Raw genomic sequence first — 56,614 nt, forward strand, 5'->3', positions numbered from 1 at the left:
GGCGTTGCCGGCATGCTGCAGGAAGCGAGCCTTCAGCCATTCCTCAAACCCTTCAAGCGACTTGCTGCGCTTCGGGCTCGCGTAGGGCGCCCAGCCGCCCTGGCGCAGATAACGTTTGACGGTGTTCCTGCTGACACCGAGTTCATCGGCGATGCGCTGAGTGCCCCAGCCACAGGCCTTCAGGCGGAGCATGGCGGCGACATCCTCTGGGCTCTGCATCGGTTCCCCTCGTACCTGAGTGTGGGGAACGTTATATCCGGGTTGCTGCATCAATGGACCCTCCAGGTGAGCTCACGGAGGGGTCAGTTTTCCGTGTCGCCTGGGGGTCAGTTTTACGTGTCGCCTGACACGGCTTCTGCAGGCGCAGTGGCTGGCTTGCCCATGGCCGTCTTCGCGGCGGCTGGGAATGGCGAGCTGCCACTATCTCCCGGGTGGGGCGGGCTCGCGCTGACGGTGGTGCTGGTACCTGTCCTGGTCGTCGCCGGGCTGGCCTATCGCCGCAGGTTGACGAAAGAGGCCGAGCGGCTGCGGGCCGGGCGGGAAGAACTGGCGACCATCCTCGACAGCGTCGATGCCTGCATCTACGTCAAGTCGGCCGACCTGCGCTATCAATACGTCAACCACAAGACCGCCCAGAGCATCGGCTTGCCGGTCGACTCGATCCTTGGCAAGACCGACTTCGACCTCTTCGATATGAACATGGCCGCGGATCTGCGCTTCAACGATCAGCGGGTGTTGCAGCAGGGGGAGAAGGTAGTGGCCGAAGAGGGCCACGTGATGGCCACGGGCGACACCATCCGTACCTATCTGTCGATCAAGCTACCGCTGCATGCCGCCGACGGCTCGATCCGAGCGCTCTGCGGTATCTCCACCGACGTCACCGAGTATCGTGACATCCAGGAGAGCAAGTACCGCCTGACCTATTACGATCCCCTGACCGGCCTCCCCAACCGCCGCCTGTTGCTGGATCGCCTCGGCATGGTCGTCAAGGGCACGCGTCGCAGCGAGCGTTATGCGGCATTGCTGTTCATCGACCTGGACGATTTCAAGGTCGTCAACGAGACCCAGGGACTTTACAGTGGCGACCGGCTGCTGAGCCGGGTGGCTCGTTGCCTGGAGGAGGTGGTGCGGGAAAGCGATACCCTGGCGCGCTTGGGGGCGGATGAGTTCGTCCTGCTCATTCACGACCTGGGGCTCGACGTGGAGCAGGCCGCTCATGCCGCCGAGCGTGTGGCCGAGAAGCTGCTGAGCCAGATCGTCAATGCCCGCGCCGAGGAAGACCGGCTGCCGACGCTGCCCATCACCGCCAGTATCGGCATCACGCTGTTCGCCGACGGTGACGCCAACGTCGAGACGGCCATGCGACAGGCAGACATCGCCCTGCAGCAGGCCAAGGCGGCAGGTGGGAATACGCTGCGCTTCTTCAATGCCGAGATGCAGGCCGACGTGATGGAGCGGGTGTCGCTCGAGGCCGACCTGCATCAGGCGCTGGCACGCGACGAGCTGTGCCTGCACTATCAGGTTCAGGTCGACAGCCGCGCCAGCGTGATCGGTGTCGAGGCCCTGATTCGCTGGAACCATCCCAAGCGCGGCCTGGTCCCGCCGATGCTGTTCATTCCCCTGGCGGAAAAGAACCGGCTGATCCTGCCGATCGGCTACTGGGTGCTCGAAACGGCTTGCCGGCAGCTGGCCGAATGGGCCAAGGAGCGCGACACGGAGAGCCTCTACATTGCGGTCAACGTCAGCTCGGTTCAGTTTCACCAGACCGACTTCGTGGCTCGCGTGCAGCACGCACTGGAGGTGACCGGTGCCGATCCGGCCCGGCTGGTGCTGGAGGTGACCGAAAGTCTGCTGATGGAGGATCCACAGTGGGTGCGCGAGATCATGCTGCGTCTCAGCAAGCTCGGCATTCGTTTCGCCCTGGACGACTTCGGCACGGGGTTCTCTTCGCTCAACTATTTGAAGCGACTGCCACTGCATGGCCTGAAGATCGACAAGTCGTTCGTCAACGGCGTGCTCGAAGACCCGGTGGACGCCGCCATCGTCAATACCACCATCACGCTGGCGGAGAGCCTCGGCCTGGAAGTCACCGCGGAGGGGGTCGAAAGCGAAGCCCAGCATCGCTGGTTGCTCGAACATGGCTGCCAGGTGTTTCAGGGCTACTATTTCGGCCGGCCGCAGGCGCGGGACAACCTGAAGCTGATGTTGGCCGAGAGCTTCATCCCCACCTGAGGGAAAGTGTCACGTTGTGTTTCCTCCTTTTCCTGTTGTTGCTGGGTTAAGCTGGTGCTTACGTGTTGCCGGAGGAATCGCTTCCTCTGCCATGCCTACCACCACAACGGAGAGTTTCATGTCCTTACGACCCTGGGTTGCCGCTGCCGTGTTGATGTTCCCGCTGACGGCACTGTCCGATACGCCCAACATCGTGCCGGGCCAGTGGCAGTTCACCAGCACCACTTCCGTCAAGGGCGACGTGCCGATTCCCGATCAGACGGAGAGCCATCAGGAGTGCATCGTGCAGGGCGACCTCGACGATGCCGACTTCCAGTTCCTCGAAGTCGAAGAGGGCTGCGAGCTGCTCGAGCACAACGTCTCCGCCGATGGCGTCGATTACCGCATGATCTGTCGTGCCGAGGGTGGCGAGGCCAACATCGACGGTCGCATGGACTTCTTGGGAGAGCGGGTCGAAGGCAGCGTCAACATCGACACCGAATCGCCCATGGGGCAGATGCGTCTCGAAACCGCCATCGAGGGCGAACGCCTCGGCGAATGCTGAGCGCACGTCTCGCTGACGTCGCAGGAGGGCCACCCAGGGTGGCCCTCATCGCTTTCAGGTTCTGGCTTGGGTGAGGCGTGTCAGCGCGGGTTGGTCGGAACCTCTCCCATCTCGGTTTCCAGCCGTCGCTTCACGTCTCCGGGAGAGCCGGTATGGCGTGCCAGCAGGTCGTAGGCCACCGGTACCACGAACAACGTGAAGAAGGTGGCGGCGGCCACGCCGGCCATGATCACCGTACCGATCACCATGCGCGATTCGGAACCGGCGCCGGTGGAGAGAATCAGCGGAATGGCGCCGGCCATGGTGGTCACCGCCGTCATCAGGATCGGGCGCAGGCGCGTCACGGCAGCATCGAGCAGGGCATCGCGGAAGGCCAGACCCTGATCGCGCAGCTGATTGGCGAACTCGACGATGAGAATGCCGTTCTTGGCCGCCAGGCCGATCAGCATGACCAGCCCCACCTGACTGTAGATGTTGAGCGATTGTCCGGTCAGCAACAGGCCGAGCAGGGCGCCGCTCATGGCCAGGGGCACGGTGAGCATGATCACGAAGGGGTGCACGAAACTCTCGAACTGGGCCGCCAGCACCAGGAACACCACCAGCGCACCCAGCACCAGCAGGAAGGTGGTGGCGCCGCTGGCCTCGCGATAGTCGCGCGAGGGGCCGGCCACGTTGGTCTGGGCCTCGGGCGGGAGAATCTCGTTGGCCGTCTGCTCCAGATACTCCAGCGCTTCGCCCAACGGGTAGCCATCCACCAGGTTGGCTTCGATGGTGATGGAGCGTATGCGGTTGAAGCGGTTGAGAGTACTGGCACCCGCGTAGTCGGTCAGGGTCACCAGGCTGGCCAGGGGGATCAGCTCGCCCGAGCGTGCCGAGCGCACCTGGATGTTGTCCAGCGCGCGGGGGCTGTTCTGCCGGGCCCGGTCGCCCTCGAGGATGACGTCGTACTCCTCGCCGTCATCCACGTAGCGCGTCACGTTGCGTCCGCCCAGCAGCACCTCCAGGGTGCGGCCGATCTCGGTCACCGTGACCCCGAGCGAAGCCGCCCGTTCGTAGTCGATGTCCACGCGCAGCTGTGGCTGGGTTTCGCGATAGTCGCTCTCCAGGCCCGCCAGGCGCGGGTTGTGCTCGCGAATGTGCTCGAACATCAGATCGCGCCACTCGGCGAGCTGCTCGTAGGTGCCGCCACCCAGCACGAACTGCACCGGCTTCTGCACGCGCTGGCCGAAACCCTGCCGCATCACCGGGCTGGCCTGTATGCCGGGAAGATCGGCCAGCAGCCCGCGCACCTCGTCCATGATCTCCCAGGCGCTGCGGCGCTGCCCCCAGTCGGCCATGTTGATGATGGCGAAGCCGCCGTTGTAGTTCTCGATGTTGCCGAAGCCCCGCGGCGCACGGATCACCACGCGTTCGAGTTCGCCCGAGTCCAGCAGCGGCTGCAGGCGCAGCTCGATCTCGTCCATGTAGTCCATCATGTAATCGAAGGTGGCGCCTTCGGGACCGTTGACCAGGATGATGAAGTTGCCACGATCTTCGCGTGGGGTGTACTCGTTGGGCAGCTGTTCGGCCATCCACACGGTGGCCGCGATCAGCGCGACGAACACGGCCAGCACCGCCAGGCGCGCCTTGAGCACGATTTCGAGCAGCGCACGGTAGATGCGCTGCGACAGTTCCAGCAGCCACTGCACGCCGCGGGCCGCCAGGCTGTCGCCCATGTTGGGCTTGAGGATCTTCGAGGCCATCATCGGCGTGAGCGTCAGCGCCAGCAGGCTGGATATTGCCACCGCCGCGGCCATGGTCAGGGCGAACTCGGAGAACAGCCGGCCCACGTTGCCCTGCAGAAAACTCAGCGGCACGAACACCGCGATCAGCACCAGGGTGGTGGCGATGACGGCGAAGGCGATCTGCCGGGTGCCGCGGAAGGCCGCCACCAGCGGCGTTTCGCCATAGTCGTGCATGCGCCGGTTGATGTTCTCGAGTACCACGATGGCATCGTCGACGATCAGGCCGATGGCCAGCACCAGGGCCAGCAGGGTGAGCAGGTTGATCGAGAACCCCATGGCGGCCAGCGCGATGAACGAGCCGATGATGGCGATGGGCACCGTCACCGCCGGCACCAGAGTGGTACGCACGTTGCCGAGGAACATGAAGATGACCACCACCACCAGCCCCATGGCGATGAACAGCGTGATCACCACCTGCTCGATGGCCCCGGCGACGAACACCGAGGCATCGAAGTTGAGGCTCATCTGCATGCCCTCGGGCAGGGTGGTCTGCAACCGCTCCATCTCCGCCTGGACCCCCTGGGAGAGCTCCAGCACGTTGGCGGTGGACTGCATCATGATGCCGAGCCCCACCATCGGCACGCCGTTGGCGCGGAACACCGAGCGGTCGTCCACCGAGCCCACCTCGACCCGGGCCACGTCGCCCAGGCGTATCAGGTAGCCGTCGCTGCCCTGGCCGATGGCCAGGCGGCGGAAATCCTCCGCCTCGGCGAAGCTGCGCGGCAGGCGCACGATGAACTGGCGCTCGCGGGACTCGATGGAGCCGGCGGGTAGCTCGACGTTCTCGGCGCGCAGGGCGTTTTCCACGTCGCTCACCGTCAGGTTGCGCGCCGCCAGGGCATTACGATCGAGCCACACGCGCATGGCGTAGTCGCGCCCGCCGCCCAGCCGTACCCGGGCCACGCCGGGCTGCACCGAGAGGCGGTCGACCAGGTAGCGGTTGGCGTAGTCGGTCAGCTCCGGCATGGAGTAGCCCTCGCCGGAGAGGCTGAGCCACACCACGATCTCTTCGCTGGAGTCGGCCTTCTGCACCTCGGGAGGATCGGCATCGTCGGGCAGATTGCGCTGGGCGCCGGCAATGCGGTCACGCACGTCGTTGGCGGCGGCGTCGATATCCATGCCCAGATTGAATTCGATGTTGATGCGCGAGCGGCCGTCCTCGCTGGAAGAGGTGACCACCTCGATGCCTTCGATCCCGGCAATCCGATCCTCCAGCACCTGGGTGATGCGCGACTCGACCACGTTGGCCGCCGCCCCGGGATAGCGGGTGTCGATGCTCACCACCGGCGGGTCGATGGCCGGGTACTCCTGCAGCGACAGCCGCTCCAGCGAGAGCAGGCCGAAGGCGACGATCAGCAGGGCCAGTACCGTGGCCAGGACCGGCCGCTGTACGGAGATGTCGGAGAGGCGCATCAGGCGTCTCCCTCGTCGCGATGCGCCTCGAGAATCTCGCGAATGGACGTCTCCTCGTCGGCAATGCCGAGCAGTTGCACACGATCGCCCTCCCGGGCGCGCTGCACGCCATGAGAGACGATCAGCTCATCAGGCTCCAGCCCCTCGAGAATCTCGGCCTGGCCGATACGGCGCTCGCCGACACGCACCTCGCGCCGCTCCACGCGGTTCTCGTCGCTCTCGTCGATCACCAGCACGTACTGCCGGTCGCCGCTGGGAATCAGCGCCGCTTCGGGCACCACCACGGCCTGGCGCGGGCTGCGCTGCAGGATCACTTCCATCAGCATGCCCGGACGCAGGCGCAGCTCGGGGTTGTCGATCTCGGCGCGTATCGTCACGCTGCGGCTCACGGGGTCGATCCGTGAGCCGATGCTGCTCACCTCGCCCTCGAACAGCTCGTCGGGGAAGGCCACGCTGCGGGCGGAGAGCGGCAGGCCGGGTTCGAGGATCGCCAGATAGAGCTCCGGCACGCTGAAGTCGAGCTTCATCACGTCGAGCTTGTCCAGGGTCACCAGCTCGGTGCCGGGGGTGACCAGGCTGCCGACGCTGATGTTGCGAAAGCCGACCACGCCGTCGAAGGGGGCGCGCAGGCGATAGTTGGTCAGCCGCGCTTCCAGCCCCTGGATCTCGGCCTCTACCTGGCGCAGCCGCGCCTGGCTGTCTTCCACGTCGGCCCGCGGCGCCATGTTGCGGCTCTGCAGCTGGGTCAGGCGCTCCACCGCGCTGCGGCGTTCGTCGCGCAGGGCCTGGGCGGCGCGCAGCTGAGCCTGCTCCTCACCATCCTCCAGACGGATCAGCATCCGGCCGGCCTCCACCGCTTCTCCATCGCGGAAGTTCAGCTCGGCGACGAGCTCGGTCACCGTGGCGGAAAGGGTCACGCTCTCGTCAGCGCGCAGCGTACCCAGCGCCTCCAGCGGGTCGGACCAAGGCTGCAGCGCAGCGCGGGCGCCGATCACGGCGGTGCGGTCCTGAGCCGCCAGCGGCAGCGAGACGGCCAGCAGCAGGCAGAGCGGTGCCAGCCAGCGCCAGGCTCCGGAAAAAGAAGTGCGCGATGTGGTCATGGGTGGCTCTTGTCGTGGTTTTCGGGTCGCGACGGAAGCCAACTCCTTTGGCTTCAGAAAGCACTGAACGAATTGGCGAGCTAGACGAAGCGCAACGCAGCGATTCGTTCGCGTAGCCAATGAGTGCAGAGCTTCCTTAACAGGCTACTCATATTGGCCCGTACCAATATGACAACAAATTCGCAATATCCTATCTACTTCCAGGCTTTGATTGTACAGGTTTTGCACAGCTTTTTCCTGCTGTGCCGATTCGTGCAAGTTCGCCACCTCTGCAAGATCCTCCTAGCGCTCTGCAAGATTCTCCAAGCGTAACCGATTTGTAACGACGATGCTGAGTCTCGTGAGCCGGGGCAAAGGCGCCGGACTCCGACAACAGCAAGCTTGGATAAAAACCTGAAATGGGGAGAAAGACCATGAGCAAGCTGATGCAGGGTGTCGTGCGCTTCTGGCGCGAAGAAGAGGGTACCGAGGTGGTGGAATGGGCCTTGGTTGGTGGGCTGATTGTGGCGGTTGGAGCAGCCGTTTTTGCAGCTATTGGTACAGAAGTAAAAACGCAACTCGACAAGGTTCTAACTCTGCTTGGTGGAACGCCTTCTTGAAATGAAAAGAGTATGGGCGCCTTTTTGGCGCCCATATCTATAACTTTTGATTACAAGGATTACTATGCCTTACATCTTACAAGGGCTTTGCGTGCTTGTGGTTTTAAGCGCAGCGATATGGGACCTAGCTGCTCGCCGCATCCCCAACCCCCTTATTCTGGCCGGGGCCGCCGTGGGATTTCTGCTGCACGGGTGGGCAGCGGGAGCCGGCGGTGTCCTGGCCGCCATCTACGGCCTTGTGGTCGGCTTGGCCATTCTATTGCCGGGTTACCTGATGGGATTTACCGGCGCCGGAGATGCCAAGCTGATGGCGGCGATAGGCACCTTTCTCGGTCCTCTTGGTGTGCTTCAAGCAGCGCTCATCAGTATTGTCGTCGGCGGGCTTATCGCCATGGGCTTTGCTTTAAGTGCACTGATTGACCGCCAGTCGCTTTCCCCCTGGGGGCGATATTCTCTCATGATGCGCACCCTGGTAGTGACCGGAAGACCGCTCTATATTCCGCCCGCCGAGGGTGAGGTGATGGGCAAGAAATTCCCCTTTGCCGTTTCCATTGCCCTGGGTACCACTGCCTGGATCGTCTGGCAGTGGCCGCTGGTCTGAACGCTAATCGAAGCGAGGTACATCGGCATGAATACGAAACTTGACATTACAGGCAGCGAAGATACCGCGCCGCTTGGCTCGTCCATGGCCGCTGCCGCCGATGCCTTGCCGCCGCGTCCTGCCAGCATCGAGGAGACCGGGCTCTCGCCGCTCTACCTGATGGACCTGCTCTCCAAGCAGCTGCTCGAACAGGGCGTGCTCGACCTGCACCAGCTCAGCCGCGGCGCGGCCCTGGCCGGCAGCGTGGTGGAAACGCTGTGCCACCTGCTGCGCCGGGAGGGGCGCGCCGAGGTGCGCGGCCAGGGTGAGAGCGGCGCGCTGCGCTTCGGCCTCACCGAACTGGGCCGCGCCGCCGCCATGGAGGCCCTGGCCCGCGACGGCTATGCCGGGCCGGCGCCGGTACCGCTGGAGGTCTACACCGCCCGGGTGCGGGCTCAGGCTCTGAGCGACGTGGGCATCTCCCGCAGCGCAGTGATGGCGGCCTTCGCCGATACCGTGGTCGAGCCGGCGCTGCTCGACCAGCTCGGGCCCGGGCTGCACTCGGGCAGGGCGATGTTCATCCACGGCGAGCCTGGCACTGGCAAGAGCTACATGGCACGCCGCCTGGTGCGCCTGCTGCCCGGTGAGGTGCTGGTGCCCCACGCCATTCTGGCGGGAGGCAAGGCGGTACGCTGCTTCGATCCCTCGGTGCACAGCCAACTGGCGCCGCCCGGAACCGATCCTGCCGCTGCGGCGCTGCTGCTGGCGGAGGGGCACGACCCGCGCTTCGTGCGCTGCCGGCGACCCTGTGTGGTTACCGGGGGTGAGCTGACCATGGAGCGGCTGGAGGTCCAGTACGACCACGCGACCCATATTCATCAGGCGCCGATTCAGCTGCTGGCCAACAACGGGATGCTGGTGATCGACGACCTGGGCCGCCAGCGCATGACGCCCATGGAGCTGTTCAACCGCTGGATCGTGCCGCTGGAGGAGCGCCGCGACTTCCTGGCGCTGGCCAACGGCTACCACTTCAGCGTGCCCTTCGACGTGGCGCTGGTGTTCTCCACCAACCTGGACCCGCTCACGCTGGCCGATGCCGCCTTCCTGCGCCGCATCGGCTACAAGATCCGCTTCGCTCCGCTGAGCCGCGAGGCCTACCGGGAGATCTGGGCCCTCCAGTGCCGGGAAAGCGGCATCGGCTTCGACCCGGCCCTGGTCGATTTCGTCATCTACGAGCTGCATGCCCGCCTCGGCGTACCGCTGCTGGCCTGCCACCCCCGCGACCTGCTGGGGCTGGCGGGTGATCACCTGCGCTACTGGGGCGGCGAAACCCTCGACCGCGAGATGCTCGCCTGGGCTTGGCAGACCTACTTCGGAGACTTCACGAGCGATGACCGCACAGGCGGTGACGCCCACACGAGCGGGAGGACCGCGTCATGAAGAAGAAAGGCATTGTCACGATGTTCTGCGTCTCGCTGCTGATGGCCGGCGGTGCGGCGCTGATCGCCATGAGCTGGATGCAGGAGCAGCACCAGGAACGCGACGCCCTGACCGAGGCCGGTCAAGTGGTGGTGGCGGCGCTGCAGATTCCCTTCGGCACCACGGTGCAGGCCAGCGACCTGCGGGTCATGCGGCTGCCGCCGGAGTCGGTGCCGCCGGGCAGCTTCGACGACATCGAGCGCGTGGTGGGGCGGGTCAGCAACCAGGTGATCTACGCCGGCGAGATTTTGCATGAAGGGCGCGTGGCCGAGCACTTAGGCGGAAGCGCCCTGGCGGCGCTGCTCGACCCCGGCAAGCGGGCCATGAGCGTGCGGGTCGACGACGTGGTCGGCGTGGCCGGTTTCCTGCTGCCGGGCAACCGGGTCGACGTGGTCTCCACCCGCAGCAACGGTAACCGCAACAGCGTGGAGTCGAGGACCGTGCTGCAGAACCTCAAGGTGCTGGCGGTGGATCAGATCGCCTCCCAGGAGCGCGACGGCCCGGTGATCGTACGGGCGGTGACCCTCGAGGTGGACCCCACCCAGGCGGAGACACTGGTCAAGGCCACCCAGGAGGGCAAGGTGCAGCTGACTCTGCGCAATCCGCTGGACCACGAGGAGAAGCCCGACCTGCTGGCGGCCCAGCGCGAACTGCTCAACGTCGAGCCGCCGCGGGAAAGCTATTCGCCGCCGCCACCGCGTGCGGCCCCTGCGGTTCAGCCGCCGCGCCAGGTGATGGTGATACGCGGCACCGAGGCCAGCACCGTGAACGTGCGCAACTGAACCGTCGGCAGCGCAGCAATCCGGGCTGGCGCCGAGGCGGCCGAAGCCTATCAGAACAGGCAGGGGGGAAGCGTCATGAGCATGCAAGGCGAGGGGTGGGGAACGGCGGTGCGGCAGGGAGCGGCGCACACGAGAGCGGCATGGAGGAAAACGGCATGGAAGGGGTGGGCGCTGGCAGTGTGTGCCGCCCTGGCGCTGAGCTGGGCGACGACGCTGCAGGCCCAGGAGAGCACGCGCAGCGTCGCCATGCCGGTGGAGGGGCGCACGGTCTCGGTGGCGGTGGAGCTGAACAAGGCCCAGGTGCTGCAGTTCCCCCGCGCGGTGCGGGTGGTGTCGGTGGGTAACCCCGAGATTGCCGACCTGGTGGTGATGGGCTCGCGCCAGCTCTACGTGCTGGGCAAGTCCACCGGCACCACCAACGTGGTGCTGTGGGATCAGTCGGAGAACATCCAGGGCACTCTCAACGTTACCGTGACCCACGATCTCGAAGCGCTGAAGAGCCACCTGCATGCACTGCTGCCGGACGAGAACATCCAGGTGCGCTCGGCCCAGGACAGCATCGTGCTCAGCGGCGAGGTATCCAGTGCCGAGCGGCTGGATACCGCGCTGCGGCTGGCCACGCGCTTCGCCGGCGGCGGCGAGGACGCGGTGCTCAACCTGATGCAGGTGGGCGGGGCCAACCAGGTGATGCTGGACGTCAAGGTGGCGGAGGTCTCCCGTTCGCTGATCAAGCGACTGGAGGCCAACTTCAACGTCTTCAACGTCGGTTCCTCGGCGTTCAGCGTGGGGGCGGTGAGCGGCGGGGCCACTTTCCCCGATGCCGTCTTCCAGGGGCCGGACGGGGATTTCCGCCTGCCGGTGTTCGAGAGCGGCACGCGCACTCCGCTGGGGCCGATGGTGCGTGAGTTCGCCCCTGCGGTTCCCAGCATCGAGGATACCGGCATCTTCGCCAGCTATCAGCGTAGCGACTACCTGCTCAACCTGGTGCTGGACGCAGCCAGCCGTGAGGGCGTGGCCAAGATCCTCGCCGAGCCCAACCTCACCACCCTGACCGGGCAGCAGGCCCAGTTCCTGGCCGGTGGCGAATTCCCCATTCCGGTGCCCCAGGGCAACGGCCAGGTGGCCATCGAGCACAAGGAGTTCGGCGTCGGTCTGAGCTTCCTGCCGGTGGTGCTGGATTCCGGCTCGATCAACCTGCAGGTCAACGTTTCCGTCTCCGATCTGGTGCCCGCCAACAGCCTGCGGGTCGGGGTGGGCGATCAGGTGTCGGCGCAGTTCTTCGTGCCGGCGCTGGTCAAGCGCAGCGCCAGCTCCAGCCTGGAACTGGCCTCGGGGCAGACCATCGCCATTGCCGGCATGCTCAACGAGAGCCTGCGCGAGAACGTCTCCAAGTTCCCCGGCCTCGGCGACCTGCCGGTACTTGGTGCACTGTTCCGCAGCCAGGAGTTCATCAAGGAGCAGACCGAGCTGGTGATCTTCGTCACGCCGCGGCTGGCGCGCTCCTTCGCACCGGAGCAGGTGCGGCTGCCCACCGGTTCGTTCGTGGCGCCCAGCGACCTGGAGTTCTATCTGCTCGGTCGCTTCCAGGCCCGTGACGACGACGGCGGCACGCGGCCCCGCCCCAGCAGCCTGGATCTGGAACTGATGTCGAGCCGCCGTGCGGGCGGCACCGAGGGCCGCTTCGGCCATGACCTGTGAACCGAACGCCACGACGGAGGTGTCCGCCATGTTCGCACTGAACCCTTTTGCCGGCCTCGGCCATGCCACGCATCGCCCGCTCACCCGAGGCATCCGGCTGGCAGCGCTTGCTGCCGCCGTGGGGCTGGCCGGCTGCGCGGCCCAGCCCGGCGCCGATCTGCCGCCCTTCGGCGAGACGGTACAGCACACCAAGCGGCTGCAGACCTACGAGCCCGGCGATGAGGCCCCGGCGCTGGGGGGCGCCAAGGCGGCCGAGGCGATGCGCAACTACCGCAGCGGCGGGGCGGGGCTGCAGCCGCTGCCCATGAGCCCCAGTTCGCTGCCCTGAACTCTGTCAAGAGCAATCTGCCAAGAGCAAGGCACGCAACGAGCGGGAACGGCAACACCGGTACCGGCGCCGAGAGCGCCGGTGAACGAAGGCTGACGACCAACGGGGATTCGCCATGCTGACACGGCTCGAGATACGGCTGGTGGGGCGCTCCAGGACGGACATGGAGGCGCTGGAGGCGCTGCTGCGCAGCCAGGGCGGCATCGATGTCACGCTGCGGCAGTTGATCAACGGCTGCGTCGACCCTCTGGAGGGCATCGAGACGCTGCCCGATGCCCTGGTGCTGATGGTGGGGGAGAGCTGGGAGGCGGAGCTGATGGCGCTGTGCGAACGCCCTGCCGGCGAGCGACCGCCGCTGCTGGTAGTCGGCCCCAAGGGCAACGTGGAGCTGATTCGCTTGGCCATGCGCGCCGGCGCCCGAGACTACTTCTCGCCGCCCATCGACGACGGCGAGATCGGCCGTTTCCTGCGTGAAATCGTTCGTGACCGGCGCGAAGAGCTGGCGTTCCCCACTGCCAGCCTGACTGCGGTGATCAATGCCAAGGGCGGCTCCGGGGCCAGCCTGGTGGCGGCCAACCTGGCCCACCGGCTGACGGTGGAGGGCAAGGAGTGCGCGCTGGTCGACATGGACGTGCAGTTCGGCTCGCTGCCGCTCTATTTCAATCTGATCCCCGACCACGGCCTGGTCCAGGCGCTGGACGCTGCCGACAGCCTCGACAGCCTGGCCATGTCGGCCTATGTCCAGCATCACGAGAGTGGGCTTGGTCTGCTGGCGTCGTCGCCGGAGGACCGCGTGAATCTCTCCGAGGTACCGGAGAGCCGGGTCGAGCAGCTGCTGCACGTGCTGGGCCAGGACCATGAAGAGGTGGTGGTCGATCTGCCGCGCTGGATCAACGGTGCCACCGCCTGCGTGCTCGAGCGCGCCGACCGCGTGCTGATGGTGATGCAGCAGAGCGTGGCGCATCTGCACGACGCCCAGCGCCTGCGCGACATCCTGGTGCACGAGCTCGGGCTGCCGACCGCGCGACTGGTGGTCGTGGTCAATCGCTACGACAAGCGCAACGAGGTATCGCTGGGCGCCATCGGCGATGCCCTGCCGGGGCTGCCGCTCCACACCCTGCCCAACGACTACCGCCATGCCAGCCAGAGCATCAACGTTGGCAGCCCGCTGATCGAGCTGGCGCGCAAGGCGCCGCTGACCCGCGCGCTCAAGGCATTGGCGCTGGCGCTGATGACGCCGCGGGAGCCGCCGGTGCCCGCCCGCCGCTGGTCGCTGCGGCTGTGGAATCGTACCCAACATTGACCCTTGCTGACCGGGAGACGGCCATGAATTTTCGCGAACGCATGATGGCAGGAGAAGAGGAGCGTGGCTGGGGCAATCGTGTCGGCCTGTCGCCCCCCGAGCAGGAGTGCAAGCAGCGGCTGTTCCGTCAACTGGTCAAGGTGATGGACCTGGCACTGCTCAGCAGCCTGGAGGAGCGCGAGGCCCGTAGCCAGGTGCAGCAGGTGTGCGAGGCGTTGATGAGCAAGGAGTCGCTGCCGTTCAACGCGGCCGTGCGCCAGCGCATCGTCAGCGAACTGCAGGACGAGGTGCTGGGCCTGGGGCCGCTGGAGACGCTGCTGGCCGACAAGAGCATCTCCGACATCCTGGTCAACGGCACCAACCCGATCTACGTGGAGCGCCGCGGCAAGCTGGAGCAGACCCGGCTGCGCTTCGACAGCGACCAGCACCTGATGACCATCATCGACCGCATCGTGTCGAGCGTCGGGAGGCGCGTCGACGAGTCCTCGCCGATGGTCGATGCGCGCCTCAAGGACGGCTCGCGGGTCAACGCGGTGATCCCGCCGCTGGCCATCGACGGGCCCATGCTGTCGATCCGCCGCTTCGCCGTGGACCGGCTCACGACCGAGAACCTGATTGCCCACGGCAGCCTGTCGCCGGTCATCGCCCAGTTGCTGGAGAAGGTGGTCAAGGCGCGGCTCAACGTGCTGGTCTCGGGCGGTACCGGGGCCGGCAAGACCACGTTGCTCAACGTGCTGTCGAGCTTCATCCCGCCCAATGAGCGCATCGTCACCATCGAGGACTCCGCCGAGCTGCAGCTGCAGCAGCCCCATGTCGGCCGGCTGGAGACGCGTCCGCCCAACATCGAGGGGCGCGGCGAGGTGACCCAGCGCGACCTGGTGCGCAACAGCCTGCGCATGCGCCCCGACCGCATCATCGTCGGCGAGGTGCGCGGCGGCGAGGCCTTCGACATGTTGCAGGCGATGAACACCGGCCACGACGGCTCGCTGACCACCATTCACGCCAACACCCCCCGCGACGCCCTGACGCGGATCGAGAACATGGTGGCGATGAGCGGCTACCAGCTGCCGCCCCGTGCGCTGCGCTCGCAGATCGCCTCGGCCATCGATCTGGTGGTTCAGGTGGAGCGCCAGGAGGACGGCGTGCGGCGCCTGGTCAGCGTGCAGGAGGTCAATGGTCAGGAGGGCGAGATCATCACCATGTCGGAGCTGTTCCGCTTCGAGCGCGAGGGGATCGACGAGCATGGCCGGGTGGTGGGGCGCTTCATGGCCACCGGCGTGGTGCCGGGCTTCTACGATCATCTCAAGCGTCGCGGCCTGGATCCGGGGCTGGAGGTGTTCCAGGTGGGGGGAGGCCAGCGGTCATGGATCTGAACCTCAACCTGTCCGATGAGGCGATCTTCATCGGCATGATCTTCACTGCCGCCTTCCTGCTGATGCAGAGCTTCCTGATACCGACGTTCGGCGAGAACCGCAAGGCGCAGAAGCGGATGAAGAGGCGCCTGCAAGTCATTTCGGCCAGCGCCGATCACGGCAAGGCCTCGCTGATGCGGCGCAAGTACCTGCGCCAGCTGTCGCCGCTGGAGAGGGCGCTGGAGGCGCTGCCTGGCATGGCCCGGGTCGAGCGGCTGGTCGAGCAGGCGGGGCGCGAGACCCCGGCCTACCGGGTGGTGCTGCAGAGCCTCGGCCTGGGCGGGGTCTTTGGTGCGGTCGGCTTCCTGCTGCTGCCACAGCCGCTCGGCGTACTGCTCGGGGTGGGCATGGCGGCGCTGCCGTTCATGCGCCTGCAGCGGCTGCGCAGCCAGCGCCTGGCGCGCTTCGAGGAGCAGTTGCCCGATGCCCTGATCATCATGGCGCGGGCTCTGCGCGCGGGGCATCCCTTCAGCGATGCCATGCATCTGGTGGCGGAGGAGATGGCCGACCCCGTCGCCGGCGAGTTCCGTACCACCTTCATGGAGATCAACTACGGCGGTGAGGTGCGCAGCGCCATGCTGGGCATGCTGGAACGGGTGCCGAGCGTGACCGTAATGGTCTTCACCACCTCGGTGCTGATCCAGAAGGAGAGCGGCGGCAACCTGGCCGAACTGCTCGACGGTCTGGCCGCGGTGGTACGCGACCGCTTTCGCTTTCAGCGCAAGGTTCGCACGCTCTCCGCCCAGGGTCGCATGGCGGCCTGGATCCTCTCGCTGCTGCCGTTCGCCCTGGCCGGTGTACTCACCCTGGTGTCGCCGAACTTCCTGCCCATGCTCACCCAGGACCCGGTGGGACGGCAGATGGTCGTGGCGGCGTTCTTCATGATCGTGGTCGGCATCCTGTGGATGCGCCGTATCGTGCGTATCGACGTGTGAGGAGGAAGCCCGCATGAACGTTTCAACCGCTTGGCTCGAGAGCGTCAGTGGCCTGCTGCAGGATCCGCAGGCCATGCAGCTTGGCTTCGCCGCGCTGCTGGGCATGGCCGTGTTCAGCCTTATGGTGGCGCTGGTGCTGCTGGTCATGGGGCTGTCGGATCCGCTGCGGCATCGGCTCAAGCACCTGGAAGCCAGCGCCGAGGCCCCCGGGGGGCGTGGCAAGACGGAAGAGGGTGGGCTGGTTCAGTGGTTGGGGCCCATGGGCGAGAAGTTGATCCCCGAAAAGGGCGAGGTTCGCAGCCGCATTGCCATGGAACTGCGCCATGCCGGCAAGCGCTCGCCGTCGGCCGTCAGCCTGTTCTACGGTATACGCCTGCTGCTGACCGTGGTGCCGCCGCTGCTGGTGCTGCTGCTGGTCATCCCCTTCGTGCGCCTTCCACCGGCGGTAGCCGTACTGCTGCTGATCATTCCGGCCATCGTCGGCTATCTGCTGCCGCGTTTCTGGCTGGAGCGGGCGATACGCCAGCGTACTCAGCAGCTGCGCCGTGGCCTGCCCGATGCCCTCGATCTGCTGGTGGTGTGCAGCGAGGCCGGTCTCGGGCTGGGGGCGGCGATCCAGCGGGTGGCGCGCGACCTGGAGGTGAGCCACCCGGAGCTGGCCGACGAGCTGCACCTGTTCGGCATGCAGACCCGTGCCGGCATGGACAACAAGACCGCTCTGCGCGACCTCGAGGAGCGTACCGGCGTGGACGACATTCGCGGCCTGGTGACCACCCTGCTGCAGAGCATGCGCTTCGGTACCAGCATCGCCATGACCCTGCGGCTGTTTGCCGTGGAGCTGCGCGACAGGCGCACTCAGGAGGCGGAGGAGAAGGCCGCCAAGGTCAGTACCAAGATGCTGTTTCCCTTGATTTTCTGTGTCTTTCCCAGCTTCTTCGTGGTGGCTTTGGGGCCGCCGCTGCTGGGTGCGGCGGCCGCCCTGGCGGGGCGCTGAGTCGGCCAATCTCTTCAAACGAGCGGGAGGGGGTGTCATGAAAGCAACAATACAACTCCGGACGGCCTGCGCCATTGCCACGCTGTCCCTGGCGCTGGCCGGCTGTGCCGCCACCGGCGGGGGCATGTCCCAGGAGAGCGACGTCTACGGGGCGCTGGGTGGCGGCGGGTCGTCGGTGGCCTATGGTACCGCCTTCCCGGTGGGCTCCCCCGAGGAGGCCTACCGTAACGGCGAGGCCGCCTTGCGTGCCGGCGACACCGATCGCGCGCTGTTCGAGTACCTGCGCGGTTTGCGCATGGAGCGACGACCCCAGGCCGAAGCCTTGTACCGGGTCGGCATCATTCACCACGGCCGGGGCAACCATGAACTGGCCGACATGGCCTATCGCTGGGTGCTGGAGATCGATCCGCGCCATCCCGGTGCAGGCACCGCGCTTGGCATCATCCTGATCCAGCAGCGTGACTACGATCAGGCCGAGCGCTTCCTCACGCCCATCGCCGCGCGGCGCGATGCGCCTTGGCAGGCCCACAACGCCCTGGGGGTGATCGCCGACATGCGCGCCGACCACGCCACCGCCCAGGGCCACTATGCGCGTGCCCTGGAGACGAATCCGAGAACGCCGCTGGTGCTCAACAACCAAGGCTATTCGCGCTACTTGGCCGGCGACCTGCCGGGGGCGCGTCAGGCGCTGCGCCAGGCGCTCAACGCCAACCCCAACTACGATCTGGCCTGGCGTAACCTGGGGCTGGTGCACGCCCGTGAGGGCGACTACGACACCGCCATCGAGGCGGTGGCCCGGGGCGGCGACCGCGCCAAGGCCTACAACGATATCGGTTACATCTCGATGCTCGAGGGACGCTATCAGGATGCGCTGGGCTTCTTCGAGGAAGCCATGCGGCTGTCGCCGGCCTACTACGTCACCGCCAGCGAGAATGCTCGTAGTCTGGATCAATTGATCCGTCGTAATGGAAGCGAGGTCATCAACTGATCGCCGGACAGCGTTCCGCCATCGTCATGGTCGGAGCGCTGCCCGAGCAGGGAGGGCCAGGCATGAAAGCAATACGCTCGGCGCGCCGCCAGCGTGGCTCGGAGGTGGTGGAGTTCGCCATTTCGGCGTCGCTGCTGTTCATCCTGCTGTTCGGCATCATCGAATTCAGCGTCGCGCTGTTCGACAAGGCGACGCTGACCAACGCCAGCCGCGAAGGGGCCAGAACCGGCATCCTGTTCCGGCCCGAACCGCGCGACAGCGCGAACGAGAACGCCGCCATCGAACAGGCCATCCGCAACTATGCCGAACAGTATCTGATTTCGCTCGGCGGGCCGGCGAGCATGACCATCGACATCCAGCGCATCGACCGCAACGGCAACGGCCGCTTCGATGCCGGCGACGAGATCGTGGTCAGCGTCGACTACCCCTACCAGTTCCTGCTGCTGCCCGGTTTCATCGGCGCCCTGGGCAACGTGCTTGAACTCAATGCCACCACCGTGATGAGGGCGGAATGAGATGAACGTTCGCAATGCAAGGCGCGGCCGTTACGGCTCGCCGCAGCGCCAGCGCGGGGTTTCCATCGTGCTGCTGGCCATCGGTCTTTTCATGCTGCTGGCCTTCACTGCCCTGGCGGTGGACGGCAGCAACCTCTACGTGGCCAGAAACGAGCTGCACAATGCCGCCGACGCCGGTTCCCTGGCCGGAGCGCGGATGCTCTATACCGCCGACGGCAGTTCGGTCAATCCGGATGCCAATCAGATTGCCACCGATGCGGCCATGGCCAACAGCAGCCAGAACGAGACGGTAGAGGTGCTGAGCGCACTGCGCGGCCACTGGAGCTTCGCCACGCGCACCTTCACCCCCAACGACTCCCTCGATCCGGTGGACCTGTTCGGACGCACCGCCGAGGATCTCGATAGCGACCCCAACTTCATCAACGCCGTGGAGGTGGTGACGGCCCGTCAGCAGAGCCAGGTGGAGGCCTTCTTTGGGCGTATCTTCGGCTTCGAGGGTTATGATGTGGTAGCGCGCTCGGTGGCCTACATCGGCTTTGCCGGCAGCCTGCGTCCGGAGGATGTGGACCAGCCCATCGCACTGTGCCGACAGGCGCTGGTGGACCCCTCGGGCAATTATTCCTGCAACGTGGGCCGTTTCATTCCCGAGGGCGACCAGACCGGCGGCTGGACCAATTTTTTGCACGACGACAAAGGGGGGGCCAGCGCCAATGAGGTACGGCCGCTGGTGTGTGGCGACGGCAACCCCAATGAGATGCGCTTCGGCGAGGATATTTCCACCAACAACGGCCAGATTGACTCGGCCTTCGGTGACCTCTACGACTGCTGGGTCGAGAAGACGGCCAAGGAGGAGGTCTGGACGCTGACGCTCCCGGTAATTGACTGTGAAGATGGTGTTTCACCCAGCAATCCGCTGATCGGTGCCGTCACCGTCAATATCGTTTGGATGAATCAGCAGTCCAACCAGATCGACCAGAGGGCGCCGCAGCGGATGCAGCTGCCTCCGGAAGACAGCGGCGGTACCTCGCCAGGCACTTGGAGCCATAGCAGTACCAGCGGGGTGGAGCGTTGGAACAGCTTCGTCGATGCCTTCAATCTGCAAAAGCCGGGCGGGGCCCCCGCGTACTGGAACTCCCAGCAGCAGCAGAGTGGCTGGAAGCAGAAGAGCATCTACTTCCTGCCGAGCTGCAGCTATCACGATCCCAAGGGCCAGACGGGGGGCGAGAACTTCGGCATTCTGGCGCAAATACCCGTCCTGGTGGATTAGTTGATGGGGCAGTCAAACTGGCGCCGGCGAGAGCCGGCGCCATCGTTTTCGCCTTGTTTTCCCGTGGCGCTCAGGGCGAGACTACCTGGGGGCAGGTCGAGTCTTGCAGGTGGTTGGTGCTGATCAAGGGGCGAGAGGCCGGGGTCAGCTTGTCGTACGGATTTATCGGCATCGGTTCCACTACAGCGGCGCTGGCGGGAGGCTGAAGGTTCAAGCGCTGACGGTAGTGTGTCGGCGTATGGCCGACATGCTTCTGAAAGGTTCGCGTGAAGTAGGATAGATCGCGAAAGCCGACGCTGAAGCAGACATCGGTGATGGACGTGCGAGGATTGGCCAGCAGTCGCTTGGCCTCGTCGATGCGCCGCTCGAGCAGGAATCCCTGGAAGGTATTGCCGGTGAGCTTGCGAAACAGCCGACTGAGTTGAAACGAGGTGATGCCGCACTGCGCTGCTACTTCCGCCTGGGCCAGCTTCTGGTGTAGATGCTGTTCGATATAGCTGATGGCCCGCTCCAATTGGAGCTGCTGGCTGCTGCCTGACGTGCAGCAGCGCAAGCGCGCTTCGGGAGGAATCTGGTTGGCGACATCGGGCGCCTGTTTACGCTCTTGAGTGACCGGGCAGAGCGACCGCAACTGATAGAGGCTGCCCACCACCCCCATGAAGCGGGCCAGGTCGACGGGCTGCACGAAGTAGTCCCAAACTCGAGTACGAAAGGCCCATACCGCAAGGCTCTCAGAGTGTGCTTGGGTGATCATCAGCAGAGGCACCGAGGCCGCGCGCTGCTTGGCCTGCCGTAGGTCGGTAAGACCCTGCAGATCGGGGTAATCATATTCGAAGCAGGCAACGACGGGAGGATGAGTCAGCAGAACGGGAAGCGGATCCTGCTCTGTACTGACGAACTCGATGTGGTAACCCTTTTGCCTCAGCGCAACCACATAGTCTCTTTCTTCAGGCTCATTCAGTGTGCGTAGTACGACGAGTACGTAGGCATGAGTGGACATGAGCAGTGTCCCTCCTGAGTCCCTTGCATATGTTGCTTTATGTGTTTTAGTTCTTCAGGCCTACCATGATGTTGTTTATCAGTAATGTCTTTATGTAACCTTTTGTGATGGTCTGTCTTACCCAATGTAATAGATGGAGAGGAAATATCTGGATGATATTTCTCATGCTCCAGTATTAATTTTCTAATCATTGAAATGTAGTCTTCCGTCTGTGCCGCAGTAAATCTAGCACGCTAACGAGACGGTGACCCCGTGGGTTTGCCCGCTGACAGCTGCTAGAATGCGCAGCCTCGAAGTGGCAACCCGGTGGGCAGAGCAGGTGAGCATGCAAGCGGATGTGGTGGTGATCGGCGCGGGCGCCGCCGGGTTGATGTGTGCCCTCACGGCGGGCTACGCGGGTCGGCGGGTGCTGGTACTCGACCATGCCAACAAGCCGGGCAAGAAGATCCTCATGTCGGGCGGGGGGCGCTGCAACTTCACCAACCTGGCCACCGGCCCGGCCAACTTCTTCTCTGCCAATCCGCACTTCTGCATTTCGGCGCTCAAGCGCTACCGCCCCGAGCACTTCGTCGAGCTGGTGGAGCGCCACGCCGTGGAGTACGTGGAGAAAGCGCCGGGCCAGCTGTTCTGCGCGCATTCGGCCAAGGAGCTGCTCGACGTGCTGCTCACCGAGTGCGAGTGGGCCGGGGTGGAGCTGCGCTTGAAGACGAGCGTGGAGCGCATCGAGAGAGCGGGAGAGGGCATGCGGCTGGCCACTTCGGCGGGCCGCATCGAAGCGGGCGCGGTGGTGATCGCTACGGGCGGACTCTCGATCCCCACCATGGGCGCTACCGGTTTCGGCTATGACATTGCCCGTCAGTTCGGCCTCGGCGTGACGCAGACGCGTCCGGCACTGGTGCCGTTCACCCTGACCTCTCAGTTGAAGGAGCGGGCGGCCGAGCTGGCCGGGGTGAGCTGCGACGTGGCGGTGAGCGCGCTACGCGACGGCCAGCGTCTGGGGCCGGGGCGGCAGCGGCGCTATCGTGAGCCTATGCTGTTCACCCACCGCGGCCTTTCCGGCCCCGGCATGCTGCAGATCTCCAGCTACTGGCAGCCCGGCGACGAACTGGAGATCGATCTGCTGCCCGGGCTCGGGATTGCCGACGCGCTTGCCGAGGCGCGCCAGACGACACCGCGGCGTCAGCTTTCCACCTGGCTGGGCGAGCACCTGCCGCGCCGCCTGGCCCAGGCGCTGGTGGAGTGGCACGGCGAAGACCCCACCCTGGCCGAGCTTTCCAATTCCCGCATCGAGGCCTGGCAGGCTCGCCTGGGGTCCTGGCGGCTCAAGCCCGCCGGCACCGAGGGCTGGCGTACCGCCGAGGTGACCCTGGGTGGCGTGGATACCGCGGCGATCTCGTCGAAGGACTTCAGCGTCGAGGGGCTGCCGCAGCTGCGCTTCATCGGTGAGGTGCTCGACGTGACCGGCGAGCTCGGCGGCTACAACTTCCAGTGGGCCTGGGCATCGGGCGTGGCCTGCGGGCTCTCGCTGTAGCAATTGCTGGGGGCGCGACAAAACCTTACCTAACGTAACCGGTCGCTTGCGGCAGCCTTGCTACGCTGGATAGACCTGTTCGTCTGGATGGTTCGTCACGGATGTGGCTCGTCACAGGAGTGCGCCATGCCCCCCTTAGCTCATGAGTTGGCCTCCCCCCAGCAGTTGGAAACGCCCGATACCCTTCACACCAAGGAGTGGCTGAGACGCTACCAGCGCATACGCCAGGCCTCCGAGCGGCTGTGCCAGCCGCTGTGTACCGAGGACTACGTGATCCAGAGCATGGATGACGTCAGCCCGCCGAAGTGGCATCTCGCCCACGTCACCTGGTTCTTCGAAGCGTTCCTTCTCGCTCCCTTTCAGCCCCGCTACCGACCTCTCGATCCCGTCTACGATCACCTCTTCAACTCCTATTACGAGACCCACGGCGTGCCCTTTCCGCGACCGCATCGCGGTACGCTGTCGCGTCCCACGGTGGCCGACGTCTACCGCTATCGAGCCCATGTCGACGCGGCCATGGCGGAGTTGCTCGAGTCGCCGCCGCCCGAGCATGCCGGGGAGATCGTTCGCCGCGTCGAGCTGGGGCTGCACCATGAGCAGCAGCACCAGGAACTGCTGCTCATGGACATCAAGCACATCCTGGCCCAGAACCCGCTGTGCCCGGCCTACCGCGACGACCTGGTATCACCACCGGAGGAGACCCCGGGCGATCTGGCCTGGCTCGAGCATGCCGCCGGCATTCGCGAGATCGGCCACGATCTGCAAACGGGCTTCGCCTATGACAACGAAGGGCCGGTGCATCGACAGTTTATCGAGGCGTTCCAACTGGCCAATCGGCCGGTGACCAACGCCGAGTTCCTGGCCTTCATCGAAGACGGCGGCTATGCCCGCCCTGAGCTGTGGCTCTCCGATGGCTGGCAGCAGGTCGGCCAGGCCGGCTGGCAGGCGCCGCTGTACTGGGTGAGACGCGAGGATGGCTGGTACCACTACACCCTGGGCGGGCTGCGGCCGCTCGATCCGCAGGCGCCGGCAGTGCACGTGAGCTTCTTCGAGGCCGATGCCTTTGCGCGTTGGGCCGGAGCGAGGCTGCCGAGCGAAGCGGAGTGGGAGGTGGCAGCCCGGGATGCGTCCATGGGCGGCAATTTCGTCGAGAGCGACCACCTGCAACCGGTGGCCGCGACGGCGCGGGGCAGTGCCGCGGCCCAGCTGTTCGGCGACGTGTGGGAGTGGACCGGCAGCGCCTATCGGCCCTATCCGGGATTTCGGGCGCTGCCCGGCACCCTGGGCGAGTACAACGGCAAGTTCATGTCGGGGCAGATGGTGCTGCGTGGGGGCTGCTGTGCCACGCCAAGCGATCACATTCGCCCGACGTACCGTAACTTCTTCCCGCCCCACGCCCGCTGGGCGTTCTCCGGTTTCCGCCTGGCCAGGGAGGCATGACATGAACCCATTCGTCACTTTTCACGATCAGCACTCGCCGGAGGCGGCGGGTTCGCTGAGCCAGGAACTGATGGTGGGGCTTGCCGCCACGCCGAAATACACCTCACCCAAGTTCTTCTACGATCGCCGCGGCTCGGAGCTGTTCGACGCCATCTGCGAGCAGCCCGAGTACTATCCCACCCGCACGGAAGAGGCGATCCTGCGTGCTGCCGTGGGGGAGATCGCCGAGGTGGTGGGGCGCGATGCGACCCTGATCGAGCTGGGCAGCGGCGCCAGCCGCAAGGTGCGACTGCTGCTCGAGGCACTGCATCCGGCGTGCTATCTGGGCGTGGACATATCGCGGGACTTTCTGCTCGACAGCACCCGCCGCCTGGCCGTCGACTACCCCTGGCTGGAGGTGCATGCGGCCTGCGCCGATTTCTCGCAGCCGATGCGCTGGCCCGAGGGGCTGTCGGGAGAGCGTCCGGTGGCGTTCTTTCCCGGTTCGAGCATCGGTAACTTCACTCCAGAAGAGGCCGAAGCATTCCTGGTGGGACTGGCGCAGCTGCTCCCGCCCGGAGGCGGGCTACTGATCGGTGTCGACCTGATCAAGGATCGGGCGATACTGGACGCCGCCTACAACGACGCCGCCGGCATCACGGCGGCCTTCAACCTCAACCTGCTGGAGCGGCTGCGCCGCGACTTCGATACCGAAGTGGATCCGTCGCGGTTTCACCATCTTGCTTTCTACAACGAAGCCGAATCGCGCATCGAAATGCATCTGGTGAGTCGGTGCGACCAGGCCATTCACGTGGCCGAGGAGCGCTTCTTCTTCGCCGAGGGCGAGAGCCTGCACACCGAAAACTCCTACAAGTACAGCGTGGCCGGGTTTCTCGAGTTGGCGGGGCGCGCCGGGTTCGAGCCGCGGGCGCATTGGACCGACCGCGATGCGCTGTTCTGCATCCACTATCTGGAGCGGGCGGCCGGATGGCGTCACCCGTAAACCGGGCTATGCTGCAAGCAGAACCATGCTGGAAGCCGAGGATCGCCCATGACCATGATTGCGATACAGGACTCTTCTCGGTCCGAAGCCTCTGCGTTTGCCGATCTCGTCGTCGATGAGGCCGTGCGTCAGGCCGAGGAGCGCGGCTGGCAGGCGGTGCGGCTCTCGGAGGTGGCACGCAACCTGGAGTTGCCGATGTCGGTGGTGCTGGAGCGCTTTCGCGACATGGACGCGGTAGCGAATGCCTGGTTCCAGCGCGGCTGGCGAGCCATGCTGGCGGAAAAGCCGGAAACCTTCGACGACTGGCCGGAGCGGGTGCGTATCGAGCACTGTCTGCAGGCCTGGTTCGATACCTTCGCCGCCCATCGCCGGGTTACCGTGCAGATGCTCCGGACCAAGGCGCATCTGCCGCATCCCCACACCTGGGTGCCGCTGGTGTTCGACCTGTCACGCACCGTTCAGTGGCTGCGCGAGGCAGCTCGCCTGGAAGCCCGTTACGGCACGCGTCGCGCTCAGCTGGAAGAGGTGGCCCTCACCAGCCTGTTCGTGGCGGCGCTGGCAGTGTGGGCGAGGGATACCAGCGAAGGGCAGCGCAAGACACGCCACTTCATCGACAAGCGCCTGAAGCGTGGCGAGAGCTGGATGCGATGGGTGCCGAGCGGGGCTAAAGGCCGACATAAGGCCGAAGCGCAGCTCTAGGCTCTGCCCGAAAACTGGCTGCGCTCGGCCATACGGCGTTAAAAATCAGCTCAAAGTACTCATTTACACACCGTAAACTCCGTCTTTTCGCTGATTTTTGCCTTGTCTGGCCTTCGCTCGCCGACTTTTCGTACAAAGCCTGAACCGCCTTTCGAAGTCGTGGGCGGTCAGCGAACCTTCCCGATCAGGTGCCTGGCTCGATGTAGCAGCAGGGCACCGGCGGCGGCTTGTCTGGTCAGCCGTATCAGCGTACGAGGATGGCGCAAGCCGGCGACCAGCAGGGCGCCGGCGGCCAGGTAGGCCACTCCCCGATAGTGTTTGAGAAAGGGCTTGAGGGAGCCCTCGAGACGCTGCCAGCCGGCATTGAGCCCCAAGGAACTCTGCTGCCAACGCTCCGCTTCCACCAGAAGGTCGATACGCTGCCGTTCGATAGTGGCGATGAGTTCGGCCTTGCGCTGGGCACGGCTCGCGGCAGCGGGCAGGGATTTCTCAACGGCGCGGCGTGTCACGCGGCTCCTCCATCAGGTGACGGTCCAGCGCGAGCTGAGCCAGTGTCTCCTTGAGCAGGGTATGGCGGCGCGCCAGGCGCATCCCCCAGAGTGCCAGGCCGATGCCGCTGCCCAGCAACACCAGCGCGCTGATGGCGATGGCGGCCAGCCGGTGGGTATCCCAGAACAGCACCACCACCAGCAGGGTCAGCATGCCCAGGCCCAGCAGCAGCAGTACCAGGCTGAGCCCAAGCAGCAGTAGCAGCGTGACGAGGCGGGCGCGCTCTTCTTCGAGTTCGAGAACGGCGAGACGCAGGCGCGTCTCACCTGTGGCCACCAGATTGGCCAGAATTCGCTTGGCGATGCTGAACAGGCGTTGTACCGGTCCTTCGCTTGCAGCCATCAACGACGTCCAATGAGCATGCCGATGACGACACCCACGGCGGCGCCGATGCCGATGCTGGTCCAGGGGTTCTCGTGCACGTAGCGGTCGCAGGCGTCGGCCTGTTGATGCACGGTGTCGCGCGCTTCGCCGTAGAGTCGCTCACCGCGGGCCTCGAGCCGGTCGCGTGTGTCTTTCAGCCGCTGTTCGGCGCGCTCGCGCAGTTCCTTGATGTTGCTGCGGGAATCGTCGGCGGTGGCGTGCACCAGCTCCTCGATGGTGCGGGTGAGCTGATGCAGGTCTTCCTTGAGTTGCCGAGTGGTTTCATCGGTATGCGGGGTGCGCGTTGCCATGACAGTCTTCCTCTGACGATGAATGACAGCCTCAGCATAGCACTCGCTGATATGAGTTCAACGCCGGCCCCTGTGGCAGGTCAGCGCACGCCACCGGCGCCGGTGAACAGCGGGTTGACGCTGAAACCGACGCTGATGCGATGGTTGCGGTGATCGTAATCGATCATGCTTTCGCCATAACCGTAGAAGTACTGAACATGGCCGCGGATGTTGCCGAACAGGGGCCAGGAGTAGTCCACCTGAGTGCCCATGTTGCCGGGGCTGGGATTGCCGCGCACCATGACGCTGGCCTCTTGGTCGCCGTTGAAGCGGCGTGCCACGGTCACGTCGCCATAGCCCCAGTAGCGGTCGATGTCGGGGTTGTCGTCGTCGCCGTCGGACTCGGGAATGCGCCAGTGGGGTGCCACTGCCACCGCCCAGTCGCCGCGCTGGAAGATGCTCTCCAGGTAGATGCGGTTCCAGCTGCGCGAGAGCGGCATCGAGCGTCCGTTGGAGAGGTGGTTGAAGGCCACCCGGTTGCGTGTGTTGGTCCAACCCAGGAAGCGCCAGGTATTGTCGAAATCGACGAACACCTCGGGCTCATAGTTGGTCTCGCGGAAGGGCGAGGAGGCATCGGTATTGTAGGCCTGCCACCAGCTGCGCTGGGTATAGGCGAAGTAAAGATCCCCCGTGGTGCCCAGCACGTCCTCGAGCAGGTTGACCTTGGCACTGAACTGGAATTTCACCTCGAGATCGTTCGGGCTGCCGTCGGCATAGACGTCGCGAAACGCTCCCTGGTTGGGATGCGTGGTATAACTCAGCGGAAACAGGTAATTTCGCCGGTGCATGGTGATGGCCAGCGGGTTGCGCGTCGACTCCCGCTCCAGCTGCCGACGCTGGGCAATCTCTTCCAGCACGGGGTCGTCCACCTCGGCATAGAGAGGGTCGTCCTCGGGCGGCAGGGCGTCGAGCTGAAGTCGCAATGCCTCCAGCTCGCCGCTCAACGCTTCGATGCGAGATTCGAGCGCTTGCCGCTGGGCGTCGACCTCGCCCATGGCGAAGGCGGGCATCAGCCCTAGCACGGCGGCGCTGGCGAAAAGAAGGGAACGGATGGTCATGAAGGAACTCGAAGCGAGGCATTGAGATTCCGTTTCTACCATGTCGCCTTGGCAAGTCAACTGCCAGTGCCGCTATTGTCATGTTATTGCACCAAGCCGAGCCTCGTTCTGACGAGGATCGCTGCTACGAGGAATTTCGTGAACGTCACGCTTTACTCCGCTGCCGGTATCCTCCGACGTGCCAGTCAGGCGCTGTGCCTGCTGATCTGCTGTTGGATTCTGTTGACGACATCGGCACAGGCGGAAGATGCCCTGCCCGAGCGCCAGGCGGTGGAAGAGCGCCTGGTCGATCTGCGTCCCGAAGAGGGGGAGAGCCTGAGCGAGGCCGAGCAGCGCGATGTCGAGGCTCTGGAGGCGACGCTGCGTGCCCTGGAGCAGCTGCAGGGGATCGAGGAGCGAATCGAGGGGCTGGAGCAGCGGTTGGAAAGCGCACCTGCCGAACTGCTGCGCCTGGAACGGGAACTGCTGCAGGAAGAGGAGGCGGAGCTCGACCGCTCGATTGCCGAGCTCGACGATACGCCGCTGGACGAGCTGGAGTACCGTCAGCAGGAGGCGGTGTTCGAACTGCAGCAGCTGCAGGACCGCCTGGCCGACGTCAACTCCCAGCTGCTGGCGGCCCAGACGCTGCCGGAGCGGGCCCAGCAGGCCATTGCCGAGGCGATGCAGACCGCCGAGCGGACCCGGCGTGCGCTGGATACGCTGGAGGCGCAGGGTGTCAGCGAGGACTCGCCCCGGCTGTGGCAGCTACAGGTGGAGCGGCGCCTTGCCGAGCGTACGCTGCGGCTGCGTCAGCGCGAGCTGGGCAGCAACACCCGCCTGCGGGAGCTGACCCAGCAGCGACGCGACCTGCTCACCCAGCAGGTCACGCGCAAGGAGTCGGAGCTGGCCCTGTTGCAGGGGGTGATCGACCGCCAACGGCGCATCGCCTCGGAGCAGGCGATTGCCGATGCCGCACGCGACGACCCGCTGCTCGAGGCCGGACACCCGGTGCTGGAGCGCGCTCAGCACGTCAACCGCGAGCTCAGCCTCGAACTGCTGCGGGCCAACGACCGTCACAACGGTCTGGTACGCGAGAGCCTGGCCATACGCAGTCAGCTCGATCACGTACGTCAGCTGCAGCGCAGCTTGAACGAGCAGATAGAAGCCATTCGCGGCAGTTTGCTGCTGTCGCGCATTTTGCGCGAGCAGCGCCGCTCCCTGCCGCAGGTCGATCCCGGGCGCAGCCTGCAGGATGAAATCGCCGACCTGCGCCTGCGCCAGTTCGACCTGGTGCGCCAGCGCGATGCCTTGCGCCAGAGCGAGCGGCTGGCCAATCAGCGTCTCGAGGAGGCCGGCGTCGAGGTCACTCAGGGACTGGTGGAGTCCCTCCAGGGGCTCTACCACTCGCGCCGTCAGCTCGTCGATCAGCTCGAGCAGACCTATGGCAGCCTGCTCAGCGCGGCCATCGAGCTGCAGCTCAATCAGCAGCAACTGCTGGAAACCACCCGGGAACTGCGCACCACCATCGATGAGCAGCTGTTCTGGATCGCCAATACCCGGCCGTTGGACCTGGCCTGGTTCCGTCAGCTGCCGGCCAATGTGACCGAAGAGCTGCAGCGTGGCGAATGGCGCGGCGTGCTGCCGGTGCACTGGCGCATGCCGGGAGCCGAGGCCCTGTCGGGAGCGCCGCTGGTGCTCGTGGCGGCCTTGCTGCTGGGGCTGCGCCGCCGCATTCAGCGTCGTCTGGCCATGCTGCACGAGCAGATCGGTCGGCTGCGCAGCGATTCCCAGGCGCACACGCCCCAGGCGATCGGTCTCAATGCCTTGCTGGCGCTTCCCGGCCCGTTGACGCTGGCCGGCATCGGCATCTCGCTTGCGAGCATCGGCACGGGAATCGCCTCGGGCCTGGGCCAGGCGTTCCTGCATCTGTCGCTGGCCTGGGGCTTCATTGCCTGGTCGCGTCGCCTACTGGTACGCGATGGCGTGGCGACCAAGCACTTCTACTGGCCTTCGGGCTATGTGGCGCGGCTGCGCTGGCTGTTGGGCTGGCTCGTGGTGGCCCTGGTGCCGGTGCTGCTGGTTTCCACCCTGGCACTGGATGGCGAGATCGATCTCTCGTCGCGGCCCATTGCCCTGCTGCTGCTGCTTGTTGGCCTGCTGGCCATGAGCGTGCTGCTGGCCAGACTGATCATGGCCCACACCCCGTTCTTCGGCGTCAAGCTGTTCCGCCTGGTGCTGGGCCTGCTGATGGCCGGTGTGCCGCTGGTGCTGGCGGGACTGATCGTGTCGGGTTACGAATATACCGCCCTGAGCCTGATCGGGCGCTTCGTCATCACCCTCTATCTGCTGGCGATGTGGATCCTGGTCGAGGCCACGGTAGTGCGCGGCCTGGCGGTGGCGGCACGCCGGCTGGCGTTCAAGCGTGCGCTGATGCGACGCCGTGCCCAGGCCCAGGAGGGCGCAGAAGGCGGGCTCGAAGTGGTCGAGGAGCCGCCGCTGGACATGGAGCAGATCAATCAGCAGTCGCTGCGTCTCTCCAAGCTGATCCTGCTGCTCGGCTTCGCCGTGCTGCTCTACCTGGTATGGTCCGACCTGCTGACGGTGCTGGGTTACCTCAATGAGATCGCCATCTGGGAAGCCAGCGAAGGCGTCGGCGCCGAGCTCGTCACCAGTGCGCTGTCGGTGGCCGACATCTTCGCCGCTCTGCTGATCTTCGTGCTGACCCTGGTGATGGCGCGCAACCTGCCGGGCCTGCTCGAAGTGATGGTGCTGTCGCGGCTGGAGCTCAAGCAGGGCAGCGCCTACGCCATCTCGGCGCTGCTCTCCTACACCATCGTCGGCACCGGGTTGGTCGTTGCCCTGGCCACCCTCGGGGTGGCCTGGAGCCAGCTGCAGTGGCTGGTGGCGGCGCTGGGGGTGGGGCTGGGCTTCGGTTTGCAGGAGATCTTCGCCAACTTCGTCTCGGGTCTGATCATCCTGTTCGAACGTCCCATGCGTATCGGCGACACCATCACCCTGGGCAACCTCACCGGCACGGTGAGCCGGATCCGGATTCGTGCCACCACGGTGACCGACTTCGACCGCAAGGAGATCATCATCCCCAACAAGACCTTCGTCACCGATCAACTGATCAACTGGTCGCTGTCGGATACGGTCACCCGGGTGGTGCTCACCTTTGGTGTCTCCTACGGCTCCGACCAGCGCCTGGTGCACCGGCTGCTGCGTCAGGCGGCGGACGAGAACCCGCGGGTGCTGGGCGATCCCGAGCCGCAGGTGTTCTTCATGAACTACGGCGAGAGCACTCTCAACTTCGAGCTGCGCATCTTCGTCAACGCGCTGGGCGACCGACTCTACGCCACCGACGAGATCAACTGCCGGGTGGGGGAGCTGTTCGCCGAGCACGGTATCGACATCGCCTTCAACCAGCTCGACGTGTGGCTGCACCGGGCGGACGGCGAGGCGCGGAAGGTGCAGAGCCAGGCGCCGGGACAAAGCCTGACCTCTCACCATCCGCCGCCCGGTGCGGGGGGCGACCCGGGCGACATCGAGATCGGCGACGGCGGCAGCGACGGTGGAGATGGCGGACGCTGAGCAACGCCGTCACTGCTTGACGGCGTGTAGCAGGAACTCGCGGTTACCGTCGCCGCCGGCCAGCGGGCTCTCCTGCCAGTGGCGAACGTCGAGCCCGTGCTCGGTGCAGCAGGCGCGAACGGCGGCTTCCACCTCGCCATAGTGGGCCGGGTCGGAGACGATGCCGCGTGAATTGACCCCGCCCGGGCCCACCTCGAACTGCGGCTTGACCAGGCTCAGCAGTGCACCGCCGGGGCGTAGCAGCTGGGCGATCTGGGGCAGGATCAGCGTCTGCGAAATGAACGAGACGTCCATCACGACGATATTGGGGGCCGTGGCGCCCTGGGCGGCGAGGGCGCCTTGCAGGCGCGGCTCGTCGTGCATGGCCCGCGCATTGAGCCCCTCCAGGCAGGTCACGCGAGGGTCGCCCCGCAGCTCCGGGTCGAGCTGGCCGTGGCCCACTTCGATACCGATCACATGGCGCGCGCCGAAGGCCAGGGCACAGTCGGTGAAGCCGCCGGTGGACTGCCCCACGTCGAGCACCAGTCGGTCCGTCAGGTCTAGCTCCAGCGCTGCGACCAGCGCTTCCAGCTTCAGCCCCGCCCGTGAGACGTAGCGCTCCTCGGGGTCTTCGGTCACCGCCAGGCGCACCCCCTCGGGCAGCTTCTCACCGGGCTTGCTGAGTATTTTTCCGCTCTCCGCCAGGCTGACCCGGCCGTGGCGGATCAGCCGCTGGGCGCGGGTTCGCGAGCGGGCCAGGCCCTGGGAAACGAGCAGCTGATCGAGGCGGGGCATGCAAAAGTTCCTCATGCGGCAAGAGTGGCAGCCAGAAGCGGGGCCGCCATTATGGCATAATCGTTTAGTTAGCCAGTTAACAGAAGGGAGCCGCGTGGAGCGAAGCGAAGGAACGGCACTGGCCAGGTCGCTGGCCATCGGGGCGCTGGGCGGGCTGATTTTCCACCTCATCGGTATGCCGCTGGCGTGGATGCTGGGGCCGCTGACGGCCAACCTGATCGCGTCGGCGAAGGGCGGCGACGTGCGCGTGCCCGAACCGCTGCGCGAGGCCTTTATCGGCGTGCTCGGCCTGGTGCTGGGCAGTCAGGTGACGCCACAGCTGGCTCAGCGGGTGCTGGACTGGCCGCTTTCCGCAGTGCTGCTGCTGCTCGGCGTGGCCGCTTCCACGGCGGCGGCCGCCGCCTGGTACCGTCGCTGCGGCTTCGATTCGGTGAGCGCCTGGTTCGCCTCGGCGCCCGGCGCGATGACGGCAATGATCCTGATGGGGGAGAAGTGCGGCGGCGATCCGCGGCGTATCGCCATCGCTCAGTCGCTGCGCATCGTGCTGGTGATCATGATCCTGCCGCCGCTGTTCTGGGCCTATGAAGGTGGCGCAGCGCCGCAGGCAGCGGAGATCGAGAACGGCTTTGCCTCCGCCTGGATGCTGCTGGCCCTGCCGCTGCTGTTTCCCCTGGGGCGTCGGTTGCGCCTGCCCAGCCACACGCTGCTCGCTCCGCTGCTCTTCGCCGGCCTGCTCTCCGGCTTCGACATTGCCAGCCTGCGCCTGCCGGACTGGGGTATGAACGTCATGCTGTGGGTACTCGGCTGTGCCATCGGCTCGCGCTTTCGCGGGCTCTCTTCCGCCAGGCTGGGACGCTATCTGTTCGAAGCCTTCATCGCCACGCTGCTGGCGCTGGCAGTGCTGGCGGGCTTCGCCGAACTGATCCATCGCCTGGTCGACGTGCCCCGCGACGTGGCGCTGCTGGCGCTGGCCCCCGGCGGTATCGGCGAGATGGCGATACTCGCCGTGGCGCTGGATCTCGACCCAGTCTTCGTCGCCTTTCATCACCTGCTGCGCATGGTGGCGCTGATGCTCTTCGCGCCGTTCTGGGCGCGCTGGTTGCTGCGTACACGTTGAATTTCAATGTCATGATACCCATTCAGGAACTTCACAGGGACGCTCCATCCAATGAGCAGGAACGAATGAATGCTTGAGCAGGCGCTGGTGCAGTTACTGCTGTTGCTTGGTGCAACGGTATTGGTCGTGCTGGTCTTTCAGCGCTTCAGGATCCCACCTAGCCTGGGATATCTGCTCGTCGGCGTAATGCTGGGCGCCCATACGGCCGGCCCGGTAATCGACAACGACTACATCGACGTCATCGCCGAGTTCGGCATCGTGTTTCTGCTCTTCACCATCGGCCTCAGCTTTTCCCTGCCGCAGATCTATGCGCTGCGCCATACCATTCTTGGATTGGGTACGGCACAGGTGGCGTTGACTACTCTGGTGGTGGCAATGATCGCATGGTGGCTGGGGTTGCCCGGGCCGGCGGCGTTCGTCGTCGGAGCGGTGTTCGCCCAGTCATCTACCTCCATCATCTCCAAGCAGCTGCTGGAGCAGGGTGAAAGCCAGGCGCGACATGGGCGGCTCGGCACTACCATGTCCGTCTTCCAAGACATTACTGCCGTTCCTTTCGTGGTAATCATCCCGGTGTTGGGTGTGGCTGCCATGCATGAGGTGGCAGGGGCGCTAGGGATGGCTCTGGCCAAGGCCTTCCTCGCGTTCGTGATCGTGCTGTTGTCGGGAAGATATCTGCTGCGTCCTCTGTTTCACCTGGTAGCCGAACGGCGCTCAGCGGAGCTGTTCACCCTCACGGTATTGTTCGTCTCTCTGGTATCCGCCTGGACCACCAAGACGCTCGGGCTGTCCATGGCGTTCGGCGCCTTTCTTGCCGGCATGGTGCTCGGTGACACGGAGTTCCGCCATCAGGTCGAGTCCACCATTCGTCCGTTCCGCGACGTATTGCTTGGGCTCTTCTTCGTCAGCATCGGTATGCTGGTCGAGCCCGCTCTGTTACCCGATATCTGGCTCGAAGCGCTGCTGGGAGCGCTGGGGCTGCTGGGCATAAAGGTGGTGCTGGTCACGCTGATAGTACGTTTCTCGGGGGTCGATCCCCAGACGGCGTTTCGTACCGGGCTGGTGCTGGCCGTCGGCGGTGAGTTCGGCTTCGCGCTGCTGGCCATTGGCCTGGATGGCAACATCATCGCCAGCCGGCCGGCACAGATCGTGCTGAACTCGGTACTGTTCTCGATGATCCTGGCGCCACTGCTGATTCGCTTCAATCAACCTTTGGCGCTGTGGGCATTCGGCCGCTCAAGAGGCCGAGCGAAACCGGCTGGCGACGTACCGACGCCGTCCGAGCCCACCGAGAGCCAGGGGCATGTGGTGATTTGCGGCTTTGGCCGTACCGGCCAGACGGTGAGCCGTTTTCTCGAAAGCGAAGGCTTCGACTACCTGGCGCTGGATATGGATCCGGCCATCGTGAGGGAGGCGCGGCTGGCGGGGCAGCAGGTGTTCTATGGCGACTCATCGGACCTTACCGTGCTGGAAAACGTCGGTGTGGAGCGTGCGGCGCTACTGGTCATCAGCCATGACGACAGGCCGGCGGCGCTGACGACGCTGCGCAATGCCAAGCGCCTGAATCCCGAGCTGGCGGCAGTGGTTCGTACGCGGGACCAACAGCATGTGGAGGAGCTGCGCAAGGCAGGTGCCACCGAGGTCATACCCGAGACACTGGAGGCGAGCATGCTGCTGACTTCCCATGCGCTGCAGTCGCTGGGCGTGCCCCTGTACCGGGTGGCACTGCGGCTGCAGGAGCAGCGCAGCAGCCACTACAGAATGCTCAGGGAGCTGTTTCGCGGTACGCTGGACAGCATCAAACCGGAGGCATCGGAGCAGGAGCGATTGCACTCGGTGCTGATGTCCGAGGGCTCACCGGCAATTGGCCAGAGCCTCTCGGAGCTTGATACCGAGCGGGACGATGTCTCCGTCACGGCACTTGTACGTGATGATAAGCGTGAGCGCTATCCGGGCGGTGCCACCGAAGTCCAGATCAACGACGTGCTGGTACTGTTGGGCTCGCAGGACAATCTCGAGCGGGTGGAACGGCGCCTCACCGGCTCCGGTCAGCCACCCGAGTAGCGCTCAGTCGAGCGGGTGCTCCTTGCTCAGGGCCTTGATATGTTCCGTCAGCCCCAGCGCCTTGGACACCTCGATTTCCAGCGCAATGCCCGTGTCGAGACTCTCGTCGAGCTTGCCCGCCGTGCTCACGGCGTTCAGTACATCCTCTGAACGGCGGGCTTCCACCAGAATGAGAATCACGCTGCGAGACGCCATGAATTCCAGGCCGAAGAAGGTCAACTGCGGCTTGAGCCCCTGGCCTTGGGCGTTGTTGATGATGGTAGCCCCGGTGGCGCCTGCTTCCCGTGCGGCAGTCAGAACGGTATCGGTCCGGTCCTGATCGACGAAAACCATCAATAACTTGAAATCCATTCGAACTTCCTCGAAGCGAGCCTCACATTGAGATACTGCCATTCTGGCAGAGCTCCGCAGCATTGTCCTGATATGGGTCAAGTGCCAGGGTTCAGGTGGCCGCTATCGGCCTGCAGATCGGCGGCGGGCACCCGGTTCGCGCCCCAGCTGCGGTGCACGTAGCCGGTGACCCGGTTGAGCTCCTCCTGGGTGACGTTGGCCAGCTCGCCGCGCTCCAGCGGATCGTAGTGGAAGATGTAGAGCCGCGAGGCGAACTGCTCAAAGGGCAGGGAGGCCTCGCCGAAGCGCTCGCCGTTACCCGCCGTACTGACTCTTACGCCATCGCCCCAGTCCTGGCCGCTGTCGTTGTTGGGATTGAAGAAGTAGACCCGCATCACCTCCGTGGGATCGAGGGAGACGCGCAGGATGGTGATGGCGTGCCAGCCGATGAAGCGTGCCGCGCTGTCGGTCACGGCGATGCCGGCGGGCTGCGGGTGGATGAGCGGTTGGTTGCCGTTGTAGTAGGGGTGATAGCTGGCATAGAAGTGGCGCAGGAAGACGTCCAGCTCGTGCAGCTGGCCGCTGGCCACGTCCACGTTGATACGAAAGCCGCGCCCGGACCACCAGCCGTGGAATTCGGGGTTGACCCAGCGGTGCGGGTCGCCCTCGCGGCCGATGCAGCGCCGGCCCATCTCGGCATAGATGCGGTCCAGGTGCGGTACCACGATCAGCGACACCGGGTCGAGGTCCATCGGCAGGCTCTGGGCCACGCCGCCGCTGCTCTCCATCGAGGAGATCGGCTGGCCTTCGAAGTGCATCACGATCTCGTCGTCGCGCGCGGCCCAGGCCACCATCTGCAGCAGATAGTCGGGGTCGTTGTAGGCCCACATCGAGAGCGCCCTGGCCGACTGACAGGTCGGATTGTTGCCCTGGCCCACGCCCAGCGGTAGGCCCAGCATACACAGCACCCCCTCGAGCAGGCGGGCACGCGGCGACACCGCATCACCGTATGCCAGGTTGAGGCGCGCCTGGGACCACTCGGAGAGCGGCAGCCCCAACTGGCGCCACATGGCGGGCGCCACGGGGGGCTGATAGAGAATGCCGCGTTCCAGCATCAACGCCAGGCCGTACACCGCCTGGGGTGTGGCCGGGTGCACGGCGCTGCGGATCAGCGCGTGGGCCAGTTCGCGATAGCACAGCAGGCAGTCGCGGCCGGTGGAGGAGAGCCCCAGGGCCTCGGTGATGAGATGGTCGCCGTGGTCGAGCAGGTGGCGCAGCAGCACCGGGTGGTAGGGGGACACCAGCCCGGTGTCGTGCATGGCGCGGGCGAAGCCGGTGGCCTCTCCCTGCAAGGCGGCGTTGTCCATGCTGGCCAGGCGCTGACGATAGACCTCGAGGCCGGGGTCTTCGCGGCAGGCGCGGGTAGGGCCATACAGTGAACTCACCAGGCGGTCGGCGCCCTGGCCGCTGGTTCCCAGGTCGATGGCGGGGTCGGCCTGGCAGATGGCGATCTGGGTGATCATCTGCTTGACCGCCTCCACTTGGATCGGGCGCTGTTGCAGGATCCGCCAGATCTCCTCGATCAGCTGATCGATGATGTGCTCGTAGCCGATACGCTCGGCAAGGTGATGGAACAGGTATCGCGGAATCCGCGCCAGGCGCCCCTGGGTTTCCCGCTCTGCCTCGCTGGGGGCGCTGAACAGCAGCCAGAGGTTGAGCGCCATCACCTGGGTCAGGTAGTGGTGAGCCTGCTCGGCGGATACCAGCGGGTGCAGGTAGTCGCCCATGGCCACCGCCAGCAGCCGCAGCTCGCTCAAGGCCTCGATCACCACCGTGTTGGCATCGGGGCTCTTGAGCGAATAGGTGGTCAGAGAAGGGAGCAGATACTGCGGCGAGTCCCAGTCGGAGCCGAGAAACACGCCGGCCTCTTCCAATGCCCTGGCGCGTACCTCCAGGGCGGCGGCGCCACCGGGGTGGAGCAGCACGCGGCGTGCCGTATCCAGCACGCGTGGAAGTTTGCCCGGCTTGGCGAAGTCGCGGGCCTCACCGAGCATGGCGGTCGCCTCGTCGAGGTTGGCCAGCAATCTGGGCAGCTTCTCCTCGTCCGCTGGCGGGGTGCCCTCGTGCATGTGCCGGTTCGTGGTCACGCCGACTCCTTGTGATCGAGCTGTCGTGCCATGACGCCTTGATCAAACGTAGAAATCAAGCTCTTCCTGGTGCTTGAGCAGCTCCCGCAGGCGATTCGGATCATCGCCCTTGAAGTAGATCAGGCCCCAGTGGGTACCGAAGGCGGTGCGCTTGGTCACGGTTTCTTCCATGGGCGGCGTGAGTTCGTGGGACTCGAAGTAGGGGTCGTCTTCCACCTCTTCGGGGATCTCCAGGCGACTGACCACGCGACGCCGTGGATAAACGCCGAAGCAGCCGGCATAGCACTTGGCGTCCTCGACTTCGCGGGGGAAGAAGGCCGCGACCTCCTCGGCGGTGCTCTTGGGGTCGAACACCAGCATGCTGGCCTGGTAGGCATTGAAGCCGTAGACCCGTTCGAGCAGCTCGAACACCTTGAAGCCCGGGGGACGATAGGCCACCTCGCCGAAGTACATCTCGCCGTCGCTGGTGACGAAGTACTCGGGGTGGATCAGGCCGAAATCGATATCGAAGGCCTTGATCAGCTTCTCGATCTGAGCGGTGATCTGGGGTCGGTAGCGTTCCAGCTCCGGCGAGGCGGGCACGAAGACCGAATAGCCCAGGGTGACGTATTCCGAGATGTTGAGAAAGGCAATCTTGCCGTCATGGATCCACGCCTCCACGGCGAACTCCCAGCCGTCCAGATGCGATTCCATCAGCACCGGAAACTCTTCGTCGGGAATGGTATCGACCTCATCAGGGGTGCGGATCACCCGGTGCCCCAGGCAGCCGGCCTTGTCGAAGGCCTTGAGGTGGATGGGGTCGTTGGGGTCGCCGTCCAGCTTGAGCAGGGTCTGGTTGACGCGCTTGAGAAAGCGGATGACGTCGCCCTTGTCGTGGGCTTCCTCGAAGATACCCACGCGAATGCCGCCAAGCTGGGCGCGGCGTTTCATCAGCGCCTTGTCGCGCAGCAGCAGCGACTGGCCGTAGAGCCGTGGGTTGTCGAGCAGCACCGAGTTGATGGCGCCGGCCCATTCGACGGTTTCCTCGAACAGCGGGATCGCCACGTCGACCCCCATCTCCTTCAGGGTCTCGGCAATTTCCAGCGAGCGGTCGTTGAGTCGTTCGAAGTTCCATGGCACATGAGGGATGCCGTGCTTCTGGCAGTACTCTTCGGCCCATTCCGGCGCCACCACGATGTAGCGACGGTCGAAGTTCTCGGCCGCCTCGACGGCATTCAGACTCCAGCCGAGCAGTGCGATGTAGCCCTTGTCGGGATTCTTGTCCATGGAGCGTCTCCTCAGGTGTGTGTACATCTCCTCATCGTTCCCTTGCTTCTTTCACCCTAGCCGATTTAGCTCCCCACTCACAGCCCGGACCGCAGCCCATGCCGGCCTCGAGCGACGGTCCTTGCTCGCCTCCGGTGCCGCTGGTATAGTGCACGCGCACTCGGCAAGCCATTGATGCAGGCCGGGTTCGATGCCCTCAATGGCATCGTGTCGTGGTGGCCCCGTCGGTCCTCCCGCAACGCTAAACCGCAAACCCCGCCAGGCCCGGAAGGGAGCAACGGTAGTGGTGGTCGCGTGTGCCGGGATGTGGCTGTCGGGGCCGCCTCCATTTCGGCCCCTGGGTACCGGGTGCAGCCTCGTGTCTCTCAGCTCAGCACGCTTCGATGTTAGACCTTGGTCTATTTAGACTTTGGTGTTAATATGCAGTGCAGCAAAACGCTTGCGAGAGGATGTGCACCATGCAGATCGACGCCACGCCCAACGCCGGTATACAGCGCAGCCTGCGCCAGTGCCTGTCGAACGCTGCCTTTCTGCTCTACCAGCAGGGTCACGTGCTGGAGACCATCACCATCCCCTTTCGCGGACTCGATAGCCGCGCGCTGCGCCAGATGCGCGAAGCCTCTCAGGAGTGGCCTGCCTGTCAGCGGGTGCTGGAGAGCAGCGAAGCTGCCGTCTACAACGAACACGGCCGCTTCGTGCTGAGCGCCATGGGCCGCGAGCTGCTGTTCGACATGTTCGGCCAGGGTGCGGCGGACTGCGCCTGAGCCCGACAGCAACGAGCAATGCAACGAACGAACGAACGAGCGGGGAGGCCAATGGCCTCCCCGCTGCGTTTTGCCCCCTAGTTAGGATTCGTCTCCCATGCTCCTGGCCATATCCGACCAGCGATGGATGAACAGCGCGTAGGTGGTCAGCACGTGGCGAATCGAGTCGATCTCGACGCACTCGTCGACACCGTGGATGCGCTGGGCCACCGGCCCGTAGCAGGTGCCATTGATCGCGCCGCTGACGTGGAAGGCGCGCAGGTCGGTTGTGCAGGTGGAGAGATAGGTGGCCGGCGGCTCGCCGAGCAGATCCTGATGACAGCGCGAAAGCAGCACGATGCCCGGCGCCTCGAGGTCGACCAGGTGACCTTCGGAGCGGAAGCCGTGAAACTCCACCCGGGGGGCGGGGCCGGCATCGGCAAGTTCGGCGTGGCGCGTCGCCACGCAGTGGCGCACACGCTCCATCACCTCATCGGGCGTCATGCCCGGCGGAAAGCCCACGCGGCCTTCGAGACTGGCATGGGCGGGCACGCTGGAGGCCCAATTGCCGCCCTCGATCTTGCCGATGCTGAGGTTGAAAGGGCTGTCGAGGGCATCGTAGGGCGCCTGGCGCGGCAGGCCGTTGATCTCGGCCTCCAGCGCCTTGAACGCGGGCAGATACTCGACCAGGGTCTCGATGGCGTTGCGTCCGGCACGGGTGTCGAGCACGTGGGCCGGCACTCCGTCGAGGCGCATGCGGAACCACAGTACGCCGACCTGGCCGGCATAGATCCGGGCGCCGAAGGGCTCGGGAATCAGCACGAAGTCGCCGCTGAAGCCTTGGTGCAGGCAGGCCAGAGCGCCGTTGCCGGTGCACTCCTCCTCGATCACCGTCTGCAGGGTCAGGGGGAAGTCGATGGAGATTCCGGCCTGGCGTACCGCCTGCACGGCCATCACCATGGCGGCGATGCCGGCCTTCATGTCACCGGCGCCGCGCCCGTAGAGCCAGCCGTCCTTTTCCCATGGCTCCCAGGGTGGGCGGGTCCACATGTCGGTGGGTTCGGCAGGCACCACGTCGAGGTGGCCGTTGAACACCAGATGCGGTCCCGGAGCCTCGGCGTTGAGCTGGGCCGCCAGGTTGTAGCGTCCGGCGCAGTCCCATTCGGTAGGGACGCGGTGGGCATGCGCGGCGAAACCGGGGGCGTCCAGAGGTACCCGGGTAACCGGCAGTTCGAGGCGTTCGAACCAGCGCTCCATGGTCTCCAGCGCGCCGTGCTCACGGCCCAGCACACTGTAGCTGCGCACCAGATCGCGGGTCAGCGCCAGGGTGTCGTCCAGTAGCGCCTCGCAGCGTTCGACGATGCGCCGTTCGATCTCACTCAGCATCAGAGCCTCCCAGTCGGCGCTTGTCGTTGAAGTACTCCACTATATGGTATCCCGGCCCGGGGCATGGCAAGGTCAAGCGAACCATTCCGAAGAGGTGTCGTCATGCTGACCTTCCATAGCGAGTCGACCAAGCTGCGTCGCGCCAAGACCGAGCTCAACGAGGGGCTGCTCATGACGCCCTTCGAGTGTCCGGAGCGCGTCGACCTGGTGCTCGAGCGGGTTCGGGCAAGCGGGCTCGGCCCGGTGCAGGCCCCGACCCGCTTCGGTCTCGACCCGGTGCTGGCCGTGCACGATCGCGACTACGTCGAGTTCCTGGCCAGCTGCTGGGAGGAGTGGAAGGCGGCCGGCATGGCCGGCGAGGCGATCCCCAACATCTGGCCGTCCCGTTCGATGCCCGGCGTGCGGATACCCGAACACATCGAAGGGCGGCTCGGCCATTACGCCCAGACCGGCGAGACCTCGATCTGCGCCAACACCTTCGAGGCCGCCGAGGTCAGCAAGGACATTGCCCTGTCGGCGCTGAGCCACACGCTCGAGAGCGGCGAGCCGAGCTTCGGTCTGTGCCGTCCGCCGGGCCACCATGCGTCGTCGAATCAGTTCGGCGGCTACTGCTTCTTCAACAACGCGGCCATCGCCGCCGAGCAGGCCCTGAGGCACGGGCATTCGCGGGTGGCGGTGCTGGACATCGACTTTCACCACGGCAACGGCACCCAGGAGATCTTCTACGCCCGCGACGACGTGATCGTCGTATCGCTGCACGGCGACCCGCTGCACTGCTTTCCCTATTACCTGGGCCACGCCGACGAGACCGGCAGCGGCCGGGGCGAAGGCTTCAACGTCAACTATCCCATGCCACCCGGCACCGACTACGCGCGCTGGTCGGCGGCTCTCGACGAGGGGCTGGCGCGCATTCGTCAGGTCGGGGCCGAGCTGCTGGTCGTATCGCTGGGGGTGGACACTTTCGAGCACGACCCGATCAGCAGCTTCAAGCTGAGAAGCGATGACTACCCGGATGTCGGGCGCCGTCTGGCCGCACTGGGCCTGCCCACCGTCTTCCTGCTCGAAGGCGGCTACGCGGTGGAGGAGATCGGCATCAACGTGGTGAATGTTTTGAGCGGCTTCGACGCTGCCCTAGCCAGAGTCGAATAGAGCCGCCTAGAGCCGCCGTTCCAGTAGGCTGCCCAGCTCGGCATCGGTCAGCACCAGGGGGTTGGTCTTCATGCTGCCGCCCCGGGCGCCGGCGACCACGCGCTCGATGTCGTCTCGCTGCATGCCGTAGGCAGCGAGCCTCGGCATGTCGAGCCGCTGGGTCCATTCGCGCAGCGTTTCGACCAGGGCATCGCAGGCGTCGTCGTCGCTCAGCTCGCTTTTGCCGCTGACCAGGCGGCCGGCCTCGGCGTACTTGGCTAGGGCTGCTGCGTGCGGCGCACGTTGGCGCAGCGCCGCGACGTTGACCTCGGTGGCCTCGGCGACCAGGGTGCCGCACACCGTACCATGGGGAATCGGGAAGAAGGCGCCCAGCGGCGAGGCCAGCCCGTGTACCGAGCCCAGGCCCGCCTGGGCCAGGGCGATACCCGACATCAGCGAGGCGTAGGCGAGCTGGCCGTAGCCCTGGTCGGCCTCGGGATGATCCACCGTCCAGGCCGGCCAGAAGCCGCGACGGAACGCCTGCATGCCGGACCAGGCCAGAGCGTCGGTGGCGGGACTGGCATTGAGCGAGACGTAGGATTCGAGCAACTGGGTGAAGGCATCCATGCCGTTGGCGGCGATCTGCGCCTTGGGGCAGCCCGCCAGCAGCTCGGGGTCGACCAGCGCCACGGCGGCGACCAGCCGCTCATCGCGGAACGACTTCTTGAACCCGTCGGCGCCCTGTACGCTGAGCACGGCGTTCTTGGTCGCCTCGCTGCCGGTACCGGCGGTAGTGGGCACGGCGATCAGCGGTACTGCCGGGCCGCGATAGGGCAGGCCACGGCCGACGCCCTCGAGGTGATCCATCACCGAATTGCCGGGGCGCAGCAGGCCGGCCACCGCCTTGGCCGCATCCAGCACGCTGCCGCCGCCGATGGCGACCACGACGTCGATGGCGTGCCCCCGATGTTCGGCGACGATGGCGTCCACCCGCTGCGGCGAGGGCTCCCCCTCGACGGTGACGTGATGCCAGCTGGCGCCCTGTGCCTCGAGTGCTGCGACCAGCGCCTGCCAGCGTGGCGTGGCGACGAAGGAGCGCCTGCCCGTGACCACCAGCACGCTTGTGCCGTAGTCGGCGATCAGTCCTGGCAGCAATTGGATGCTGCCGGAGCCGAAGCGGATATCCGGCAGGCGGGCGATACGAAAGGCGTCGATACGTTCGGGAAAGGAAGCTGTCATGGCCGGCCCGCTATTCTAGTTGTTGGGGTGAAGCACACTATAAGCAGCGGCGAAACGCTGAACAAATCGCCGAGCGAGATGAAGCACAAGGCGCACGGAGCACAGTACCGAGCGAAGCGACAAACAACCGTAGGCTGGCCCCGAAGGGGTGAGAAACCGAAGGTTTCGAGTCAACCGGAGCATATGGGGTATATGTGAGGATTCCGCGCACCTCGCAACGCAGTGATTCGCTCGCGCAGGTATTTTGTTCAGTGTTTCCCTAGCGCCAGCGCTCGAGGAGCTGGTAATACCACATCCCCGCGGCCAGCAGCGGATTGCCCAGCGCGTCACCGAATGGCACCTTGAGGTGGCGGCAGGCGGCGAAGGTGTCGAACTCCTCCATGTGACCGGCAATCGCCTTGGCCATGATCTCGCCGACGATGTGCGAGGTCGCCACGCCGTGGCCCGAGTAGCCCTGGGCGTAGTAGACGGTGTCGGAGAGCTTGCCGAGCATGGGGATGCGATTGATCACGATGCCGGCCATGCCCTGCCAGGCGTAATCGATGGGCGTGCCCGCGAGCTGCGGAAAGGTGGCTTCCAGACGCGGGCGCAGCTCGGCGGCGATGTCGGGGGAGTCCTTGCCCGAGTAGTTGGCGCCGCCGCCGAACAGCAGCCGGCCGTCGGCGGTGAGACGGTAGTAGTCGAGTACGAAGCGGCAGTCGTACACCGCCAGATCCTGGGGGTTGATCGCTTCGGCCAGCCCACCCAGCGGCGCGGTGGTGACGATGCCCAGCGAGGCCGGAAACAGCCTGCCGCCCAGGCGGCGGCGCTCCAGGCGGTGATAGGCATTGCCGGCCAGCAGCACGCGGTCGGCGCGCAGCGTGCCGTGCGCCGTGATCACGGCCGGCGAGGGGCCATGGTTGATGCGCTCCACCGGGGAGCGCTCGAAGATCAGCGCCCCCAGGCTTGCGGCCACTCGCGCCTCGCCCAGGCATAGGTTGAGCGGGTGCAGGTGCAGGTTGTAGCGATTGAGCAGACCGCCATGATAGAGCTCGGTGCGGATGACGTCGCGTACCTGATGCGCATCGAGCAGCTCGACGTGCTCGCCCATGCCGCGGGCCTGACAGGCCTCGAAGTCGGCGCGTAGCGCCGTCATGTGCGAGGGCTTCCAGGCTGCCTGCAGATGACCGTGCTTCAGGTCGCAGGCAATGCCGTACTGCTCGACCCGTTGGCGAATGATGCGCTGGCCGCGCCAGCGCAGGTTCCAGACGAAGTCGTCGGCGGCCTCGCCCAGGGTGCGGCGCATTTGCTTGCGCATGGCAGCCTCGCCGGAGAGGCTGCCGGTCACCTGGCCGCCGTTGCGTCCGCTGGCGCCCCAGCCGATCTTGTTGGCCTCGACGATGGCTACCCGATAGCCGCGCTCGGCCAGTTCCACCGCCGTGGCCACGCCGGTGAAGCCGCCGCCGACGATGGCTACGTCGACCGTCACTTCGCCTTCCAGCCGAGGATAGTCCGACTCCTGGTGGATCGAGGCGGTGTAGTAGGAGGCGCAGCGCGGTTCGCTCATGATGACTCCATCGAAATGTCGAAAATACTCAACGCATGCTAACACAGCCAGCCTGGCGGACGAGCCCCCTGGGCGGTGCTTCGGCTGGCGTGCCGCGGGTCATTGCCGGGTGTGCTTTGCGCCCCAGGCATCAGCCGGTAGAATGGGAGTTTTCGCGTTCGGCTCGTTACCGGACACCTTCGTCGGGGCGCAGCAGGCCCTGCTCCGATCGGCTGCCCGCCAGCCCTGTTGCAAGGAATCCGTACTGCAATGAGCTACCAGGTTCTGGCCCGCAAATGGCGCCCGCGTACGTTCCATGAACTGGTCGGCCAGGAGCACGTCCAGCGTGCACTGGTCAATGCCCTGGATCAGGGGCGTTTGCATCATGCCTACCTGTTCACCGGGACACGCGGTGTCGGCAAGACAACGCTGGCAAGAATACTTGCCAAATGTCTCAACTGTACGGCCAAAGGGTATGGCGACGAAGGCATTACCTCCACCCCGTGCGGTCAGTGCGACAGCTGCCGTGCCATCGACGAAGGCCGCTTCGTCGATCTGATCGAAGTGGACGCCGCTTCGCGCACCAAGGTGGAGGATACCCGCGAGCTGCTCGACAACGTGCAGTACGCCCCCACGCAGGGCCGCTACAAGGTGTATCTCATCGACGAGGTGCACATGCTCTCCACCAGCAGTTTCAATGCGCTGCTCAAGACGCTGGAAGAGCCGCCGCCCCACGTCAAGTTCCTGCTTGCCACCACCGATCCGCAGAAGCTGCCGGCCACGGTACTGTCGCGCTGTCTGCAGTTCACCCTCAAGAACATGCCGCCGGAGCGTATCGTCACCCATCTGGCCAAGGTGCTCGAGGCCGAGGGCATCGGCTTCGAGGAGAGCGCGCTGTGGCTGCTGGGACGGGCCGCCGACGGCTCCATGCGCGATGCCATGAGCCTGACCGATCAGGCCATTGCCTTCGGTCAGGGCCAGGTGCGCCATGCCGACGTGGCCGCCATGCTGGGAACGCTCGACCACCGCCACGTGCTGGCGCTGGTCGAGGCGCTGGCGGATGTCGATGCGCCGCGGCTGCTGGTCGAGATCGCCCAGTTGGCGGAGCAGGGGCCGGATTTCGCCGCCGTGCTCGACGACCTGAGTGCGGTGCTGCACCGCCTGGCGGTAGCTCAGATGGTGCCCGCCGCCGTGGACAACGGCCACGGCGACCGCGACACGGTGCTGGCTCTGGCCGCGCGCTTCACCGCCGAGGACGTGCAGCTCTACTACCAGATCGGCATTCAGGGGCGCGGCGACATGGCTCACGCCCCCGATCTGCGCACGGCGCTGGAGATGACGCTGCTGCGCATGCTGGCATTCCGCCCCCAGGGCGTGCCGCAGCCGGCCAAGACCCCACTGCCGCTGCGCGGTGCCGAAAGCGGCGGCTCGTCCGCCGCGCCGGCGAGTGGCGCCGACGAGCCTGCCTCACCGGAGGGCGAGTCGGCTGGCGCGACACCGCGCCATCCCGAACCGGAGTCGGCATCCGAGCCGGCCCCGGCGATGAGGGCACCGTCGCCTGCTGCCGAGGCCGTGCGCCCGCCGGAGCCGCCCCCGCCTTGGGAGGAAGCGGCGCCGGAGCCGTCGCTTGATTCCGCCGCCCAGGCGACGGCCGAACCCGAGTTCACCGCGGAAGCGACCGTCGCGCCAAGGCCTGAACATGAGCCTGAGCCAGAACCGTTGCCCGAGTCCCGGTTTTCGCCGGAACCTGTGCCTGGGCCTGAACCGGAGCCTGTTCCGGAACCGGAGCTTGCTCACGCGCCCGCGCCTGAACCTGCCTTTGAGCCGCGCGCTGCCACCGTCTTGCCGCAGGAGTACGTGGGCAGGACAGCAGCACAGACAGAAGCGGCACAGACAGAAGAGAGCGACCTGGCCGTGCTCGACGAGCCCGAGCCGGCCGTCGGCGCCGCGTCCGCCGATGCCCCCGAGCTGCGCCCTGCGGTAGAGCGGGCGGCAGACGGCGAACTGCTCAGCCATGATCGCTGGTTGCTAGGCTTCGACGCCCTGGGGCTCGGCGGGTTGACCCGCAACCTGGCGGCCCACTGTGTGGTCGAAGCCGATGACGGCAGGCGCTTGACGCTGCGCCTCGATCCGTCTCAGGAGGCCATGAACGCAGAGATCCACGAACGTCGCGTGCAGGAGGCGCTGGCCGGCATCGGCATCGTACGCCAGCTCGCGATCGTGCCGGGGCCCTTGCCGACCGACATCGAGACGCCGCGCCAGCGTGCCGACCGGATTGCCGCCGAGCGTCACGCTGAGGCGGTGGCCGCCCTGCATCGCGACCCTCACGTCAGACAGCTGCAGGAAACCTTCGGTGCGCGCCTGATCGAGTCGAGCGTCAAGCCGGCCGAAGCGGCATCCAGGGCCTGAAAAGACAAGTTCACTTTGCCAAGCGAGAGGAACGACCATGATGAAAGGTGGAATGGGCAACCTGATGAAGCAGGCCCAGGAGATGCAGCAGAAAATGCAGCGTGTCCAGGAAGAGATCGCCAAGGCCGAGGTGACCGGTGAAGCCGGCGCCGGCATGGTCAAGGTGACCATGAACGGTCGACACGACGTGAGCAAGGTCGATATCGATCCCAGCGTCATGGAAGAGGACAAGGAGCTGCTCGAGGACCTGTTGGCCGCGGCGGTCAACGACGCGGTGCGCAAGGTCGAGGCCAGCTCGCGGGCCAAGATGGAAGAGGCCACGGCGGGGCTCAACCTGCCGCCTGGCTTCAAGATGCCTTTCTGACTCGACTGAAACCGGCTGAGCTCGGCCATGCGGCGTCACTCATCCTCTAGAGGTATCGAATGAGCTTCTCCCCCCTCGTCGAGAGACTGATGGAGTCGCTGCGTGTGCTGCCGGGCGTAGGCCCCAAGACCGCGCAGCGCATGGCGATGCATCTGCTCGAACGTGACCGCGATGGCGGGCGTCGTCTGGCCGGCGTGCTCGAGCAGGCCATCGAGCAGGTCGGCTACTGCCGGCGCTGCCGCACCCTCACCGAGGAGGAGGTCTGCGGCCTGTGTACCAGCAGCCGGCGCGACGACGCCCTGCTGTGCGTGGTAGAGTCGCCTGCCGACCAGCTCGCCATCGAGGAGGCGGGCGGCTACCGTGGCCGCTATTTCGTGCTCCACGGTCACCTTTCGCCGCTGGATGGCATCGGCCCAGAGGACCTGGGTCTCGACCAGCTCGAAGCGCGTATCGCCGAGGGCGGTATCGGCGAGGTGATCCTGGCCACCAATCCCACCGTGGAGGGCGAGGCTACGGCGCACTACATCGCTGCTCAGCTGTCACCCCATGGGGTGACGCTGTCGCGCCTGGCCTATGGTGTACCCATGGGTGGGGAACTCGAGTACGTCGATGGCGGTACTCTCAGTCGTGCCTTCAACGGCCGCCTGCCGTTTCGCGGCGATTGAAGTCGCTGCCTTTTCCTGTTGCCGGATGACCGCATGACCCTGACCCCCGAGATACGCTGGATCGACACCCCCGAGGCGCTGGATGCCGCCTGCGCCGAGGTGGCCGGCGCCGAGGTGATCGCGCTGGATACCGAATTCTTTCGCGAGAAGACCTTTCACCCGATTCCCGCGCTGATCCAGTTTTCCGCCGGTGGGCCGGCCTGGCTGGTCGATCCTGTCGTGGTGGACTGCACCGCTGCCTTTCGCCGCCTGTTGGGCGAGGGGCCGCTGAAGCTGCTGCATGCCAGCAGCGAGGATCTGGAGGTGTTGGCCCACTGGGCTGACGTGTCGGTGGCGCCGCTGGTGGATACCCAGGTGGCTCAGGCACTGCTGGGGGAAGACCCCGCCATGGGCTATCAGCGCATGGTGCATCACTGGACCGGGGAGACGCTGCCCAAGGACGAGACCCGCTCCGACTGGTTGCAGCGTCCACTGAGCGAATCCCAGCGGCTCTATGCGGCGCTCGACGTGGTCTACCTGCTCAAGGTCTGGGAGCGTCAGCGCGAAGCGCTGGAACGACAGCAGCGCCGTGAATGGCTCGAGGCCGACTGCCGTGAGCTGATGGCACAGGCACTGCGCAGCGACGAGACGGATGGGCAGTGGTATCGGCGGCATCGCCAGCTCTGGCGCCTCACGCCACGTCAGGTCGAGGCCTATCGGCTGATGACCACCTGGCGCGAAGGCGAGGCCCGGCGACGCAACTTGCCGCGGGGCTGGCTGGTCAATGATCGGGTGCTGTATGCCATTGCCGAGCGCATGCCGGAGAATCGTCATCAGCTCGCCGAGGTCGAAGAGATCAAGCCGAGCCTGATCAAGCGCGACGGCGACACTCTGCTGGCGATGGTGAAGCAGGCGCGCCAGTGCGAGGCGGACACTCTGCCAGCATCGCAGCCCTCGCCGCTGGGGGCGGACTACAAGCGGCGAATGAAGGCGCTCAAGCGGGTGGTGAACGAACATGCCGAGCGGTTGGGGTTGGCACCGGAGGTACTGATGCGCCGCCGCGAGCTGGAAGCGCTGATCGCCGCCGATCTGGCTGGGGAGCCGCTGCCTTTGCCTGAGGGCTGGCGTGGCGACTGCCTCGCGGCACCCCTGGAGCAAGCGTTGGATGAGGTGAAGGCCGAATGAAAGACGACCGCCTGCAAGGCGACAAGCTGCTGTGCGAGATCTTCAAGAGCCCGCGCAAGGATGAAATGTACCTCTACGTCGACAAGCGTCAGGGGCTGGCCGAGGTGCCTGCGGTACTGCTCGAGCGCTTCGGCAAGCCGATATCGGTCATGACCATGATCCTGACGCCGGAAAAGCCGCTGGCCCGCGCCAAGACGGAAGACGTGATGGCGGCGATCCGCGACAAGGGGTTCTATCTGCAGATGCCCCCGGCCAAGGAGGAGTATCTGCTGGACCTGTACCGTACCCCCACCGAGTCGCGCTACTGACATGCGCGAATTGTTCTGGGAGCGCTTCGACCTCGAGGAGCTCACCGCCGAGGAGTGGGAAGCGCTGTGCGACGGCTGTGGCCAGTGCTGTCTTATCAAGTTTCAGGACGAGGACAGCGGCGACCTCGCCGTGCTTGGCGTGGCCTGCGAGCTGCTCGACATCCACAGCTGTCGCTGTAGCGACTATCCCAACCGTCAGGCCCGGGTACCCGACTGTGCCCGACTCACGCCGCAGCGCGTCGACGAGTTCCGCTGGCTGCCGAAGTCCTGCGCCTACCGTCGTATCGCCGAAGGCCGCCGGCTGGCGGGGTGGCATCCGCTGATTTCCGGCGACCCCGAGCGCGTTCATCGCAAGGGCATCAGCGTACGCAGCTTTGCCATCTCCCAGCGTGATGTGGCCGAGGACGAACTGGAAGACCACATCATCGCCATACTGCCGATTGACGGCTGATCCCCTCAAGGTCTGAAGGCCTTTGGTATCGCTTGAGCATGCGCTTCAGGCATGACCTTTCATCACCGTACCAGCCGCTTGGTATGCAATTTCAGCCTGGCTGCTGATGGCCATTTCTTTCAATCCCCATGATGCTGAGTGTTGCCGCTTGTAACTTTGTGTTGCAGTCAAGGGGGCATTGCAGATGCCACGAGAGGCTGAGCAAGCCGATGGGAGGGGATCATGAAACGGAGATGGATAACGACGGCAGGGGTGACGTTTGGCGTCATGCTGACAACGAGTGCCATGGCCCAGTCGCAGCCCTGGACCGAGCCGCTCAGCGACGAGGAGATGACGGCACGCTGGAATGCTCTGTTCAACGATGGTGCCGTGCTGAGTGACGAGGAACTCGACGAATTGCTGGAATGGCTGCCACCAACCGGCGCCGGCCTGGGAGCGACAGGCCTGGATGGGTCCAGAGGAGGGGGCGACGGTGGCCTGGTGCGTACCGGGCGCTCCTCGCCGCCCAGCGGTGGCGGTAGCGGCGGTGGTGGTAGTGGCGGTGGCGGTGGATCAGGTGGCGGTAACGGCAACGGTGGCGGCAACGGAAACGGTGGTGGTAACGGAGACGGTGGCGGCAACGGCGGCGGCAACGGTGACGGTGGTGGTAACGGAGACGGTGGCGGCAACGGCGGTTCCGGTGGGGGCGATGGAGGCGGCTCCGGCGGGGGAGGTAGCGGCGGCTCTGGTGGGGGCGGTTCCGGGGGTGGCTCCGGCGGGGGTGACGGTGGCGGCTCCGGTGGGGGTGACGGTGGCGGCTCCGGCGGGGGTGACGGCGGTGGCTCCGGTGGGGGCTCCGGCGGCTGATCTCCAGTGACAACTCGACCCGGTTCCAACCGGGTCGGATTCTCCTGCCGCCGGGCTGCTCACGCCTCTCTGTCGGCCAGCCCCAGCGCCCAGAGAATGAAGGCGTCCTGGCGGGCATTGTCGTGCCAGGCCTTGAAGCGACCCGAAGCGCCGCCGTGTCCGGCGGCCATGTCGGTACGCAGCAGCACCGGGCCGCGCGCGGTGCCCATTTCCCGCAGCCGGGCATAGAGCTTGGCGGGCTCCCAGTAAGGCACCCGGGTGTCGTGCCAACTGCCCTGAAGGAACAGGGTGGGGTAGGGCTGAGGCGTCAGGTTGTCGAGCGGCGAATAGGCGCGAATGCGCTTGCGCGCATCCGGCTCGTCGGGGTTGCCCCATTCGGTGTATTCGGCTGTGGTCAGCGGCAGGTCGGGGTTCTCCATCGTGCGCAGTACGTCGACGAAGGGAACATCCAGCACGGCAGCACAGAAGGCCTCCGGTGCCAGATTGAGGCTGGCGCCCACCAGCAGGCCGCCGGCGCTGGCGCCATAGGCGGCAATGCGTTCGGCGTCGCTGAAGCCTTTTTCCACCAGCGCGTGGCGCGCCGCCAGAAAGTCGCGAAAACTGTTTTCCTTGTGTTCGAGCTTGCCGGCCAGGTACCAGGGTTCGCCTCGGTCGCCGCCGCCGCGCACATGCGCCACGGCAAAGGCAACGCCGCGCGCCAGCAGCTCGAGCCTGGCCACCGAGAACCAAGGGTCTAGCACTTCGCCATAGGCGCCATAGCCGTACAGCAGGGTGGGCAGTGGGCGTCCGGCGAGGTCGGCGCGCATTACCACCGAGACCGGAATTCGTTCGCCATCGTGGGCGCGTGCCCAGATGCGCTCGGAGCACAGGTCCTCTGGCTGCAGGTCGCCGTGAATCGGCTGTGTCTTGAGTATCTGGCGCTGGCCACTGTCGAGATCGTGCTCGAGCCAGCGCACCGGCATGACGAAGGACTCTTCTCGCAGGCGCAGGCGGCGACTGTCGAAGTGCGGCATGTCGCCGAGCATCAGACTGCAGGGTGATTCCGGCAGCGGCAAGCGCTCGTCTCGGCGTACGGCATGGCTGCCATCGAGTTCGACGATGCGAACCCTGACCTGGGCCTCGTGATGGTCGCGCTCGGTAATGGCCAGGCCCCAGTCGAAGGCTTCGACATCCTCCAGGGTGGTGTCGTCGCGGTGTTCGAGCAGGGGGCGCCATGGCGCCTGCGGGTCATGTTCGTCCGCGACCTCGAGGCAGAAGTGAGGGGCGTTGCGGTTGTGCAACACGTAGAAATACCCGGGGCGGTGCTCCAGTCCGTACTCCACGCCCTTCTCTCGGGGGCGGAAGCAGCGTGGTGCCTGGTCGGGTGCCCGGGCCGGCAGCAGGTAGCACTCGCTGGTGTCCTTGGAGGCGCTCTCCAGCACCAGCCATTGCCGTGAGCGCGTCTTGCCGAGCCCCAGCCAGAATTCCGGATCGTTTTCACGCAGGATCAGCGCCGGCTCCCCGGCCTGGCTCTGATTCAGTGGCAGACGCCAGATGCTGTCCGGTCGCTGGGTGGCATCGTAGCGAGTGAAGAGCAGCGTGGCGTTGTCCTCGGCCCAGGTCAGTTCAGGGCCGATTTCCTCCAGCAGCAGTAGTGGCTCGCCGTCGGGCAGGGCCTTGAGATAGAGCGTGAAGCGCTCATCGCCGCTGGTATCCTCGGTCCAGGCCAGCCAGCGCTCGTCCGGCGACAAGGCCATGTCGCCCAATTCCAGATAGTGCTCCGCCTCGGCGCGCCGTTGCAGGTCCAGAAAGGGCGTGGCATCGCTCACGTTGCCGTTCAGATGACGCCACCAGACCGGATAGTCGGCATCGCTCGCCGTCTCGCTCCAGTAGGTGAAGTGGTCCAGCGCGGTGGGCAGTCCCTTGACGCCCAGCTCGCGGCGAGAAAGATGGCTGTGATAAAGACGTTCGACGAGGTCGTCGAGCGGCTTCATCCATGATTTCGATTCGTCATTCGCCGCTTCCAGAAAGGCGCTGACCTGGGGGTCGTCTCGGTCTTCCAGCCAATGCCATCCGGGGTCGTCGGCGCGGCGAAAGCGTTCGACCGGCGACGGCGATGAAAAATCGGCGGTGGGGATAGAGGAGCTTTGTGGCGGCTGTGCTTTCATTGGGGCGGGTGTACCATACTCAAAATGACTTTCCATCCTGTACGCTCCATCATGCGGCGGGGCGTAATGCAACGAAGAGGTATCGATGCTGACATCCGATTCGATGTCCCTACTATGGCTGACCTATCTGGGTTTGTCGCTAGTCGTGCTGCTGGCGGGTTATCTGGGGCTGGCATTTCTACCGCGTATGCTGCGCCTGCCCATCACCTGGGCGGTGGCCGGCATTCTGTGGATGCCGACGCGTTTTCGGCTGCCCTTGGTAGAAGGTGAGACCTATACCGGCATGGCGCCGGCGGTGGTGGTGGCAGCCGTGGCGTTTCTCGAGCGCAACGCGTCGACACTGATGTCGACGGCTTTGCTGTTGGCTGCGGGCGCACTGCTGGGCCTGGCCATCGGCGTGTTGCAGGTATGGATGTTTCGTGCCGAGCCTGTGGTTGAAGGCGGTGCGCAGAAGAAAAAGCAACAGGACGAAGAGAGCAGGAAGCGGGATCATAACAGAAGGCGCGCTGGCCAGGGCGGTAGACAACCGCATGCGTCAACCAAGCGCCGGGAGCCGAAGATCGGCTAGGGAGCCCCGATGGGGAGGGAGCGCAACACGATACGGCGCTGGCTGGCAGGGTTGGCCGGTTGCCTGGTAATGGCGGGTCATCTCTCCGCTGCAGAGGTAGCGGAGCGGCCCGAGGTCAGGGTCATCTTCGACGTTTCGGGGAGCATGCGCCACAACGACCCCGATCAGTTGGCCGGCAAGGCGCTGGAACTTCTTGTCGCCATGGTGCCCAATGGTGCCACGGCAGGGATCTGGACCTTCGGCGAGCGGGTGGCGAGCCCGCTACCGCCGGCGCCGGTCAACCCCGAGTGGCGCGACCGCGCCAGAGCCCTGGCGCCGAGGCTGGTCGACTACGAGCAATACACCGACATCGAGTCGGCGGTCTACCATGCGGCCATGGCCGAGCCGAACGGCGTTCCGATCCACCTGGTACTGCTCACCGACGGCATGATCGATCTGCCACCCTGGCGCGGTAGCAAGCCGGCCATCGACGCGTCCTCGCGTGAGGCGCTGCTCGATGAGCTCGGCCCACGTCTGGCCGATGAAGGCGTGGTGATACACGCCATCGCCTTCTCGGACGAGGCCGACCTCGATCTGGTCGAACGCCTGGCTCAGATGACCGGTGGGCTTTCGGCGTCGGTCGCCGCTCCCGACGCGCTGATGGGCGCCTTCGTCGATATCGTCGACCGCATCTATCCTAGCGACCGCGTGCCGCTCACCGACCGGGGATTCCTCGTCGAGCCGGGACTGCGCGGCTTCACTGCACTGCTGTTTCGCGGCGAAGAGCCGGCGACGCTGGTCGCCCCCGATGGCCGGCGCTACACCGCCGAAGACCCCCCGGAAGGCGCCGAGTGGCGCAGCGAGCCTCACTACGAGCTCATTCAGGTGCCCGATCCTCAGGCGGGCCAATGGCGCCTCGAGGGCGGGGCGGGGCCGAACAGCCGCATCACCGTCGAGTCGCCGCTCAACCTGCAGATGAGCGGCGTTTCTAGCACCCTGTATCTCGGTTTCGGCGTGCCGGTCGAGGCTTGGTTCGTGCGCGAGGGTGAGGAGGTGGAGGCCGACGCGTTGCCGGCCCATCTCCGTTTGACGGCAGAGCTGCGTGACGAATCGGGCTCGGCCCAGTCGGCGGTGGTGCTCGAGCAGCAGGAAGCGCGTTTCGTCGGCAGGCTGCCGGCGCCGGCGCTGGCGGGCAAGGCCCAACTGGCGGTGCGCGCCGAAGGCCAGGGCTTTCGCCGCCAGCGTGTTCAGCCGGTCAATGTCCTGCCGGCCGTGGCGGCCCGCCATGACGAGGCCAGCCGGCGGGTCCTGTTGAATGCCGAGCATCCCTTGCTGGATCGTCACAATACCCGGCTTTACGGTCAGCTCCAGGGCGCACACCTTGCCGCCGAGCCGACTTCCGAGCGGCGCTGGAGCATTGCGCTACCGGAGCTGGATACGGCGCTCAGCGTGCCGCTGGTGCTGCGCGGTGAGGCCACCCTGGACGGCGAGACCCACGAGCTGCAGCTGCCGCGCCTGGTGCTGTTCCCGTCGGTGGCGACGGCAATCGATCAGGTGGATGCCGGCCCGGCCCTGGATGTGGTGCGCTTCCACGAAGAGCTGACCCCGGTGCGCGAGCCGCGTGCCACCTCGGAGTCGCCGCTGCCACAGCCGCTGGAACAAGCCGTGCGCAGCATTCAGCAACTGCCGCGGGTGGCCCAGGAGCGCTGGCGAGAGTGGCAGCCCGTGTTGACCCGGCCGCTCGAGGAGGCCATGGGGGACCGGCGCGGGGCCGGGGCGTTGTTGGCCGGCGGGCTACTGCTATTGCTGGTACTGTTGGTCGCCTGGCGAATGGCGATACGGCATCGTCATGCCGGGTCACGGGAGGAGCCGCATGTGTGAGCTGCTGGGCATGAGCGCCAACGTGCCCACCGACATCTGCTTCAGTTTCACCGGCTTCCTGCATCGCGGCGGCGGCACCGGGCCCCATCGTGACGGCTGGGGTATCGCCTTCTACGAGGCGGGCGGCTATCGCGATTTCCGCGATCCTCACCCGTCGATCCGCTCGCCCATTGCCCGGTTGATCACCGACTATCCGATCAAGTCCCATATCGCCATCAGCCACATCCGGCAGGCCAATGTCGGCCAGGTTCGCCTGGCCAACACTCACCCCTTTACCCGGGAAATGTGGGGCAGAACCTGGTGCTACGCACACAATGGTCAGCTTGAAGAGTGGCAGGAATTGCCCCTGAGCTTCTACCGGCCGGTGGGCGATACCGACAGCGAACATGCCTTCTGTTGGCTGCTGGCCAGCTTGCGCGAGCGCTTCGCCGAGGCACCGCGACTGGCAACGAGCGATACGCTGCTGAGCGAAGAACACCAGGCGCTCTGGCAACGCCTCCATGGCCTGTGCGAAACGCTGCGCGGCAAAGGAGTCTTCAATCTGCTGCTGGCCGACGGCGAGTTTCTCTACACCTATTGCTCGACCAAGCTGGCCCACATCACGCGGCGGGCTCCGTTCGG

Annotated in this window: 50 protein-coding genes and 1 other RNA gene (1 of these 51 cut by a window edge); 35 read left to right on the forward strand and 16 right to left on the reverse strand. The window is 65.7% G+C overall.

Annotation, left to right across the window (positions count from 1 at the left end):
* A partial coding sequence (locus C4S71_RS22880; protein ID WP_307718942.1) for a helix-turn-helix domain-containing protein occupies positions 1–270 on the reverse strand: 270 nt, incomplete at its 3' end.
* 111 nt (positions 271–381) lie between these two features.
* Here C4S71_RS22880 and C4S71_RS11420 point away from each other — a divergent pair.
* A complete protein-coding gene (locus C4S71_RS11420) occupies positions 382–2,232 on the forward strand; it encodes a putative bifunctional diguanylate cyclase/phosphodiesterase (protein WP_235014335.1) in 1,851 nt (616 codons plus the stop codon).
* A 118-nt stretch (positions 2,233–2,350) separates the two neighbouring features.
* Positions 2,351–2,776, forward strand: coding sequence for a DUF3617 domain-containing protein (locus tag C4S71_RS11425; protein WP_086508476.1), 426 nt, complete (start codon positions 2,351–2,353; stop codon positions 2,774–2,776).
* 80 nt (positions 2,777–2,856) lie between these two features.
* Here the strand turns inward: C4S71_RS11425 and C4S71_RS11430 are convergent, their stop codons facing one another.
* Both C4S71_RS11430 and C4S71_RS11435 read right to left on the reverse strand, forming a co-directional pair.
* A complete protein-coding gene (locus C4S71_RS11430) occupies positions 2,857–5,973 on the reverse strand; it encodes an efflux RND transporter permease subunit (RefSeq protein WP_103969196.1) in 3,117 nt (1,038 codons plus the stop codon).
* On the reverse strand, positions 5,973–7,073 hold the full coding sequence (locus C4S71_RS11435; protein ID WP_086508474.1) for an efflux RND transporter periplasmic adaptor subunit: 1,101 nt from the start codon (positions 7,071–7,073) through the stop codon (positions 5,973–5,975). The genes C4S71_RS11430 and C4S71_RS11435 overlap by 1 nt, the downstream gene beginning before the upstream one ends.
* 413 nt (positions 7,074–7,486) lie before the next feature.
* On the opposite strand from C4S71_RS11435, the gene C4S71_RS11440 reads away from it, so the two are divergent.
* From C4S71_RS11440 to C4S71_RS11500, 13 genes are all read left to right on the forward strand, one after another.
* The gene (locus tag C4S71_RS11440) at positions 7,487–7,672 is read left to right on the forward strand and encodes a Flp family type IVb pilin (RefSeq protein WP_103969197.1); all 186 of its coding nucleotides are present in this window, start codon (positions 7,487–7,489) and stop codon (positions 7,670–7,672) included.
* Positions 7,673–7,736: 64 nt separating this feature from the next.
* Positions 7,737–8,273, forward strand: coding sequence for an A24 family peptidase (locus C4S71_RS11445; protein WP_235014337.1), 537 nt, complete (start codon positions 7,737–7,739; stop codon positions 8,271–8,273).
* A gap of 27 nt (positions 8,274–8,300) precedes the next feature.
* Positions 8,301–9,692 carry a P-loop NTPase family protein gene (locus C4S71_RS11450; protein ID WP_235014339.1) on the forward strand — a complete coding sequence of 464 codons (1,392 nt, stop codon included), beginning with the start codon at positions 8,301–8,303 and terminating at the stop codon, positions 9,690–9,692.
* Positions 9,689–10,513 (forward strand): Flp pilus assembly protein CpaB, encoded by an 825-nt coding sequence (cpaB, locus tag C4S71_RS11455; protein WP_086508469.1) that lies wholly within the window; start codon positions 9,689–9,691, stop codon positions 10,511–10,513. The genes C4S71_RS11450 and cpaB overlap by 4 nt, the downstream gene beginning before the upstream one ends.
* Before the next feature lie 75 nt (positions 10,514–10,588).
* Positions 10,589–12,211 (forward strand): type II and III secretion system protein family protein, encoded by a 1,623-nt coding sequence (locus C4S71_RS11460; protein ID WP_235014341.1) that lies wholly within the window; start codon positions 10,589–10,591, stop codon positions 12,209–12,211.
* 28 nt (positions 12,212–12,239) lie between these two features.
* Entirely contained in the window at positions 12,240–12,539 is a 300-nt protein-coding gene (locus tag C4S71_RS11465; RefSeq protein ID WP_103969199.1) for a hypothetical protein, read from the forward strand.
* 115 nt (positions 12,540–12,654) lie between these two features.
* Positions 12,655–13,842 carry a CpaE/TadZ family protein gene (locus C4S71_RS11470; protein WP_086508466.1) on the forward strand — a complete coding sequence of 396 codons (1,188 nt, stop codon included), beginning with the start codon at positions 12,655–12,657 and terminating at the stop codon, positions 13,840–13,842.
* Positions 13,843–13,865: 23 nt separating this feature from the next.
* Positions 13,866–15,215, forward strand: a complete 1,350-nt coding sequence (locus C4S71_RS11475) for a TadA family conjugal transfer-associated ATPase (RefSeq protein ID WP_103969200.1) — start codon at positions 13,866–13,868, stop codon at positions 15,213–15,215.
* Positions 15,206–16,189, forward strand: a complete 984-nt coding sequence (locus tag C4S71_RS11480) for a type II secretion system F family protein (protein ID WP_103969201.1) — start codon at positions 15,206–15,208, stop codon at positions 16,187–16,189. Before C4S71_RS11475 ends, C4S71_RS11480 begins: the two co-directional genes overlap by 10 nt.
* 13 nt (positions 16,190–16,202) lie before the next feature.
* Entirely contained in the window at positions 16,203–17,183 is a 981-nt protein-coding gene (locus C4S71_RS11485) for a type II secretion system F family protein (protein ID WP_103969202.1), read from the forward strand.
* Positions 17,184–17,220: 37 nt separating this feature from the next.
* Positions 17,221–18,171 (forward strand): tetratricopeptide repeat protein, encoded by a 951-nt coding sequence (locus C4S71_RS11490; protein ID WP_234239768.1) that lies wholly within the window; start codon positions 17,221–17,223, stop codon positions 18,169–18,171.
* Positions 18,172–18,233: 62 nt separating this feature from the next.
* Complete coding sequence (locus C4S71_RS11495; protein ID WP_103969203.1) at positions 18,234–18,686, forward strand: TadE/TadG family type IV pilus assembly protein; 453 nt, start codon at positions 18,234–18,236, stop codon at positions 18,684–18,686.
* Between the two features lies 1 nt (position 18,687).
* Positions 18,688–19,953 (forward strand): pilus assembly protein TadG-related protein, encoded by a 1,266-nt coding sequence (locus C4S71_RS11500; RefSeq protein ID WP_103969204.1) that lies wholly within the window; start codon positions 18,688–18,690, stop codon positions 19,951–19,953.
* Positions 19,954–20,023: 70 nt separating this feature from the next.
* On the opposite strand, the gene C4S71_RS11505 is transcribed toward C4S71_RS11500, so the two are convergent.
* Positions 20,024–20,953 carry a helix-turn-helix transcriptional regulator gene (locus C4S71_RS11505; protein WP_103969205.1) on the reverse strand — a complete coding sequence of 310 codons (930 nt, stop codon included), beginning with the start codon at positions 20,951–20,953 and terminating at the stop codon, positions 20,024–20,026.
* A 325-nt stretch (positions 20,954–21,278) separates the two neighbouring features.
* Here C4S71_RS11505 and C4S71_RS11510 point away from each other — a divergent pair, with 325 nt between their 5' ends.
* From C4S71_RS11510 to C4S71_RS11525, 4 genes are all read left to right on the forward strand, one after another.
* A complete protein-coding gene (locus tag C4S71_RS11510) occupies positions 21,279–22,484 on the forward strand; it encodes a BaiN/RdsA family NAD(P)/FAD-dependent oxidoreductase (protein WP_103969269.1) in 1,206 nt (401 codons plus the stop codon).
* Between the two features lie 126 nt (positions 22,485–22,610).
* Positions 22,611–23,924 (forward strand): ergothioneine biosynthesis protein EgtB, encoded by a 1,314-nt coding sequence (gene egtB / locus C4S71_RS11515; protein WP_103969206.1) that lies wholly within the window; start codon positions 22,611–22,613, stop codon positions 23,922–23,924.
* Position 23,925: 1 nt separating this feature from the next.
* Positions 23,926–24,906: an L-histidine N(alpha)-methyltransferase gene (gene egtD / locus C4S71_RS11520; protein WP_103969207.1), complete on the forward strand. Its 981-nt coding sequence runs from the start codon at positions 23,926–23,928 to the stop codon at positions 24,904–24,906.
* 48 nt (positions 24,907–24,954) lie between these two features.
* Entirely contained in the window at positions 24,955–25,605 is a 651-nt protein-coding gene (locus C4S71_RS11525; protein WP_103969208.1) for a ubiquinone biosynthesis protein COQ9, read from the forward strand.
* 167 nt (positions 25,606–25,772) lie between these two features.
* On the opposite strand, the gene C4S71_RS11530 is transcribed toward C4S71_RS11525, so the two are convergent.
* The 4 genes from C4S71_RS11530 to C4S71_RS11545 all read right to left on the reverse strand — a co-directional run bounded on the left by C4S71_RS11530 (position 25,773) and on the right by C4S71_RS11545 (position 27,925).
* Positions 25,773–26,114, reverse strand: coding sequence for a YqjK family protein (locus C4S71_RS11530; RefSeq protein ID WP_103969209.1), 342 nt, complete (start codon positions 26,112–26,114; stop codon positions 25,773–25,775).
* The gene (locus C4S71_RS11535; protein WP_086508452.1) at positions 26,095–26,496 is read right to left on the reverse strand and encodes a phage holin family protein; all 402 of its coding nucleotides are present in this window, start codon (positions 26,494–26,496) and stop codon (positions 26,095–26,097) included. The genes C4S71_RS11530 and C4S71_RS11535 overlap by 20 nt, the downstream gene beginning before the upstream one ends.
* Positions 26,496–26,828, reverse strand: a complete 333-nt coding sequence (locus C4S71_RS11540; RefSeq protein ID WP_086508451.1) for an ElaB/YgaM/YqjD family protein — start codon at positions 26,826–26,828, stop codon at positions 26,496–26,498. The genes C4S71_RS11535 and C4S71_RS11540 overlap by 1 nt, the downstream gene beginning before the upstream one ends.
* Positions 26,829–26,908: 80 nt before the next feature.
* Positions 26,909–27,925 carry a phospholipase A gene (locus tag C4S71_RS11545; RefSeq protein WP_103969210.1) on the reverse strand — a complete coding sequence of 339 codons (1,017 nt, stop codon included), beginning with the start codon at positions 27,923–27,925 and terminating at the stop codon, positions 26,909–26,911.
* Between the two features lie 138 nt (positions 27,926–28,063).
* Here C4S71_RS11545 and mscK point away from each other — a divergent pair, with 138 nt between their 5' ends.
* A complete protein-coding gene (gene mscK / locus C4S71_RS11550; RefSeq protein WP_103969211.1) occupies positions 28,064–31,495 on the forward strand; it encodes a mechanosensitive channel MscK in 3,432 nt (1,143 codons plus the stop codon).
* Between the two features lie 9 nt (positions 31,496–31,504).
* Here mscK and C4S71_RS11555 read toward each other — a convergent pair whose 3' ends face one another.
* Positions 31,505–32,269, reverse strand: a complete 765-nt coding sequence (locus C4S71_RS11555) for a TlyA family RNA methyltransferase (protein ID WP_103969212.1) — start codon at positions 32,267–32,269, stop codon at positions 31,505–31,507.
* A 94-nt stretch (positions 32,270–32,363) separates the two neighbouring features.
* On the opposite strand from C4S71_RS11555, the gene C4S71_RS11560 reads away from it, so the two are divergent.
* The gene (locus C4S71_RS11560) at positions 32,364–33,386 is read left to right on the forward strand and encodes an AbrB family transcriptional regulator (RefSeq protein WP_086508447.1); all 1,023 of its coding nucleotides are present in this window, start codon (positions 32,364–32,366) and stop codon (positions 33,384–33,386) included.
* Positions 33,387–33,455: 69 nt separating this feature from the next.
* On the forward strand, positions 33,456–35,447 hold the full coding sequence (locus C4S71_RS11565; RefSeq protein ID WP_103969213.1) for a monovalent cation:proton antiporter family protein: 1,992 nt from the start codon (positions 33,456–33,458) through the stop codon (positions 35,445–35,447).
* A gap of 3 nt (positions 35,448–35,450) precedes the next feature.
* Here C4S71_RS11565 and C4S71_RS11570 read toward each other — a convergent pair whose 3' ends face one another.
* The 3 genes from C4S71_RS11570 to C4S71_RS11580 all read right to left on the reverse strand — a co-directional run bounded on the left by C4S71_RS11570 (position 35,451) and on the right by C4S71_RS11580 (position 39,190).
* Positions 35,451–35,798 carry a P-II family nitrogen regulator gene (locus tag C4S71_RS11570; RefSeq protein WP_086508445.1) on the reverse strand — a complete coding sequence of 116 codons (348 nt, stop codon included), beginning with the start codon at positions 35,796–35,798 and terminating at the stop codon, positions 35,451–35,453.
* A gap of 77 nt (positions 35,799–35,875) precedes the next feature.
* The gene (locus C4S71_RS11575; protein ID WP_103969214.1) at positions 35,876–37,906 is read right to left on the reverse strand and encodes a transporter permease; all 2,031 of its coding nucleotides are present in this window, start codon (positions 37,904–37,906) and stop codon (positions 35,876–35,878) included.
* A 60-nt stretch (positions 37,907–37,966) separates the two neighbouring features.
* Positions 37,967–39,190, reverse strand: coding sequence for an ATP-grasp domain-containing protein (locus tag C4S71_RS11580; RefSeq protein ID WP_086508443.1), 1,224 nt, complete (start codon positions 39,188–39,190; stop codon positions 37,967–37,969).
* Between the two features lie 222 nt (positions 39,191–39,412).
* Between C4S71_RS11580 and ffs the strand changes: the two genes are divergently transcribed.
* Together ffs and C4S71_RS11590 are read left to right on the forward strand one after the other, a co-directional pair.
* An RNA gene (gene ffs / locus C4S71_RS11585) (signal recognition particle sRNA small type) lies at positions 39,413–39,509 on the forward strand.
* Between the two features lie 139 nt (positions 39,510–39,648).
* Positions 39,649–39,954, forward strand: coding sequence for a hypothetical protein (locus C4S71_RS11590; RefSeq protein ID WP_086508442.1), 306 nt, complete (start codon positions 39,649–39,651; stop codon positions 39,952–39,954).
* 81 nt (positions 39,955–40,035) lie between these two features.
* On the opposite strand, the gene C4S71_RS11595 is transcribed toward C4S71_RS11590, so the two are convergent.
* Positions 40,036–41,319, reverse strand: a complete 1,284-nt coding sequence (locus C4S71_RS11595) for an ArgE/DapE family deacylase (protein ID WP_103969215.1) — start codon at positions 41,317–41,319, stop codon at positions 40,036–40,038.
* A 102-nt stretch (positions 41,320–41,421) separates the two neighbouring features.
* Here C4S71_RS11595 and C4S71_RS11600 point away from each other — a divergent pair, with 102 nt between their 5' ends.
* Positions 41,422–42,468 (forward strand): histone deacetylase family protein, encoded by a 1,047-nt coding sequence (locus C4S71_RS11600; protein ID WP_103969216.1) that lies wholly within the window; start codon positions 41,422–41,424, stop codon positions 42,466–42,468.
* A gap of 6 nt (positions 42,469–42,474) precedes the next feature.
* Here C4S71_RS11600 and C4S71_RS11605 read toward each other — a convergent pair whose 3' ends face one another.
* The gene (locus C4S71_RS11605; protein ID WP_103969217.1) at positions 42,475–43,686 is read right to left on the reverse strand and encodes an iron-containing alcohol dehydrogenase; all 1,212 of its coding nucleotides are present in this window, start codon (positions 43,684–43,686) and stop codon (positions 42,475–42,477) included.
* A 259-nt stretch (positions 43,687–43,945) separates the two neighbouring features.
* Positions 43,946–45,232: an NAD(P)/FAD-dependent oxidoreductase gene (locus tag C4S71_RS11610; RefSeq protein ID WP_103969218.1), complete on the reverse strand. Its 1,287-nt coding sequence runs from the start codon at positions 45,230–45,232 to the stop codon at positions 43,946–43,948.
* A 249-nt stretch (positions 45,233–45,481) separates the two neighbouring features.
* Here C4S71_RS11610 and dnaX point away from each other — a divergent pair, with 249 nt between their 5' ends.
* From dnaX to C4S71_RS11645, 7 genes are all read left to right on the forward strand, one after another.
* Positions 45,482–47,620, forward strand: a complete 2,139-nt coding sequence (gene dnaX, locus C4S71_RS11615; RefSeq protein WP_103969219.1) for a DNA polymerase III subunit gamma/tau — start codon at positions 45,482–45,484, stop codon at positions 47,618–47,620.
* A gap of 37 nt (positions 47,621–47,657) precedes the next feature.
* The gene (locus tag C4S71_RS11620) at positions 47,658–47,984 is read left to right on the forward strand and encodes a YbaB/EbfC family nucleoid-associated protein (protein ID WP_010627889.1); all 327 of its coding nucleotides are present in this window, start codon (positions 47,658–47,660) and stop codon (positions 47,982–47,984) included.
* 59 nt (positions 47,985–48,043) lie between these two features.
* The gene (gene recR / locus C4S71_RS11625; protein ID WP_086508428.1) at positions 48,044–48,649 is read left to right on the forward strand and encodes a recombination mediator RecR; all 606 of its coding nucleotides are present in this window, start codon (positions 48,044–48,046) and stop codon (positions 48,647–48,649) included.
* A 33-nt stretch (positions 48,650–48,682) separates the two neighbouring features.
* On the forward strand, positions 48,683–49,813 hold the full coding sequence (gene rnd / locus C4S71_RS11630; RefSeq protein ID WP_086508427.1) for a ribonuclease D: 1,131 nt from the start codon (positions 48,683–48,685) through the stop codon (positions 49,811–49,813).
* A complete protein-coding gene (locus C4S71_RS11635; protein ID WP_086508426.1) occupies positions 49,810–50,121 on the forward strand; it encodes a YcgL domain-containing protein in 312 nt (103 codons plus the stop codon). The genes rnd and C4S71_RS11635 overlap by 4 nt, the downstream gene beginning before the upstream one ends.
* A 1-nt stretch (position 50,122) precedes the next feature.
* Positions 50,123–50,572, forward strand: a complete 450-nt coding sequence (locus tag C4S71_RS11640) for a YcgN family cysteine cluster protein (RefSeq protein WP_103969220.1) — start codon at positions 50,123–50,125, stop codon at positions 50,570–50,572.
* Positions 50,573–51,020: 448 nt separating this feature from the next.
* Positions 51,021–51,428 (forward strand): hypothetical protein, encoded by a 408-nt coding sequence (locus tag C4S71_RS11645; protein WP_160113380.1) that lies wholly within the window; start codon positions 51,021–51,023, stop codon positions 51,426–51,428.
* A 49-nt stretch (positions 51,429–51,477) separates the two neighbouring features.
* Here C4S71_RS11645 and C4S71_RS11650 read toward each other — a convergent pair whose 3' ends face one another.
* The gene (locus tag C4S71_RS11650) at positions 51,478–53,565 is read right to left on the reverse strand and encodes a S9 family peptidase (protein WP_103969221.1); all 2,088 of its coding nucleotides are present in this window, start codon (positions 53,563–53,565) and stop codon (positions 51,478–51,480) included.
* An 85-nt stretch (positions 53,566–53,650) separates the two neighbouring features.
* On the opposite strand from C4S71_RS11650, the gene C4S71_RS11655 reads away from it, so the two are divergent.
* The 3 genes in view from C4S71_RS11655 to C4S71_RS11665 are tightly spaced (at most 9 nt apart) and all read left to right on the forward strand, a layout consistent with a single transcriptional unit that may run on beyond the window.
* A complete protein-coding gene (locus C4S71_RS11655) occupies positions 53,651–54,133 on the forward strand; it encodes a hypothetical protein (protein WP_086508423.1) in 483 nt (160 codons plus the stop codon).
* Between the two features lie 9 nt (positions 54,134–54,142).
* Positions 54,143–55,993 carry a vWA domain-containing protein gene (locus tag C4S71_RS11660; RefSeq protein ID WP_103969222.1) on the forward strand — a complete coding sequence of 617 codons (1,851 nt, stop codon included), beginning with the start codon at positions 54,143–54,145 and terminating at the stop codon, positions 55,991–55,993.
* Positions 55,986–56,614: the 5' portion of a class II glutamine amidotransferase gene (locus C4S71_RS11665; RefSeq protein WP_086508421.1), read on the forward strand. The gene runs 202 nt beyond the window's last position; the window shows 629 of its 831 coding nt (coding positions 1–629); it begins with the start codon at positions 55,986–55,988; its stop codon lies off the right edge, out of view. The genes C4S71_RS11660 and C4S71_RS11665 overlap by 8 nt, the downstream gene beginning before the upstream one ends.

The sequence above is a fragment of the Billgrantia desiderata genome (assembly GCF_900108215.1).
Lineage (GTDB): Bacteria > Pseudomonadota > Gammaproteobacteria > Pseudomonadales > Halomonadaceae > Halomonas > Halomonas desiderata.

Coding starts and splice junctions, on each gene's coding strand:
- C4S71_RS11580 (WP_086508443.1), bottom strand. CDS start 39,190: ATGGACAAGAATCCCGACAAGGGCTACATCGCACTGCTCGGCTGGAGT.
- C4S71_RS11495 (WP_103969203.1), top strand. CDS start 18,234: ATGAAAGCAATACGCTCGGCGCGCCGCCAGCGTGGCTCGGAGGTGGTG.
- C4S71_RS11635 (WP_086508426.1), top strand. CDS start 49,810: ATGAAAGACGACCGCCTGCAAGGCGACAAGCTGCTGTGCGAGATCTTC.
- C4S71_RS11650 (WP_103969221.1), bottom strand. CDS start 53,565: ATGAAAGCACAGCCGCCACAAAGCTCCTCTATCCCCACCGCCGATTTT.
- C4S71_RS11535 (WP_086508452.1), bottom strand. CDS start 26,496: ATGGCTGCAAGCGAAGGACCGGTACAACGCCTGTTCAGCATCGCCAAG.
- recR (WP_086508428.1), top strand. CDS start 48,044: ATGAGCTTCTCCCCCCTCGTCGAGAGACTGATGGAGTCGCTGCGTGTG.
- C4S71_RS11485 (WP_103969202.1), top strand. CDS start 16,203: ATGAACGTTTCAACCGCTTGGCTCGAGAGCGTCAGTGGCCTGCTGCAG.
- C4S71_RS11435 (WP_086508474.1), bottom strand. CDS start 7,073: ATGACCACATCGCGCACTTCTTTTTCCGGAGCCTGGCGCTGGCTGGCA.
- C4S71_RS11490 (WP_234239768.1), top strand. CDS start 17,221: ATGAAAGCAACAATACAACTCCGGACGGCCTGCGCCATTGCCACGCTG.
- C4S71_RS11555 (WP_103969212.1), bottom strand. CDS start 32,269: ATGCCCCGCCTCGATCAGCTGCTCGTTTCCCAGGGCCTGGCCCGCTCG.
- C4S71_RS11610 (WP_103969218.1), bottom strand. CDS start 45,232: ATGAGCGAACCGCGCTGCGCCTCCTACTACACCGCCTCGATCCACCAG.
- C4S71_RS11445 (WP_235014337.1), top strand. CDS start 7,737: ATGCCTTACATCTTACAAGGGCTTTGCGTGCTTGTGGTTTTAAGCGCA.
- C4S71_RS11590 (WP_086508442.1), top strand. CDS start 39,649: ATGCAGATCGACGCCACGCCCAACGCCGGTATACAGCGCAGCCTGCGC.
- dnaX (WP_103969219.1), top strand. CDS start 45,482: ATGAGCTACCAGGTTCTGGCCCGCAAATGGCGCCCGCGTACGTTCCAT.
- C4S71_RS11565 (WP_103969213.1), top strand. CDS start 33,456: ATGCTTGAGCAGGCGCTGGTGCAGTTACTGCTGTTGCTTGGTGCAACG.
- C4S71_RS11545 (WP_103969210.1), bottom strand. CDS start 27,925: ATGACCATCCGTTCCCTTCTTTTCGCCAGCGCCGCCGTGCTAGGGCTG.
- C4S71_RS11600 (WP_103969216.1), top strand. CDS start 41,422: ATGCTGACCTTCCATAGCGAGTCGACCAAGCTGCGTCGCGCCAAGACC.
- C4S71_RS11510 (WP_103969269.1), top strand. CDS start 21,279: ATGCAAGCGGATGTGGTGGTGATCGGCGCGGGCGCCGCCGGGTTGATG.
- C4S71_RS11440 (WP_103969197.1), top strand. CDS start 7,487: ATGAGCAAGCTGATGCAGGGTGTCGTGCGCTTCTGGCGCGAAGAAGAG.
- rnd (WP_086508427.1), top strand. CDS start 48,683: ATGACCCTGACCCCCGAGATACGCTGGATCGACACCCCCGAGGCGCTG.
- C4S71_RS11640 (WP_103969220.1), top strand. CDS start 50,123: ATGCGCGAATTGTTCTGGGAGCGCTTCGACCTCGAGGAGCTCACCGCC.
- C4S71_RS11430 (WP_103969196.1), bottom strand. CDS start 5,973: ATGCGCCTCTCCGACATCTCCGTACAGCGGCCGGTCCTGGCCACGGTA.
- C4S71_RS11570 (WP_086508445.1), bottom strand. CDS start 35,798: ATGGATTTCAAGTTATTGATGGTTTTCGTCGATCAGGACCGGACCGAT.
- C4S71_RS11475 (WP_103969200.1), top strand. CDS start 13,866: ATGAATTTTCGCGAACGCATGATGGCAGGAGAAGAGGAGCGTGGCTGG.
- C4S71_RS11470 (WP_086508466.1), top strand. CDS start 12,655: ATGCTGACACGGCTCGAGATACGGCTGGTGGGGCGCTCCAGGACGGAC.
- cpaB (WP_086508469.1), top strand. CDS start 9,689: ATGAAGAAGAAAGGCATTGTCACGATGTTCTGCGTCTCGCTGCTGATG.
- C4S71_RS11605 (WP_103969217.1), bottom strand. CDS start 43,686: ATGACAGCTTCCTTTCCCGAACGTATCGACGCCTTTCGTATCGCCCGC.
- C4S71_RS11575 (WP_103969214.1), bottom strand. CDS start 37,906: ATGCACGAGGGCACCCCGCCAGCGGACGAGGAGAAGCTGCCCAGATTG.
- egtB (WP_103969206.1), top strand. CDS start 22,611: ATGCCCCCCTTAGCTCATGAGTTGGCCTCCCCCCAGCAGTTGGAAACG.
- C4S71_RS11525 (WP_103969208.1), top strand. CDS start 24,955: ATGACCATGATTGCGATACAGGACTCTTCTCGGTCCGAAGCCTCTGCG.
- C4S71_RS11480 (WP_103969201.1), top strand. CDS start 15,206: ATGGATCTGAACCTCAACCTGTCCGATGAGGCGATCTTCATCGGCATG.
- C4S71_RS11505 (WP_103969205.1), bottom strand. CDS start 20,953: ATGTCCACTCATGCCTACGTACTCGTCGTACTACGCACACTGAATGAG.
- C4S71_RS11425 (WP_086508476.1), top strand. CDS start 2,351: ATGTCCTTACGACCCTGGGTTGCCGCTGCCGTGTTGATGTTCCCGCTG.
- C4S71_RS11660 (WP_103969222.1), top strand. CDS start 54,143: ATGGGGAGGGAGCGCAACACGATACGGCGCTGGCTGGCAGGGTTGGCC.
- C4S71_RS11500 (WP_103969204.1), top strand. CDS start 18,688: ATGAACGTTCGCAATGCAAGGCGCGGCCGTTACGGCTCGCCGCAGCGC.
- C4S71_RS11420 (WP_235014335.1), top strand. CDS start 382: ATGGCCGTCTTCGCGGCGGCTGGGAATGGCGAGCTGCCACTATCTCCC.
- egtD (WP_103969207.1), top strand. CDS start 23,926: ATGAACCCATTCGTCACTTTTCACGATCAGCACTCGCCGGAGGCGGCG.
- C4S71_RS11465 (WP_103969199.1), top strand. CDS start 12,240: ATGTTCGCACTGAACCCTTTTGCCGGCCTCGGCCATGCCACGCATCGC.
- C4S71_RS11450 (WP_235014339.1), top strand. CDS start 8,301: ATGAATACGAAACTTGACATTACAGGCAGCGAAGATACCGCGCCGCTT.
- C4S71_RS11540 (WP_086508451.1), bottom strand. CDS start 26,828: ATGGCAACGCGCACCCCGCATACCGATGAAACCACTCGGCAACTCAAG.
- C4S71_RS11645 (WP_160113380.1), top strand. CDS start 51,021: ATGGGTCCAGAGGAGGGGGCGACGGTGGCCTGGTGCGTACCGGGCGCT.
- C4S71_RS11655 (WP_086508423.1), top strand. CDS start 53,651: ATGCTGACATCCGATTCGATGTCCCTACTATGGCTGACCTATCTGGGT.
- C4S71_RS11620 (WP_010627889.1), top strand. CDS start 47,658: ATGATGAAAGGTGGAATGGGCAACCTGATGAAGCAGGCCCAGGAGATG.
- C4S71_RS11460 (WP_235014341.1), top strand. CDS start 10,589: ATGAGCATGCAAGGCGAGGGGTGGGGAACGGCGGTGCGGCAGGGAGCG.
- C4S71_RS11595 (WP_103969215.1), bottom strand. CDS start 41,319: ATGCTGAGTGAGATCGAACGGCGCATCGTCGAACGCTGCGAGGCGCTA.